We start from the raw sequence: 57,671 nt of genomic DNA on the forward strand, positions 1-57,671 counted from the left end.
AGCTGGGTTAAAACTTCATTAGCTCCTGGTTCAAAAGTTGTTACCTCTTATTTAGAGAAAGCGGGTCTCCTTCCTTATCTTGAAACGTTGGGATTTTATGTAGTAGGATATGGCTGTACAACCTGTATAGGTAACTCAGGGCCACTTTTAAGTGAAATGGAAACAGAGATTAGAAATAAAGAACTGATTGCAACGAGTGTTTTGAGTGGCAATCGAAATTTTGAAGGTCGAATTCATCCATTAGTGAAGGCGAACTATCTAGCAAGTCCTCCATTAGTAGTTGCGTATGCTTTAGCGGGTTCTGTTCTTAAAAATCTAACAACTGTTGCTTTGGGGACTAATCTAGAAGGTGAAAAGGTATATTTGAAAGATATTCTGCCAACTTCTGATGAAGTGAATGATTTAGTGCAAAAATACGTAACAAGTGATTTATATGCTGAAAGTTATGCTAAGGTTTTTGATGAAAATACAGTCTGGAATAATATCAAAACAAAGAAAAGTGAAGTTTATGACTGGAAATCTGAATCTACCTATATTTCTAATCCACCATACTTTGAAAACTTAACTATGATAAATAAACCGATAGCCTCACTTTCAAATTTACATGTTTTAGCAAAATTTAGTGATTCTATCACAACTGACCATATTAGTCCAGCAGGGAATATCCCTTTAAGATCCCCAGCTGGGGATTATCTAAGTTCTCGAGGTCTTGCTTATAAGGATTTTAATAGTTTTGGGTCAAGACGAGGAAATGATAAAGTAATGACAAGAGGAACATTTGCTAATATTCGTATCAAAAATCAGCTTGTTGCTCCTCTTGAGGGAGGCTATTCTCTATTCAATAATGAAACATTACCTATTTATGAGGTAGCTAAAAAATATAAAGAACAAGGACAAGGATTAATTGTTCTTGCTGGTAAGGATTATGGAATGGGTTCCAGTCGAGACTGGGCGGCCAAGGGAACAAAATTACTTGGAGTCAAGGCTGTAATTGCTGAGAGTTTTGAACGTATTCATCGAAGTAATCTCGTCATGATGGGTGTTCTTCCCCTGCAGTTTTTAGATAATGAAAATGCAGAAACTTTAGGATTAAGTGGTTATGAAAGTTTTTCTATAGAGCTACCAGAAAATCCCAAAATTCATGAAAAAATTACTGTAAGTACTGCCGAAAAAAACTTTGAGGTTCTTTTACGCTTTGATTCTCAGGCGGATTTAGATTACTATGCTAATGACGGTATAATGCCTTATGTGATTCGCAAAAAATAAAAAAATAGGTGAAAATTATTATGAAAATTGAGATGAAAAATGGAAAATTAGTTGTGCCAGATTATCCAGCAATTGGTTATATTAGAGGAGATGGTGTTGGCGAAGATATTTTTCCTCAGGCGCAAAAAGTTTTTGATGCTGCGGTTCTAAAAATTTATGGTCAAAAAAAGAAAATAGAATGGCAAAAATTATTGGCAGGAGGAGAAGCATTTGAGACTTGTGGAGAATATCTGCCCAAAGAAACTCTCGCTCATATTAATGAAAATTTAATTGCGATAAAGGGACCACTAATGACCCCGGTCGGTGAAAGCTTTCGTTCAATTAATGTTACTTTAAGACAAAAAATGGATTTATATGCTTGCGTAAGACCAGTTGAATATTTTAAAGGAATAAAATCCCCAGTTAAAGCGCCAGAAAAAGTTGACATGACAATTTTTCGAGAAAATACAGAAGATATTTATGCAGGTATTGAATTTGCTAGTGAAACAAATGAGTCTCACAGCTTATTAAAATTTTTAAAAAAAGAATTGAATGTCCATTCTATTCGCTTTCCAGAAACTTCAGCACTAGGCATAAAACCTGTTAGTCCTGAAGGAAGTAAACGGTTGGTTAATGCGGCTTTTGAGTACGCTCTGAAAATGAACAAAAAACGAGTGACCTTTGTTCATAAGGGAAATATTATGAAATTTACTGAAGGAGGATTTAGAAATTGGGCCTATGAGGTTGCAAAGGAGTACCCAACTTTTACAAAACTAGAATACGATAAAATCAAAAATGAAAGAGGAAGTGGACAAGCTGAAAATGAGAAAAAAGCAGCATTAAAATCAGGAAAAATTTATGTAGATGATATAATTGCTGACAACTTTCTACAACAGATAATTTTAAATCCTGACAATTTTGAAGTAATTGCCACTCTTAATCTAAATGGTGATTATATTTCAGATGCACTAGCCGCGCAGGTTGGAGGAATTGGAATTGCACCAGGTGCGAATATTAATTATAAAAGTGGACATGCTATATTTGAAGCAACTCATGGAACAGCCCCAGATATCGCTGGAAAAAATATAGCAAATCCTTCTAGTTTAATTTTATCTGGAGTGATGATGTTTGAGTATTTAGGTTGGCAAGAGGTAGCTGAATTAATCAAGCTTGCTCTTTCGTTTTCATTCAGTAATGGAAATTTGACAGCTGATTTAGGTGGAAAATTTTCAACTTCAAAATTTTCCGATGCTTTGATTGATTTTATAAAAACATATTAAAAAATTATATTGATAATCAGAAAAACAAAAAAGCCCTAAAATCAGGGCTTTTAAAATTTACATCATTATTTTAAGGAATTATTTTCCATAATTTCATCGATAAAACCATATTCCAAAGTTTCTTTGGCATCCATCCAATGGTCACGTTCAGCATCTTTATGAATTTGTTCAAGTGAACGATTAGAATTATCAGCAAGGATTTGTTCCAGACGTTTACGAGTTTTCAAAAGTTGCTCAGCAACAATAGCCATATCAGTTTGTTGAGTTCCTTGACCTGCACCACCCATTGGTTGATGAATCAGATACTCAGCATTTGGCAACATGAATCGTTTGCCTTTTGTTCCGCTTGAAGCAATGATTGTGCCCATAGAAGCAGCCATTCCCATAACGATAGTTTGAACATCTGATTTAATAAAATTCATTGTATCAACAATGGCAAGACCGGCAGATACAGAACCACCAGGTGTATTTACGTAGAGATAAATATCTTTAGTATTATCTTGTGCGTCCAAGAAAAGAAGTTGAGCAATGATAGAATTTGCCATACCATCTTCAACAGGTCCTGTCAGCATGATAATGCGGTCTTTTAAAAGTCGTGAATAAATATCATAAGCACGTTCGCCACGGCTTGATTGTTCAATAACGGTAGGTACTAAATATCCCATAGATTGAATCTCCTTTATAAATAAGATATGAATTTAATTTTAGATAAAATTGAATTCATTTGTTTATTTTTCTATATTATAACTCATTGGTCAAAAAAGGTCAAAGAATATTGTCTTTTTTTTTTATGACTTTTCCTAAAACTTGATAAAAAAAGAGTTTAAACTTTCTTAACGCTTTCAAATTTGTTATAATTATGACATGAATACAGAACTTATTATTGCAATGATTTTTGGTCTGATTATTGGCGCGTGGCTAATGGTTGCAGGCATCTACATTTACAAAATTTACGATGAAAATCGTTATAAGAAACGGTTAACAATTGAAAAATTACTTCGTGAAATTGAAGTTCGTAACACACTTAATCAAAAAGTGATTGAAATTCTTAATCGCCCAATTACTGGGAGTGATAAAGAATTAATTAATCCTCAAAGTGATGTAAAAGTTCCTTTTTACGATTATAATTTTTTGAAGAACTACACTTCAATGTATAATTTATATATTCCAACTTATTTTTTGAATACATTTTTCAAAAAGCTTTCTCATCATTTAGCTGTATTTGATGACGAACAGGACTTGAAAAATGGGGGCTACATTTTCAAAGAGTCTCGTACAATTTTTGAGAATTTTTCTGTCGAAATTACTGATGATATTGAGGCAAAAAAACGGGAGTTACAAAAGGCTAAAAATGTTTATCCATCAATGTTGAAGAAGCAACATTATAATATCTAAAGCAGTGAAAAAAGCTACTGATTTCAGTGGTTTTTTTTATTGAAAAAATTTGTGAAAAAATTTTGAAAAGGCCTTTTTTTAAGTCTATAAATATGGTATAATTGTACAATCATTGATGTTTAATACTATTAGATAAATAAATATACACGAAGGAGAGACGATGATCACAATCTATACAGCACCCTCTTGTACGAGCTGTAAAAAGGCTAAAACTTGGCTTTCATATCACCACATCCCATTTAACGAAAGAAATCTCATCGCGGATCCTTTATCAACAACAGAGATTAGTCAAATTCTACAAAAATGTGACGATGGTGTTGAAGGATTAATTTCAAGTAGAAATCGCTTTGTGAAGACTTTGGGTGTTGATTTTGAAGATATTTCACTTTCACAAGCAATTAAAATTATTTCTGAAAATCCACAAATCATGCGTCGTCCAATTATTATGGATGAAAAACGTCTTCATGTTGGATATAATGAAGAGGAAATTCGTGCTTTTTTACCTCGTACAGTTCGTGTTTTAGAAAATGGTGGCGCTCGTTTGCGTTCAGCAATTTAATTCATAATTAAAATATTCATTTATTGGAATTTTTATAGACGCATTTGCGTCTTTTTTTGTTGAAAAAAACCACTGCCAGAAAGGAACAATGGTTTTTTGTTGAGTGCATAGTAATTGTTATTGGATAATAAAAGAAAATGAATTAAAAAAATATTTTATGGTTATTGTTATCCTTCAAATTCAATATCATCAAGTGTTGTGGCTGAAATAAAAATTGTGGGTAAGTATGGATCAACTGCAGAAACTGCAGCAAGTGAAAGGAGTAGTAGACTTTTAAATTCCATGATAAACCTCCAACCAAAATGTATTTGTGAAAATATTATAACACAATTTTCTGAAAATTCAACCTTTTTGCTTTTCTTATCTGGTGCTTGAGGTAATTACTTTTGAAGGAGCTTTACTTGCCATTCGTTTCCTTCTTGAATAATTTCCCTGAGTGAATTGATAAACATAACGAGCCAGGTAAAAGCTATAGCAAAAGCAATAATTTCAAAAACCGTTAATGAGAGATAGTGAATTCCCATAATGGCAACTGCAGACAAAATTAATGCTATTAAAGCAGTCCAAGATAATGCTAAAAATTCTTTAGAAATGGTGGGAACTAACCATTTAAGAAAGATAATCATAATAAGAACAACCGCAACCAGACCAAATGCAGAATTATTATGTATAGGCATTGTCCATGATTGGGCTGGAAAAATTCCGACGAAAGCGATCAAAAATGCTATGAGAATATAAAAAACACGAATTATTTTAAATTTATAATTGTAAAGGCTACTCTTAGAAAACTCAGCAAAGAGAAAATCAGTTATGGTAAGAAGAATAAGAGCAGAAAATATTAAGGTGATATTGAACTGCCAGTGCAGTGTGGCTTCACCAGTTCCTAAGAAGCTGAAGTTATGTTGCCACCAATCTTTTTGATTGTTTGTTGCCATTGAAACAAGAATACCTCCTATGAAAGTGGTAAAGAGTAGCAAAATAAGATTAGGTAAAGTGACGGAAAGAGCTGCTGAAATAAGAAAATAAAAGATGATTCCAACAAATACTAAGACAAGAAACCCTGCAGTAAATGGGTCAAAAGTTACTCCGCTAAATGTTTTGCCAATTATGTACCAAAAAATGATTTGAACAGCGAAAGAGGTACTTGTATAGGCTATCGAAAGTGTTAATGTTTCTCTAAAAATTTTAAATTTAGATTTGGATAAGTCACAACTCTTGAGAAGATAGGTCCATATGAAGCCCAAAAAACCAAAAAGGGTTGATAGAATTATACTCAAACTTGCAACAGAGAGGTGGCGGCTCCCCGTAAATGCGATTTGTGGATGATTGGTACTTAAAAAGATAAACAAGGCAATTATTCCAGACGCTAAACTAGGTGCTATAAAATAATGTAAAGCTAAATTTTGTTTATTGGGATGATTAATTTTCGGATTTTCTAATAATATATGTTGATTTTCTAGACGGATTGATAGTTGGTCATTTTCTGCATAATCACTTAATTTATTATAAAGTTCTTCAGGGATTTCTAAGTAATTTTTAGTCATGATATTCTTTCTAACTTTAAAATAATGAATAAATTCATTTATATTGTACATAATATAAATTCATACATTCTAATAATATTTTACCATTAAACTTATTAAAGGGACTACTAGGACTTTTTTGTTTTGAGAATAGATGGATAATTTGAGTTTTATTATAATTATATATTATGTTGTAGTCAAAACAATATAAAATGGATTGACTTACGAAATGGATAATGTTAGAATATAGTTAATTGAATAAACGACTAGGTTGGGCGCAAGCTTCAAGACATATCTCCAAGGGTGAGGAGATTATTTTGAGGTTTGCGCTCTTTTTTGTCGTTTTTTTACTAGAAAGGGATGATATGAAATTTTATCAAAAATCCAAAGAAGAATTATTAAATAATTATGATGTTAAGATAGATAGAGGACTTTCGAGTACTCAGGTTACTTATAATCGAGAAAGATATGGTGAAAATAAACTTCCAGAAGAAAAAAAAGAAAGCTATTTAAAAGTATTTTTTAAAAGTTTTAAAGAACCAATAATCATTGTTCTATTAGGGGCAGTTGCTCTATCATTTTTTAGTTCATTTTATTCATTCCAAATAGTTGGAGATAAAAAACATGGTTTAGAATCTTTATATGAAGCGGTTGCTATAGCTATTTTGATTATTATAAATGCATTTTTAGGTTTTTGGCAAGAAATTAGTGCTCGTAAAAATTTAAATTCACTAAAAGAAATGAACAATCGTTTTGCATCTGTACTAAGAGATGGAGCCTTAGAAAAAATTTCATCAAATGAGTTAGTTGTTGGTGATATCGTAAAAGTTACAGTAGGTGACTTTGTGGAGGCCGATATAAGATGGTTAGAGCTTGATGAGCTTCAATTAATTGAGTCTCATTTAACGGGCGAAGCTGATTCTATTATAAAAAATATAGAGGTCATTAATGAAAATGTTGAAATTGGTGATCAAACAAATATGGGATTTTCTGGCTCTATCGTTTCAAATGGACAGGGAATTGGAATAGTCGTAGCTACGGGTGAAAACACAGAACTTGGGAAAATTTCTCAGTTGATGAAAGATGAGGGAATAAAATCATCTCCATTACAAGAAACTGTAAAAAAACTTACTAAAACATTGATGAAAATATCCGCTGGGATTGTTTTATTAACTTTTGTATTTGGATTAATCAGTTCTGGAGAATTTTCAATTAACTCAATTACTTCAGTATTTTCAACCTCAATCGCTCTCGCCGTTGCCTCTATTCCAGATGCTTTACCAGTTGTTCTCTCAATAGTATTGACAATTGGTGCAGTCAAAATGTCAAAAAATAAAGGTCTGATTAAAACACTAAGTAGTGTGGAGACACTAGGAAGTACTTCTTACATTTGCTCTGATAAAACAGGTACATTGACCCAAAATGAGATGACTGTCAAAAAATTTTATGCTAATGGTCAACTGTATAATGTAGATGGTCTGGGATATCGTTCTATTGGTGAAATTCACTTGGTATCAAAAGGTGACAAAAGTATAAATTTCGCTCAATTTATGAAAAATATTGTCTTATGTAATGATTCAAGTGTCAAAGAAGTTGAGGGACAGGTAAAAACTTTTGGTAATCCTACAGAAGTTGCTCTTACTGTTCTTGGTAGTAGAGCCGGCTATAGTAAGAATAAGTTATTAAAAAACAATAAAATTATAAGAACTATTCCTTTTAGTAGCAGTAGAAAAATGATGAGCGTCATTGTTCAAAATGATGAAGGATTTTACGTTTATACCAAAGGAGCACCAGATGTTTTAATGGAAAAAGCTTCGGGGATTTTGATTGGAGATATAGTTGACCAATCTAAGCAGTCAAAAGTTAATTTTATTAAAGTGGTAGATGATTATGCGGATGAAGCACTAAGAACCTTGGCTGTGGCCTACAAAAAAGTTGATGAAGAAGAGGCGTTATACGGAGCGACGGAAGACGTAGAAAAAGATTTTGTATTAACGGGAGTTGCAGGAATAATTGATCCTCCACGAGAAGAAGTGAAAGAGTCTATCAGACAACTTCATGATGCAAATATTAATGTGGTTATGATTACAGGGGATCATGAAAAAACAGCTCGTGCAATTGCCTATGATTTGGGGATTGTAAAGGAAAAAAATGCAACAGTTTTAAAGGGAATTGACCTTGAAGAAATGTCAGATCAGGAGCTTTATGCAGAAGTAAAAAATGTTAATGTTTATGCAAGAGTGACTCCAGAGCATAAGCAACGTATTGTCAAACAGCTCCAAAATCATCAACAAGTTGTTGCTATGACTGGAGATGGAGTAAATGATGCTCCAGCTTTAAGAGCTGCTGATATTGGAGTTGCGATGGGAATTACTGGTACAGAAGTAACTAAAGATTCTGCAGATCTCATTTTATTGGATGATAAATTTACAACGATAGAAAAATCAGTTTATAGTGGTCGGACTATCTATGCTAATATAAAAAACTTTATGAGACACGAACTGACAACAAATGTTGCTGAAGTTTTGGCCCTTGTATTAGGTTTAGTCTTATTTAGAAGCAGTGTTGGAAATGTAGCAGCAATGACTCCAACACTTACTGCATTAATGGTTCTTTGGGTTAATATGGTGAGTGATGCGATTCCATCTTTTTCTTTAGGTTATGATGTTGCGGAAACGGATTTGATGAAAGAAAAACCAAGGAACCCTAATGAATCCATTCTTGCTAATCACACATGGTCTAGGGTTTTGATTAGGGGGACAGTTATGGGAGCGATGGTTTACCTTGGATTCCTCCTAGCTGCTCAGAATGGATTGAACGCTAGTGAAGCACAAACAGTTGCTTTTTTGACTTTAGTTTATGGACAATTATGGCATGTATTTGATGCAAGAAGTTCAAGAACATTGTTTAGACGTAATCCGTTTGGAAATATCAGACTTGTTGGAGCAGTGTTATTTGCAGGAGTTTCTTCATTTTTAGTAACAATCATTCCGTTTTTTAATAGTGTGATGGGAACTGCTCAGTTAACATTACCTGTATATCTACTTGTGATTTTCATTCCTGCTATACCCACATTAATATTGTCAGGAATAAAAGAAGTTTTTAAAATAAAAATATGGTAAATCAATGCAAAAAGTACTTACTTCAGTAAGTACTTTTTTGTATATTACTAATTACAGTCTTATATATGTTTTAGATTTCTATACTTGCAATTTAAAACATTGCCTAATATGCTTTAAATCATCTAAAACATTATTATATAAAGGTTTATTGCTTATTTGGATTGATTTATATTTTACTTTATAGGTTTTAATAATAATAAAAAATGAAAAATATGATGATATCGAGTAGATTTCGTAAGTTATATATTACAATATTTCTTTTTATTATGTTATACTGTAATAAATTGATGGGTTGCAATCGAAAATTAATGATTTTCGATAATCATAAATCCATATTAAATTTAAGTTAGGAGAATGGCATGTTTTAGATACAACTAAGTGATGTAAAGGAAAAGTAATTGCAAAGTTTGAATTGAATAGTTTAGAACCCAAATTAGAGAAAGGATTTATAGTAGCAAAAGGTTTCTGCTATAAATATGAAAAAATGAAACGTAATTCATCAATAGATTTAATGAAAAGTTGTGCAATATTCTTTGTCATTTCGATACATTTTTTATTAAATTCGGGCTTTTATGATATGACAATTCATTCCACTTTAGGAATTTTTTGGATTGGGATAAGAACGATTTTAATTACTTGTGTGCCCTTGTTTTTAGTGGCAACCGGATTTTTAATGAATCGAAAAGAATTAAGTGCTCAATATGTTCTGGGAATTGTACCTGTCATCATTTCATATATAGGCATATCTTTATTAGTATGGGGTGTTCTATCTCTTGGCGGAAGAGGGAGCGACTTCTCCACAGCTATAAATGGAATTTTTGATTATTCAACTGATTCTTACTCTTGGTATGTTGAAATGTATTTAGGACTTTATCTTTTTATTCCTTTGTTAAATATTATCTGGAATTATAAAAAAGAAATGAAAAATTATCATTTATATATTGTCTTTATCGCAAGTTTGCTATCATTTTTACCCTCTTTATTAAATAGTTTTGGAAAAGTAATCCCAGATTATTGGCAAATTTGTTATCCTGTTAGTTATTATTTTATCGGAGCTTACCTTTATACTTATCCAAATGAAATAAAGAAAATTTCATTTAGAAAACTTGTTGTAGCATTTTTAAGTGCACTTACGATTTTTACCATGACGGATACTTTTGTAAGTTGGAATCAACAATTCCAGTGGCTAGATCACAATGATTATTTTGGCTATCAAACGGCCATGATGACAATATTAGTTATAGCAATCTTGTGGAGAATTCCTATTCCAAAATGGAGCGTTAGATTGCTAAAGACTCTATCTACCGCCACTTTGACTATCTATCTTATATCTGATTTAACGGATCAGTTTGTCTATGGATTTTTTAAGCATGAAATTCCAAACTTAAGCCAACGAGTGATAGCAGGACCGATTATTATTCCCATAGCCTTTACTAGTGCAGCTTTATTAGGGATTTTTGTGGGAAAAATTTTAAATTTTCCTTTTATGAGAAAGAAAGGAAAATTTAAACTATGATAATCTCAACAATGGTAGATGTTTATGTCGTTTATTATCCTATCATCCTGTCTTTTATTTGGGCAAGTGGTGCTTTTTTATCTAGGTGGAGAGGAAGAGATAAAAAAGCAATTGATGAAGCAAAAGAATTTGAAAAAATTAGTATTGTTATTTCTGCATATAATGAAGAAGAAACTATTGAGGAAGTTTTGTTATTACTACGTAATCTAAATTATCCTGCCTTAGAAATCTTTATTGTTGATGATAAGAGTAGTGACCGCACCTTGGAGAAACTTTATGAAGTAAAAAAATCTTTTGACGATTGGGAAGCATTAACCATTCTTGAGCAAAAGAAAAATGAGGGAAAAGCTACGGCTTTAAATGTTGCTTTGCAACAGGTTACCAGTAAATATATGCTTGTTATTGATGCGGATTCATATCTTTCTAAAGATGCTCTATCTTATTTGTTGGCCGAATTAACTTCTAGTTCAGATATTGGGGCTGTGACCGGACGACCTATTGTTAGGAACAGAACAACTCTATTGGGGAAATTACAAACCTTAGAGTATTTAAGTGTGATTGACGCAATTAAGAGAGCACAAAGTCTTTTTCTAGGCGCAATAATGACCGTATCGGGTGTGATTGTTATGTATCGTGTAGAGGCTTTGAAAGAAATTGGGGGCTTTAATACTGAAGTGATGACTGAAGATATTGATGTCACTTGGCGACTTCATCGTAATCAATGGAAAGTCAAGTATGTTCCTAAAGCATTAAGCTATATTCTTGTTCCTGAAAATTTAAAATCTCTTTTAAAGCAACGAAGAAGATGGGCAGTTGGTGGGGTAGAAGTATTAATTTCAAATTTATCATGGGTTTTTAAAAGAGGAGAATTCAACCATCGGTTTCTTTTGATTGAAATGATTTGTAGTCATATTTGGAGTTGGTTTTTCTTAATAGAATCTTATCAGTATTTTCTCCAAATGTTGCTAAATCAAGAATTCAAAGTATCCGGTCAAATTATCGTGATTTTTGTTCTTATTTCATTTTTTGTATTTTTTTTAGGACTTAATAATGATAAAGGGGAGAGTCGCTTAACTTTGACTGATAAATTAATATTTCCAGCTTATCTTGTTGCTTATTGGTTTCTTAATTTGATTAGTGCTCTTTCTGCTGAACTTGTTGTTTTAACTAATCGTACAAATAAAGGAAAATGGGAAAGTCCTGATAGAGGGGTGTAATAATGGAATTTGTAATACGTAAAAAGATGAAAAAACGACATTTTTTAGAATTCTTGGTTGTGTCACTGTGTTGGCTGTTTATATTAACTGTTTTCGTTCTTTTGTTAATCTCTTTGCTGGGAATATATAGTGATGGAATTATCTCTGTTTTTGTAATCATTGGGTTTCCAATAACAAATTGGGAAGATATAATTTATGCTTTGTTCTGTTTTCTTTCAATATTAACGATTCCTAGTCTTTATATTTTAACGAAGGAGGCTTAGATTTATAATATGAAATTTAGTAAAAAAAAATATTTTTTGATATGGATGTTTGGTTTTATTACTATCTTGGTGTTTATGTCCACACGTGAAACAAAAAAATATGTACAGGATGGAAAAAAGGAGCAGCCAGATTTTGCTTATGAAAGTTTACTTAAAGATAATGATGGAATTATTGTTCTTTGTTATCACCGTGTATTAAAAGATACGGTGGTTACAAATTTCGCTTATTCAATTTCGCATAATTCTCAACTCCATGAATATAATGTATTCTTGCAAGATTTTGAGCAGCAAATGACATTTTTAAAGAAAAATCATATTAAAGTCCTGACTAGTTCAGAACTGATAGAGAAGATTAATAAAAAAGAGATGATTGGCAAGGCAGTTGTGGTTACCTTTGACGATATTGATAAATCTTTGCCAGAGAACGCTTATCCAATAATGAAAAAATTAGACTTACCTTTTACGCAATTCATTATCACGGGAAAAGTTGGACAAACTATTGACGGTTCACAAATGGCGACTTGGAAAGAAATAAAGAAAATGAATGAAAATCCTTTGGTTACTTCAGGACTACATACGAATGACTTACATTATCAAGAAAACTTTGAACCGATTTTATCTACTAATATTTCAAAAAAATTAGTACAAAAGGATTACCAAAAAAGTCAGAAAGCATTTGATGAGAAGTTAGATCAAAAAGGAAAAGTTTTTGCTTATCCTTATGGAGCACAAAATAAAGACTTAGAAGATTATATGCTAAAAGATGGAATTCAAGGAATATTCACACTATCTCCAGGTGTAGTGACTAATGAAACACTTTATAGTAATATTCCTAGGTTGATTGTTACGAAGGATAATTGGAAAACTATTAAACATTGGCTCTTAAGTGATGGAACAAAAAAGTAAGTGAAAATAAGAAGGAGATATTTATGAAGTCGAAGAATAAGTCATTTAAATTATTAATGGTTCTGAGTTTATTGATGTGCTTGGTTGGAATTAATTTATTTACAACTTCAAATGTATTTGCTGCTGACTATGGAAATAAATTTATTACGGGACATGAACTAACTGATGATTTGGGAAATCCGAAAACCGATTTTGGTATTTATGATGATGTTCAGGCCCATTGGAATTTTGATATTCCAGTGGGAAGCGTTTCTCAGGGGGATGCAATGAGTGTCAATGTTCCCGATTTGTTAACATTATCAAAAGATGTTACTTTTGAGATAAAAGATGAAGCTGGAAATGTTATCGGAACGGCTGTTGCTAATCATCTTACAGGAGAAATAACTGTTACTTTTTCAAAACTTGTTGAAAATGCAACTTCAGATATTAAAGGTTCTTTTTCCGTTTGGGTTAAATGGGATAAACAAAGAGTAGAGGAAGACACAACGGTAGTAGTTGATTGGAAAGATGGAGGAACAACAGAGGTTAACATTGGTCCAGCAACAGGACCGGATAAAGATGAGGTGCTTTATAAATGGGGATGGATTGACGAGAATGATTCAACCTTAATTCATTGGCAAGCTCGGATCAATTATGCTAAAAAAAATATCCAGAAAGCTGTTTATACTGATATTATTGGTGGGAATCAGAATTTAGTTTCTGGTTCAATTTCAGTAGCTAATGTGACATATAGTAGTGATGGAGAGAATTATAATGTTGATGGCTATTATCCTCAGGCTAGTATTTTAGAAAATGGCGTAAACGGATTTACCGTGAATTTAGGTGATATTTCAAATACTATTATTGTTGATTATTTAACGAGAGCAACGGATGGGGGACTTTCTCAACAGTATGAAAATAGAGGAGAATTGACGGGAGAAAATATTGAAAAACAGGTAGTGGAAGTTCATACTCCTAACAATGGCGGAAACGGAAATGCAAGTATGAAACTTTCTATTTCTGGAGAGAAAACTTGGATTGATGATAATAATGCACGTGGTTTAAGACCAAGTTTTATTAGTATTGAGTTATATCGGAATGGAGAGAAAATTGATTCACGAGATGTGACAGCTAAAGAAAATTGGAAATATTCGTTTACTAATTTGGATAAGTATGATGAAAGTGGGAAACTTTACGATTATGATGTAAAAGAGGTACCTGTGAGTAATTATACGAGTCAACAGGAGGGTTATAATTTTATAAATACAATCATCCCTGTTAAAGAAGAAACTCCTGAAAAACCCAACCAATCGATTACTACTCCTAGTTCATCCTCACAAGTGATGTCTACTTCGTCTTCTTCAATGGAATCAAAAACTTCTGAAAAGTTGCCTAAGACGGGGGATAGCTCAATGAATTTTTTCAAAGAATTGGGAATACTTCTATTGATTTCTGGTGGGCTCGGAATGATTTATATTAGGAGAAAATCAAAAATTTAACTATCTGAGTTAATGTAGAAGAAAAGGAGTTATCAATTATTTGAAACTCCTTTTTATATATTATAGGCTCTCAACTTTTATGAAAGTGTTGAAGAGTTTTTGTTTTTATATACAGTAATCGTGATTTGACATAAACATCCGATTATAAAGCCTAAAATCGCGGGAAGAATCCAACCCATTCCTAGGGAGAAAAAGGGAAGAAAGTCTTTAGCAAAATTAATTATTACTGATATGAAAGTAATTGTGTGGAGATTGGCTGGAAGAGCATTGAGTCCTTCGATAATAGCTGATATAAGTGTAAAAGCAGTTGTTATCTGATAGATTAGTCTAGAATGTTTAAAAAGCGGGCTTAATAAAGCTAATAAAATAAGGATAATGGCTAAGGGATATAAAAACATGAGGACTGGAACTGAAAGCTCTATAATTTTTGTCAAACCAATATTTGCAAAGATGCAAGGAAGAATACTTACGATGAGCAGATAAAAACAGTATTCTTTTTTAGGAAATAATTCGACAAAGGTTTCAGAAAAGGCAGACATTAAACCTACGGCTGTTTTTAGGCAAGCGATGATGACAATGAGCGCTAAGATAATCATGCCGAAATTTCCTAAGTAGTGGTTGGAAATTTGAGCGAGAGCAATTCCACCATTTTCACTAATAGCAAATTGTCCAAGACTCATCGCACCTAGGTAAGAAAGGCAAGTGTAAATGATAGCCATTAGTCCTACACTGATAAGGCCAGCTTTTATGGTTTCTTTAGCAATAATTCTCGGATTTTTTACGCCACGTTGTCGAATAGTTGTGATGATAATGATTCCAAAAGCTAAGGCAGCCAGGGCATCAAGAGTATTGTAACCTTGTGTGAAACCTGTCAAAACAGGAGATGCTTGATAGGTTTTACCAATTTCTGCTTGGCTAACTTTTCCTAATGGATGAGTGAAAGCAATGGCCAAAATAATACCTAATAAAACTAAAAAGAGGGGATTTAAAAATTTTCCGATATAATCTAAGAGTTTCGTTGGCTTTCTGGACAGAAACCACGCGGTTCCAAAGAAAAGGATACTAAAAAGAGCCAATAGTGGAGCTTGGAGTTCATGACTTAAAAAAGGTGAAATTCCAATTTCAAAAGAAGTGGTTGCTAAGCGAGGAAGAGCGAAAAAGGGGCCAATAACTAGATAAAGTAAAATTGTAAAAATATAAGCATAAATACGATTGACTCGTGAAGCTAACTCAAAAACTCCGTTACTTTGAGAAATTCCCAGAGCGATAATTCCTAAAAAGGGAAAGCCGACTGCTGTAATTAAAAAACCAAAATTTGCTTGTGAAATAGCGGCTCCGGCTTCTTGACCCATATGTATTGGAAAAATTAAATTTCCTGCACCAAAGAAAAGACCGAATAACATTGACCCTATAAAGAGGTAATCTTTACCAGCTAATTTTTCCTCCATAAATACTCCTTATGATTGCTTTGTTTGATAGATAAAATAATGAATTATTATAGCAAAAAAATTGTGAAATTACAACACAAATTTATGTAAAGCTAACAGTCAATTTTGATAAATGTTTTTAAAGGAGCAAACATAAAAAGACCCAGGTAAAAGGTCTTTAATATTTTAAAAATTTTCTTATTTTAGAACATCAGTAAGTTCTTCTTTATGCTCTCTAAAATATTTGACAGCATATGGGCAGGTTGCTCCCAATTTTAATTGCTCGCGTCTTGCCTTTTGGATTCCTGCAAGAACTAATTTTTCGGCTAAACCTTGACCACGATAATCAATGGCTACGCCTGTATGAGTAATTATTATTGAATTTTTCATACTCATATAAGCCATTTCCCCAATTACTTCGCCTTTATCGGATAAGAGTTCAAATAAATTTTCTCTTTCAATAATGTTCATTTAATTCTTCTCCTTTGTCAGGTACTTTAGAGCACCGGAAGGGCATCTATTAATTACTGATTGGGTAGAAGTGACCTCGCCATTATCTGGAATAATCCAGGGTTTACGCCCAACTTCAAATACCAAAGGATTCCCTCTGACACATTCCCCTGCATGCTCACAAATTGATACATTATAGTAAATATCCATTTTTTTGCCAAAATATTTACGATAATCGTTTTTTAATAACTCTTCTTCGGTTGCATCTTTGCCAAATAGTTTTGAATTATCCATTTACTTCCTCCTGTTTACAATTGTAATTTTTAAAATGGCATTTGTCAAGGTAATTTATCAACAGTGTCTATATCCAACATTTAAAAATTATACAAGTAGACTGAGGAGACATGTAAAAGATATGAAGAAATGTTATAATATAATCTTTAAATGACTTTTTGCCTTAGAATGAAAATATATTTTGCGACTGATTAGTCAATGATAAAAATAAATAATCAATTATATATTGAAAAAAAAGAAAAAATTAGTAATATGTAAAAAAGAATAAAGAACTAACCAAAGTAAAACTACATAGCTTCTACTTTATCAAAAAAACTCTTGTAAATTTTACAGTAGGTTTTTTAGTAAAAAATGTTAAATCAAATTTATATATAAATCTTACATGAGTTAGCCAAATAAATAAATTTAGAGCTATTTATACTGCTTTATGAATGATAACGACTGTCTATATCAAACTTTTTCTCTCTGATTTAGTACTCATGAGTAATCTTTTTTAATTTGCCAAAGAATCATCCATTTACATGAATAAAAAATTACATTAACTTATCTCTAAACGTTAATCTTTGGTTCTGAGAAGAATGAATGTTCTCACCAGTAATGTAAGTTGTCGGAAATTATGTTGTTAGATGAGTAGCAAGACTTGCTTGTCGTGGCTGTGGCCTTGAGTAACAGTTCTTGTTCCCTCTAATAAGAAATGCAACACGTTTGTCAAATACTCGATACGCCTCAGTCAAAATTAAAGTTATAGAAATTATCATTGGAACATGTAAGAAAGCGAAGATAGTTATTTATTAATTAAGATTTTGATATAATTAGATAAATAATATTATTTTATGGAGAAATATTTTATGTCACTTGCGACAATCTATAGTTTGATGGGAACAATAATAACGATTAACACATTGCTTGCCCTTGTGACGATTTTTCGTAAACCTAGGTCTATTGCCAGTATTTTTGCATGGTCTATGTTCTTGTTTTTTTTACCAGGAGTTGGATTCCTTGGCTATCTTTTTTTAGGACGGGGGCTCGATCGAACAACGACAAATCGTTTCGAAGAAGAAAATAAATATAACCTGTCTATTCTTGCCCAAAGAGTACATGAAAACAATGAAAAATTTGAGACAAAAGAAATGTCGGCCCATGAAAAATTGCTGAAAAGGTATTTTAATAATATGGAGCGTACACCACTTTGTCGTGGGAATAAAGTGGAATTTTATCTGAACGGTAAAGAGAAATTTTCTACCTTGTTTGAAGATATAAAGAATGCTAAAGATAATATTCATGTAGAATACTATGCCTTCTTTAATGACAAAATCGGGACTGCTTTTCGCGATCATCTAATTGATAAAGCTAAAGAAGGTGTGGAAGTTAGAGTAGTTTACGATCCGTGGGGAGGAAAAACAAAAAAAGATTTCTTTAAGCCGCTGCAAGAGGCAGGAGGTAAGGTTACAGCCTTTATCACATCACGTAATACACTAACGAAAACTCGACTTAACTATCATTTACATCGTAAAATTGTAGTGATAGATGGTCAAATTGGCTGGACCGGTGGCTTTAACGTTGGTGACCAATATATTTATAATAGTAAAAAGTTTGGTTTCTGGCGTGATACACATGGTAGAATTGTTGGGACAGCAGCTTTTGGCCTTCAAGAAACGTTTATTCGAGATTGGAATGTTTCAGTCAGAGATCCTAAAGATAAGCTTGAACGAGAAGATTCATATTTTGTGGTACCAGAAGAAGAAGGAAACATTGATATTCAGATTGTCGCTAACGGACCAGAGAGTGATAATAAAACCTTAAGAACAGGTTTTATTAAAATGATTATGGATGCGGAAGACTATATTTGGCTTCAATCGCCTTACTTGATACCTGATGACTCTATGATAACGGCGCTTGTAGCAGCGGCGAATTCTGGTGTTGATGTAAGAATCATGATACCCAATATGCCAGATCATCCGTTTATTTTTAGAGCAACACAATATTACGCAAATTATCTGCATAAACACGGTGTGAAAATATACAATTATACAAATGGTTTCATACACTCTAAAACCCTTGTAATGGATGGAAAATTAGGTGTATTTGGCACAACTAATCAAGATATTCGCAGTTATGAATTAAATTTTGAGATAAGTGCTTTTTGTTATGATGAAACTATAGCAAAAGAGATGAGAAGGACCTTTGAGGGAGACTTAAGAAATTCAAAGCTACTTACGGATGAAGAAATTGCCCAACAATCTATCTGGCTTAAAATCAAACAAAACTTTTCGAGATTACTTAGTCCAATATTATAAGTGTTTTGTAATAGGCTGAAACTATATTATTGGTCATGTGTGTGATATATTTATTTCAAAGATGGAAATATTGTTGAACTACTTCAGAATAATTCTTTATAGGAACTAAGAAATTTTGTGGTCAGAATTTAAAATACACAAATAAACGAGGTATTATTGAAAAATAGGAAACTTAAAAAAATAAAAACCACTTGAAAATGTCAGTGGTTTTTTATTTTGAAGCAATTCTTCCTATATTCAACTGAAATGCAATATATGAAGAGTAAAGGACTAAATTATACAAATTCTTCATACTCATTAGGGTCTTGATTGTCTACCCTGCCATCGCCTCTTTCCAGGTCAGTGATTCTATTAATTTCTTCCAAAGAAAGTGAAAAATCAAAAATATCAATATTTCTTCTTTGGTGTTCGGGAGAAGTTGCTTTAACAATAGGGATAATACCTCTTTCAACTTGCCACCTTAGTATGATTTGTCCAGTATCCTTATTGTATTTTTGGGCTATATTTTGAATTAGAGTTTCCTCAAGCTCTTTACTACCGCGTCCTAAAGGACTCCATGCCTCAGTTAAAATCCCCCATTTTTTATTAATTGCTAATAGTTTTTCTTGAGGCCAGTAAGGGTGGATTTCATTTTGATTAACCGCTGGTATAACACCAGTTGCTTGAATTATTTTTTCGAGATGTTCCTCCTCAAAATTAGATACCCCAATTGATCTTACAAGACCTCGTTTTTTTGCTTCAATTAGTGCTTTCCAAGCTTCAACATAGTTATCTCGTTTTGGTAGTGGCCAGTGGATCAAGTAAAGATCAAAATAGCTCAATCCCATCCGTAATAAAGACTCTTCAATCATCTTTAAAGCATCTTCAAAATGATGATATTTACCAGGTAGCTTAGTTGTTACAAAAAATTTTGATCTTGGTACGCCAGAACGGCGAATTGCTTCCCCAACTGCTCCTTCACTATCATAATTAGTTGAGGTGTCAAGTAAACGATAACCGCTTTGTATGGCCGTCAAAATTTGCTCCACTCCTTCATATCCACGAATCTGAAATGTCCCTAACCCTATTTTAGGAATCAAATGTCCATCATTAAGTAGATGTTTTTCTTGTTCAATCATTTTATTGTCCTATTTTCCTTTCTGGCTGTTTAAGATCATAAATAGATTCTGTAAATTAAACTTTTTTAGACTTTCAATGCTAACTGTCTATCTATCTATCTTTATAGTACAAAGTGTAACGTAACTATACCCAATTGTGAAATAATATGCTTATGATTGCTTTTTTCAACTAGGTATAACTTTTATTGTACAAGTTTATTTATACTGTGAGTAAATCTCTGTTGCAGATTTAGAGATTAATAAAATAGTTTTTAAAATATACAATTTGGTGGTGGCATACAATATTCTCGTGTTTACAAATATAGGGATTTGTAATAAAGAATTGCTGTGAATATAAGTATAACAATCGATGACTGTATAATTTTTCTGATCCAATGTAGAGTATTAATAAATTATAAAAAGTCATATTGTTTGAATGCGCTTTCGAATTGTGTTAGATTAGGGTTAGATAATAATATGTATTCTATAGAAAGAGGTGACTTATGATTTGGTCATTAATTGTTGGTGCATTAATCGGATTAATCGCTGGTGCGATTACAAATAAGGGAAGTTCAATGGGCTGGATTGCTAATATTTTAGCAGGATTAGTTGGGTCTTTTGTAGGACAGGCTTTACTTGGAGCATGGGGCCCTTCGCTCGCTGGAATGGCGTTAATTCCGTCCATTATTGGTGCAGTAATTGTGGTTGCTGTTGTATCCTTCGTCCTATCTAAAATGAATTAGTAGATCTTAGGATCTAGAAAGGAGGAGTTTTGGCAACTGGAAAGAAAATAATACTCATTATCCTTGATCTCCTTTTACTTACGCTTGTTCTACCAATGACTTGGGATTATTATAATTTCATGGAATATGATTGGATGACAACAACCTCTAGTAACATCCCCTTTATAGGTAAATATATGACAGACTATTTGTTTTGGGGGAACATTGTATTAGCGGTCATGTTAATCATTGCTTTGATTGTGATACTTTTTTATCCTCTGACATACATTGATGTGCGACTCACATCGAATAATGGAAATTTAACCTTGAAGAAGTCTGCTATTGAAGGATTTGTAAGTGAAAAAGTAAAAGAAAATGATTATCTTAAAAACTCAAAAATTGACGTTTCACTTTTTAAAAATAAGATAAAGATTTATATAAAAGGTGAGATTATTCCTAGAATTGAAGTTGCACAAAAAGCTCAAGATTTGGAGCGGGGAATCGCTGAAGGTTTAAAAGAATTCTTTGGACTGGATCAAGCAATTAAACTCAAAGTTGAAGTAGTTAACTTAAGCAAAGGTACCAATACTGAACGCCTGCGAGTATTATAGGAGGGATCAATGAATTATTTTGAAAAAAATCGATACCCAATTATAGGGGGGATCGTAGGTGCACTTTTTGCTGTGTGTATCTTCACTATTGGATTTTGGAAAATGATTCTGGTTTTATTTTTTATTGGATTAGGAATTTATACTGGTCTATTTTTAAAAAAATCAGGGATTATTGATCAATTTATAAATCGTAAATAACATCATAAAAGGAGAATAACTATGGTACAAGAAAACATGAAAGCATTTGGAACAATGGCAGAAAAAGAAATTCCTAAAACAAAGGAACCCCAACCAGAAATTAAGGGAGCTCTGACTTATGAAGATAAAGTTGTGCAAAAGATTGTAGGACTAGCATTAGAATCAGTGGATGGGCTTCTTTCTGTAGAAGGTGGGTTCTTCTCAAACTTAACAGGAAAACTTATTAATACTGATGATGTTACAACTGGAGTTGATGTAGAAGTCGGGAAGACACAAGTTGCAGTAGACTTGAAAGTAATTACAGAATATCGTAAGAATGTACCTGATATCTATGAAAAAATTAAAGAAGTAATTCGTAAAGAGGTTGCGGCAATGACGGAATTAGATGTCGTTGAAGTTAACGTAACAGTCACAGATATTAAAACTAAAGAGCAACAAAAAGAAGATGATGTAAGTATTCAAGATCGAGTGACTAGTGCGGCTCAAACAACTGGAAAATTCACCTCTGAACAAGTTGATAAAGTTAAAGATAAAGTAGAAGATAATACAGATAAAGAAGTTAGGGTTAAATAAATTTCTAGATAAATCGTGATTAACAAAGGCCTCTATTATGAGGCTTTTTTAGTAAGTGACTTCAATTATATAGCTTTTTATTTAGATAGAAGTAATGAGTCAAATAAGTCTAAGGAGACCTTTCATGATAGATTATATCGAAGTGGATGGAGCAAATAGCAATTCAGAGGAGCTTAAATGTTTAAACAGTAATTCTTTACACTCAGTGGTATATCTTTTTAGCCCTAAAGATAAAATCTACGATTTTTTTAAAGAAGAGTATCAGCTTGATTTGGAAAATCTTTTGTATGAAGAGGAGGAAGTGATACACGAGATATCTGATACAAAGACAGGTAAAGAAGAATTAAAGATACTTTTTATTTTACCTCACCAAAACTTGAAAAATGATTTGAATCGGAAAATAAAGGCTTTAGTTATCTTAAAACTAGAGAAAAAGCTCATTATTGTAACTAGTGAGAAAGAAGATTTCATTTCTGATTTTTTTAAAAATACAGGAGAAAGTGTTGAAAGAAGTGAGGTAAATTTTATCCAGCTTTTGAATGTAAGCATCCAAAAAGTAATTAAAGATGTTAAAGAGAAAAGAGAAGAAATTAGTTTGTTGGAAACACAAATACAAAGTTTAGGGCCTTCAGGGACAATATTTAATGAAATTTTGCGACTAAAAAAATATCTTATCTTGTTAGATTTTATCATTGATTCCGATAGAAAAATATTAAGCTTTATAAAAAGAGAACAAATGGAAGATATTAAAGAAATTCATATGCAAAATGAAGTAACTCTTCTTGAAGAGAGGATGGATACCTTAGACTCTTTGGTAAGAGCTTATAATAAGTACCTTTCTAGCTTGGATACAATTATAAATAATAATAGTTCGTTTCAGTTGAACAATATTATGAAAACGTTAACTGAGCTTACAGTTGTCTTAACAATACCAACAATTACTTATGGGTTTTGGGGAATAAATCTCAAGTTGCCTTTTCAAGGCGTCCCTTATGGCTCGTTACTTGTAATTGTTATTTCACTTCTAATCAGTTTAGTAGTTTGGTACTGGTTAAAAAAGAAAAAATCTCTTTAGAAAAAATTAAAAAAAGATAGAAAAGAAGGAAAAACTATGAGAATTGGTCTAGTAAAAGCAACTTTTCCAGGAGAAAGACGAGTCCCACTTCTCCCAAAAGATATTAAAGATTTTAACAATGAATTATTGGTGGAAGAAGGGTTCGGTAAATTTCTGGATATTGATGATCAAGAATACATTGATAAAGGATGTCACATTTTATCAAGAGCTGATATTTTTGCACAGTCAGAAGCAATCTTCTCACTGAAACTCATCCAGCCTACTGATTATCCTCATCTTAGAGAGGGGCAGATGATTATAGGATGGACGCATCCCTTTGGATCAGGACAAGCATTTATGGAGGAGCAAGCTCTACCTAAAAAGTTAATTATTGTAGATTTAGATAGTAATTCACCTTGCATTTATTATGATAATAAGGTAATTGAATCAGATATTCCTAAGGGCTTATTATATAAAAATAGTTTTTACGCTGGTTATGCAGGTGTTCTTGATGCTTTATTGCAATATGGATTTGTTCCAACTGAGGAGACAAAAATAGCTATTTTAGGTTCAGGAAATGTTGCACAAGGGGCTTTTAGTAGTATCTCGAAGTATTCCTCAAACATCCGAATGTATTATCGAAAAACGATGTCCATCTTCAAAGAAAGCTATCGCAAGTATGATGTCATTATAAATGGAATTGAAATTGGTAAAGATGATGATCCAATTTTAAGTCTTTCTGAACAAAAATCTTTAAAAAAAGGAACTCTTATTATTGATGTAGCAGCGGATGCTGGAAATACTATTGAAGGAACACATTTTACTAGTATGAATGCTCCCATATATGAAAAGGAGGGGAAATATTATTATGTAGTTCCCAATACTCCATCATTGATTTATCGAAATGTGAGTCAAAATTTAAGCAAGATTTTGAGTGAGCATGTATTTAAAGAAGATTGTTCGCGTTTTATTGAAAAGGTAAAGCATCTTAATAAATGATGTTTTATATATTGATTTTTCAGATTTTAGGCTATCATGCTAAATGCAGGAAGCCAGAAAATATAAAAATAGTTTTTTAGCTAAATAATAGTGTGTTAGATGATTTTATAAGTTCATGAATGCTGAAAGAATAAAGAGTAAAAAATAAAAAGGTTATAGAATTAACTTTAAAAGGATTTTAGAGTTTTAGCTTTTCAAGTCTAAAGAATCTCGAGAATTATGGAATGGGTTATTTAGGAGGATAAAAGGTGAAAATCGTAAATAAGGGGTTCATTGTATAGAATTTTTTGCAGGCTGTAAGGCGTTGGAAATTGCACACTTTATAACTTTAGATCCATTATCCATATAGTAAAACTACTACATTATTCTTGCATATTTCCTATAAAATAATAATATTTTCAAGATAAATCCTATTATTACTAAAAGTAGTATTAATAAATATATTCATTTTTTATATTGAAGAACCGAAAAAATTAGCCTAAAATTATTATAATGTTAGCTTTAAATTGAAAAAATATATTTCTTGATGAGTATAGGGATAATAAGGAATTTAAGAAAGGAACAATTATATTTTCAAAATTTACTGCTAATATATCAATTTTATTAAGTGTGTCAGTACTATCAATTGCTTCGGGCCTGTCAAGTACTTATGACCAAGGTTTAGCGATTAGTGTTTAATTAAAAACAAACCATGGCGATATTAGAGATATTTAGAATTTAGAAAAAGAGCAGGAAAAGTCTTGCTCTTTATTTTTGTAGAAAAATAGAAGAAAATTATAAAGATAAACAAGGAATATTAGAACTGTGTGAAGTACTTGTAAAAACACTTGCTAATGATTTACATGAAATGAAATGAGACGGCCAAAATTTTTTCTTAAGTATAAACAAAACTTAAGAGAAAGTTCAATTTGAAAAAAAGATAAAAGTAATATGTAGATATGATATAATATAAGTGCTGTATAGTTTTCTTTTATCTTTGGCAAAAGCAGGTAATATGCTTTATAAGCAATTTGGTAGTGGAAAATATTTTGACGAAAAGAGAAAGAAACAAGTGGAGACAAGTAATGGTCATTTGAAATCAAATGTTGCTTAGTCAAGGTCTAAAAATAGATTAGCAAGAAAAATAGAGTGATCAAAAAAAGACAATTATTAAAGTACTTCAAGAACAAATCGTGCAAAATAATAGTGTTCAAGAAATTTATGAAGAATGGTTTGTAATCCAAAAATAAGACGTTAAGCAACGAGTTTTGTAGCGGAGAAAATTTCTTCAAGAGGCTTTATTAAAAAATTTTCAAAATATAAAATCTAAAAAGTGACAACTGTGGATTTACTAAACTGTTTGATGGAATTAGATATGACAAATTTAAAGGGTGAAAATTGCAGGATTTACATTAGAATTTTGTTCAGAGTAGTTATACTTAAAATAAAGCTAGAAATTGAAATATTGGGACAGTTAAAGGAAAATTTTTTAATAAGGCAGGAATGAGGTCTATTTTGAAATTTTGCAAATCTTATAAAACTATATAAGATACACTTTAGAATGTCGCGTTGCAAGATATGATGATTGAGTCGTTGAAATGAATAAAATGACAGGTTCGATTCGCACAATTAGTTTAAGTAATCGTTGCTTGGGAATTATTGATTATTTCCAAAAAAACTGTTTAGATGATAAGTTTGTTTTTGTAAATGCGTTTGGTAGAATTTTCAGATAACCTGTATTTTATAAGTTTATTTGTGATGATTGTCAAAATGTGTTAGAAAATCAAAGGAAATATGAGATTCATTTATTGAAACGTTCACATTTATCCCTTCTCGTTGAACTAGAGGTGCCGATTTAAGCACTTATGGAAAGGGTTGATTATAGAAATGAGCCAATTACTTTGAGCATTTATTCTTATATAAGTGGTACAATTAAAATGAAATTGGTCAAAAATTGAACCAGATTATTCTTTAAAATAACTAACCAAATCAAAAAAATTGTGAGGAAGAACAGGAAGTAATATAATATGATGGAAATTTTTGATACACATATAAAGTGCGTTTTAACCTAGTTTTAAAAGATTTACTGTTAATAAAAATAAAATGAACCAAAGAACTAACCAAAGCAAAACTATACAGCATTTACTTTATCCAAAACCTACTGTAAAATTTATAGTAGGTTTTGTAGTTTAAAATATTAAAGTAAATTTACAAATAACTCTTAAGTGAGATAGTCTAAATAAATGAATTGATGTGCACCCCAAAAGTTAGACTTTTTATCCAGGTATTTATTGGAAAGGTTATAATAAACTAGACACAAAGTTAAGAGAAATCGTGGAAAGGTTTATTATGGCAAGAAGAAAATTCGATAAACAATTTAAAAATTCTGCAGTAAAACTCATTCTTGAAGAGGGTTACTCTGTTAAAGAAGTCAGCCAAGAGCTTGAGGTTCATGCCAATAGTCTTTATCGCTGGGTTCAAGAAGTTGAAGAATATGGAGAAAGTGCTTTTCCAGGCAATGGGACAGCCCTAGCTGATGCCCAACATAAGATTAAATTGTTAGAGAAAGAAAATCGTTATCTTCAGGAGGAACTTGAACTTCTAAAAAAGTTCCGGGTCTTCTTGAAGCGAAGCAAGTAAAACGTTTTGAATTTCTCTTGAAACATCATGGGAAGATAAAAATTAAGCATGCAGTAAAAGTTCTTAAGGTTTCTCGCTCAGGTTTCTATGAATACATGCATCGTCGTCCTTCAAAACAACAAGTGGAGAGAGAAATTCTCTCAGAGAAGATAAAAGCTGTCTTTCATGAGCATAAGGGACGCTATGGTGCGGTTAGAATTACCAAGGTACTTCATAATACTGGTATTATGACCAACACGAAACGTGTTGGGAAACTGATGCACTTGATGGGACTTTATGCCAAGGGAAGCCGATATAAATATAAACATTACAACAGAAAAGGAGCTTCGCTTTCAAGACCCAATTTAATTAATCAGATCTTTAAAGCAACAGCTCCTAATAAAGTATGGCTGGGAGACATGACCTATATCCCTACCAAAGAAGGTACCTTATACTTAGCCGTGAATATCGACGTTTTTTCACGTAAGATTGTAGGCTGGTCAATGTCTTCACGGATGCAAGATAAACTGGTGAGGGATTGCTTCTTACAAGCTTGTGGGAAAGAACATCCTCAGCCTGGCTTGATTGTCCATACTGATCAAGGGAGTCAATATACAAGCTCTCGTTATCAATCTACTCTTCGTCAAGTCGGTGCTCAATCTAGCATGAGTCGTAAAGGAAATCCCTATGACAATGCAATGATGGAGTCTTTTTATAAGACGCTAAAGAGGGAGCTTATTAATGATGATCATTTTGAGACAAGAGCTGAGGCTACTCAAGAAATATTTAAATACATTGAGACCTATTACAATACAAAAAGGATGCATTCAGGTCTTGATTACAAGTCTCCAAAAGACTTTGAAAAATATAATTCTTAAATTCTCTTAACTCCGTGTCTAGTTTTTCGTTGACTTTCCATTATGCTTGGATTTTTTATTGTTTAATTCCCTTTTTTGTATACAAGCTCGTATTCTTAACAAATAATTGGCATATCGGGTTTAAAAATACTATGTGTTTTAAAGAATCTCTCATGAGTTTGACGCCAATAACTTAGATTAAAATCACCGTCACCTTATTTTTAGGCACGTTCGGCAGTAACCTTATCAAAGGTATCTCAGTCATTAAGTTTCATGATAGTATTTACTATTTTGATGGTTCTTGTTATTATCCAATCGTTAAAATGACAAAAACAAATAGATAAATAGATAAATATTTATGGGGAGGACAAGTGAACTTATCATGATTAATTGTAAACGATTGAGTTCTGAATGTTTCAAATTATGAGGAACAACAGGAGTTGGACTATTCTTTAAACGCCTCGACGATACCATCACTCTTCATTAGCCTAAAATTAACAAGTTAAAATCATTAGAATAATCTCTTTTACAAAAAATATTTATTTAAGTTATAGTTGACGAATATTTAATAATTTTATTAATATCTTGATTTTCTAGTTCCTGAATAATATAGAGATAGGTTTATTGAGTCTTAGACATACTTGAATGACCTAGTCTTATAACTATACTGACAATAGAAACATTAACAAATCTAAAACAGTCTTAATTCTATCTTGAGAAAGTATTGGTAATAATATTATTGTCGATAACGCGAGCATAATAAACGGCTCTGATTAAATTCTGAAGTTTGTTAGATACAATGATTTCGTTCGAAGGAACTACAAAATAAATTATAAGGAGGCACTCAAAATGAGTACAAAAGATTTTAACTTGGATTTGGTATCTGTTTCGAAGAAAGATTCAGGTGCATCACCACGCATTACAAGTATTTCGCTATGTACACCCGGTTGTAAAACAGGAGCTCTGATGGGTTGTAACATGAAAACAGCAACTTGTCATTGTAGTATTCACGTAAGCAAATAACCAAATCAAAGGATAGTATTTTGTTAGTTCAGACATGGATACTATCCTATTTTTATAAGTTATTTAGGGTTGCTAAATAGCTTATAAAAATAAAGAGAGGAAAAAACATGATAAAAAGTTCATTTAAAGCTCAACCGTTTTTAGTAAGAAATACAATTTTATCTCCAAACGATAAACGGAGTTTTACTGAATATACTCAAGTCATTGAGACTGTAAGTAAAAATAAAGTTTTTTTGGAACAGTTACTACTAGCTAATCCTAAACTCTATGATGTTATGCAGAAATATAATGCTGGTCTGTTAAAGAAGAAAAGGGTTAAAAAATTATTTGAATCTATTTACAAGTATTATAAGAGAAGTTATTTACGATCAACTCCATTTGGATTATTTAGTGAAACTTCAATTGGTGTTTTTTCGAAAAGTTCACAGTACAAGTTAATGGGAAAGACTACAAAGGGTATAAGATTGGATACTCAGTGGTTGATTCGCCTAGTTCATAAAATGGAAGTAGATTTCTCAAAAAAGTTATCATTTACTAGAAATAATGCAAATTATAAGTTTGGAGATCGAGTTTTTCAAGTTTATACCATAAATAGTAGTGAGCTTGAAGAAGTAAATATTAAATATACGAATGTTTATCAAATTATTTCTGAATTTTGTGAGAATGACTATCAAAAATATGAAGATATTTGTGAAACTGTAACGCTTTGCTATGGAGACGAATATAGAGAACTATCGGAACAATATCTTGGCAGTCTGATAGTTAATCATTATTTGATCTCTAATTTACAAAAAGATTTGTTGTCAGATTTTTCTTGGAACACTTTTTTGACTAAAGTTGAAGCAATAGATGAAGATAAAAAATATATAATTCCTCTGAAAAAAGTTCAAAAGTTTATTCAAGAATACTCAGAAATAGAAATTGGTGAAGGTATTGAGAAACTGAAAGAAATATATCAGGAAATGTCACAAATTCTTGAGAATGATAATTATATTCAAATTGATTTAATTAGTGATAGTGAAATAAATTTTGATGTTAAACAAAAGCAACAATTAGAACATTTAGCTGAGTTTTTAGGAAATACGACAAAATCTGTAAGAAGAACATATTTGGATGACTATAAGGATAAATTTATCGAAAAATATGGTGTAGATCAAGAAGTACAAATAACAGAATTATTTGATTCTACATTTGGCATAGGAGCTCCATATAATTATAATCATCCTCGAAATGACTTTTATGAGTCCGAACCGAGTACTCTATACTATTCAGAAGAGGAGAGAGAAAAGTACCTCAGCATGTATGTAGAAGCCGTTAAAAATCATAATGTAATTAATCTTGACGACTTAGAGTCTCATTATCAAAAAATGGACTTAGAAAAGAAAAGTGAACTTCAAGGGTTAGAATTATTTTTGAATTTGGCAAAGGAGTATGAAAAAGATATTTTTATTTTAGGGGATATCGTTGGAAATAATAATTTGGGAGGGGCATCAGGTAGATTTTCTGCACTCTCTCCGGAGTTAACAAGTTATCATAGAACGATAGTAGATTCTGTCGAAAGAGAAAATGAGAATAAAGAAATTACATCGTGTGAAATAGTATTTCTTCCAGAAAATATCAGACATGCTAACGTTATGCATACATCAATTATGAGGAGGAAAGTACTTCCATTTTTTACAAGTACAAGTCACAATGAAGTTCTGTTAACTAATATCTATATTGGAATAGACGAAAAAGAAAAATTTTATGCACGAGACATTTCAACTCAAGAGGTATTGAAATTCTACATTACAAGCATGTACAATAAAACGTTATTCAGTAATGAGCTAAGATTTCTTTACGAAATTTCATTAGATGACAAGTTTGGTAATTTACCTTGGGAACTTATTTACAGAGACTTTGATTATATTCCACGTTTAGTATTTGACGAAATAGTAATATCTCCTGCTAAATGGAAAATTTGGGGAAGGGATGTAAATAGTAAGATGACAATAAGAGAACTTATTCAAAGCAAAGAAATTCCCAAAGAGTTTTATATTGTCAATGGAGATAATAAAGTTTATTTATCACAGGAAAACCCATTGGATATGGAAATTTTAGAGTCGGCGATAAAGAAGAGCTCAAAAAGAAAAGATTTTATAGAGCTACAAGAATATTTTGAAGATGAAAATATCATAAATAAAGGAGAAAGGGGGAGAGTTGCCGATGTTGTAGTGCCTTTTATTAGAACGAGAGCATTAGGTAATGAAGGGAGAGCATTTATAAGAGAGAAAAGAGTTTCGGTTGAACGGCGTGAAAAATTGCCCTTTAACGAGTGGCTTTATCTAAAGTTGTACATTTCTATAAATCGTCAAAATGAATTTTTACTGTCGTATCTTCCAGATATTCAGAAAATAGTAGCAAACCTGGGTGGAAATCTATTCTTCCTAAGATATACTGATCCTAAACCACATATTAGATTGCGTATAAAATGTTCAGATTTATTTTTAGCTTACGGATCTATTCTTGAAATCTTAAAAAGGAGTCGGAAAAATAGGATAATGTCAACTTTTGATATTTCTATTTATGATCAAGAAGTAGAAAGATATGGTGGATTTGATACTTTAGAGTTATCCGAAGCAATATTTTGTGCCGATTCTAAAATTATTCCAAATTTGCTTACATTGATAAAAGATACTAATAATGATTGGAAAGTCGATGATGTATCAATCTTGGTGAATTATTTATATCTGAAATGCTTCTTTCAGAATGATAACAAAAAGATTCTTAATTTTTTGAATTTAGTTAGTCCTAAAAAGGTTAAAGAAAATGTCAATGAAAAGATTGAACATTATCTTAAGCTTCTGAAAGTTAATAATCTAGGTGACCAAATTTTTTATGACAAGAATTTTAAAGAATTAAAGCATGCCATAAAAAATTTATTTTTAAAAATGATAGCTCAAGATTTTGAACTTCAGAAAGTTTATTCAATTATTGACAGTATCATTCATGTCCATAATAACCGACTAATTGGTATTGAACGAGATAAAGAGAAATTAATTTATTACACACTTCAAAGGTTGTTTGTTTCGGAAGAATACATGAAATGAGGACTAATAGATGGATGAAGTGAAAGAATTCACATCAAAACAATTTTTTAATACTTTACTTACTCTTCCAAGCACCTTGAAGTTAATTTTTCAGTTGGAAAAACGTTATGCAATTTATTTAATTGTGCTAAATGCTATCACAGCTTTTGTTCCGTTGGCTAGTCTTTTTATTTATCAAGATTTAATAAACTCTGTGCTAGGTTCAGGGAGACATCTTATCAATATTATTATCATCTATTTTATTGTTCAAGTGATAACAACAGTTCTGGGACAGCTGGAAAGTTATGTTAGTGGAAAATTTGATATGCGACTTTCTTACAGTATCAATATGCGCCTCATGAGGACTACCTCATCTCTTGAATTAAGTGATTATGAGCAGGCTGATATGTATAATATCATAGAAAAAGTTACTCAAGACAGCACTTACAAGCCTTTTCAGCTATTTAATGCTATCATTGTTGTGCTTTCATCGTTTATCTCATTGTTATCTAGTCTATTTTTTATTGGAACATGGAACATTGGGGTAGCAATTTTACTCCTTATTGTTCCAGTATTATCTTTGGTACTTTTTCTCAGAGTGGGACAATTAGAGTTTTTAATCCAGTGGCAGAGAGCAAGTTCTGAAAGAGAAACATGGTATATTGTATATTTATTGACTCATGATTTTTCATTTAAAGAAATCAAGTTAAATAATATTAGCAATTACTTCATTCATAAATTTGGAAAATTAAAGAAAGGATTTATCAACCAAGATTTAGCTATTGCTCGTAAGAAGACATATTTCAATATTTTTCTTGATTTCATTTTGAATTTGATAAATATTCTTACGATATTTGCTATGATCCTTTCGGTAAGAGCAGGAAAACTTCTTATAGGTAATTTGGTAAGTCTCATACAAGCTATTTCTAAAATCAATACTTATTCTCAAACAATGATTCAAAATATTTACATCATTTATAATACTAGTTTGTTTATGGAACAACTTTTTGAGTTTTTAAAGAGAGAAAGTGTAGTTCACAAAAAAATAGAAGATACTGAAATATGCAATCAACATATAGGAACTGTTAAAGTAATTAATTTATCATATGTTTACCCTAATTCGAATGCCTTTGCACTAAAGAATATCAATTTATCCTTTGAAAAAGGAGAATTAACTGCTATTGTAGGAAAAAATGGTTCAGGGAAAAGTACACTAGTAAAGATAATTTCAGGATTATATCAACCAACTATGGGAATAATCCAATACGACAAAATGAGAAGTAGTTTGATGCCTGAGGAGTTTTATCAGAAAAACATATCGGTGCTGTTCCAAGATTTTGTGAAGTATGAGTTAACGATAAGAGAGAATATAGGATTGAGTGATTTGTCTTCTCAATGGGAAGATGAGAAAATTATTAAAGTACTAGATAATTTAGGACTCGATTTTTTGAAAACTAATAATCAATATGTACTTGATACGCAGTTAGGAAATTGGTTTCAAGAAGGGCATCAACTTTCAGGAGGTCAGTGGCAAAAAATTGCATTAGCAAGGACATTCTTTAAGAAAGCTTCAATTTATATTTTAGATGAACCAAGTGCTGCACTCGATCCTGTAGCTGAAAAAGAAATATTTGATTATTTTGTTGCTCTTTCGGAAAATAATATTTCAATTTTCATTTCTCATAGTTTGAATGCTGCCAGAAAAGCAAATAAAATCGTGGTTATGAAAGATGGACAGGTCGAAGATGTTGGAAGTCATGATGTCCTTCTGAGAAGATGTCAATACTATCAAGAACTTTATTATTCAGAGCAATATGAGGATAATGATGAATAAAAAAAATATAAAAAGAAATGTTGAAAAAATTATTGCTCAATGGGATGAGAGAACTAGAAAAAATAAAGAAAACTTCGATTTCGGAGAGTTGACTCTCTCTACAGGATTGCCTGGTATAATTTTAATGTTAGCGGAGTTAAAAAATAAAGATAACTCAAAGATATATCAGAAAAAGATAGACAATTATATTGAATATATTGTTAGCAAACTTTCAACATATGGGCTTTTAACAGGATCACTTTATTCGGGAGCAGCTGGCATTGCATTAAGTATACTACATTTACGAGAAGATGACGAAAAATATAAGAATCTTCTTGATAGCCTAAATAGATATATCGAATATTTCGTCAGAGAAAAAATTGAAGGATTTAATTTGGAAAACATTACTCCTCCTGATTATGACGTGATTGAAGGTTTATCTGGGATACTTTCCTATCTATTATTAATCAACGACGAGCAATATGATGATTTGAAAATACTCATTATCAATTTTTTATCAAATCTGACTAAAGAAAACAAAGGACTAATATCGCTTTACATCAAATCGGAGAATCAGATGTCTCAATCAGAAAGTGAGATGTATCCACTAGGCTGTTTGAATATGGGATTAGCACATGGACTTGCTGGAGTGGGCTGTATCTTAGCTTATGCCCACATAAAAGGATATAGTAATGAAGCCTCGTTGTCAGCTTTGCAAAAAATTATTTTTATTTATGAAAAGTTTGAACTTGAAAGGAAAAAACAGTTTCTATGGAAAGATGGACTTGTAGCAGATGAATTAAAAAAAGAGAAAGTAATTAGGGAAGCAAGTTTCATTAGAGATGCATGGTGCTATGGAGGTCCAGGTATTAGTCTGCTATACTTATACGGAGGATTAGCACTGGATAATGACTATTTTGTAGATAAAGCAGAAAAAATATTAGAGTCAGCTATGCAAAGGAAACTTGGTATTGATTCATATATGATTTGCCATGGCTATTCTGGTTTAATAGAAATTTGTTCTTTATTTAAGCGGCTATTAAATACAAAAAAGTTTGATTCATACATGGAAGAATTTAATGTTAATAGTGAGCAAATTCTTGAAGAATACGGAGATGAAAGTGGCACGGGTTTTCTTGAAGGAATAAGTGGCTGTATACTGGTATTATCGAAATTTGAATATTCAATCAATTTTACTTATTGGAGACAAGCACTGTTACTTTTTGACGATTTTTTGAAAGGAGGGAAGAGGAAATGAGAAGATATTTAATACTTATTGTGGCCTTAATAGGGATAACAGGTTTATCAGGGTGTTATCAAACAAGTCATAAAAAGGTGAGGTTTGACGAAGGAAGTTATACTAATTTTATTTATGATAATAAATCGTATTTCGTAACTGATAAGGAGATTCCTCAGGAGAACGTTAACAATTCCAAAGTAAAATTTTATAAGCTGTTGATTGTTGACATGAAAAGTGAGAAACTTTTATCAAGTAGCAACAAAAATAGTGTGACTTTGGTCTTAAATAATATTTATGAGGCTTCTGACAAGTCGCTATGTATGGGTATTAACGACAGATACTATAAGATACTTCCAGAAAGTGATAAGGGGGCGGTCAAAGCTTTGAGATTACAAAACTTTGATGTGACAAGCGATATTTCTGATGATAATTTTGTTATTGATAAAAATGATTCACGAAAAATTGACTATATGGGAAATATTTACAGTATATCGGACACCACCGTATCTGATGAAGAATTGGGAGAATATCAGGATGTTTTAGCTGAAGTACGTGTGTTTGATTCAGTTAGTGGCAAAAGTATCCCGAGGTCTGAATGGGGGAGAATTGATAAGGATGGTTCAAATTCCAAACAGAGTAGGACGGAATGGGATTATGGCGAAATCCATTCTATTAGAGGAAAATCTCTTACTGAAGCATTTGCCGTTGAGATAAATGATGATTTTAAGCTTGCAACGAAGGTAGGAAACTAGAGTGAAAAAAATACTAGGTTTCCTTTTTATCGTTTGTTCGTTGGGTTTATCAGCAACTGTGCATGGGGAGACAACAAATTCACAACAGTTACTCTCAAATAATATTAATACGGAATTAATTAATCATAATTCTAATGCAATTTTATCTTCAACAGAGGGATCAACGACTGATTCGTTTAATCTAGGGGCGCAGTCACCTGCAGTAAAATCGACAACAAGGACTGAATTGGATGTAACTGGTGCTGCTAAAACTTTATTACAGACATCAGCTGTTCAAAAAGAAATGAAAGTTTCGTTGCAAGAAACTCAAGTTAGTTCTGAATTCAGTAAGAGAGATAGCGTTACAAATAAAGAAGCAGTTCCAGTATCTAAGGATGAGCTACTTGAGCAAAGTGAAGTAGTCGTTTCAACATCATCGATTCAAAAAAATAAAATCCTCGATAATAAGAAGAATAGAGCTAACTTCGTTACTTCCTCTCCGCTTATTAAGGAAAAACCATCAAATTCTAAAGATGCATCTGGTGTAATTGATAATTCTGCTTCTCCTCTATCTTATCGTAAAGCTAAGGAAGTGGTATCTCTTAGACAACCTTTAAAAAATCAAAAAGTAGAGGCACAACCTCTATTGATAAGTAATTCTTCTGAAAAGAAAGCAAGTGTTTATACAAATTCACATGATTTTTGGGATTATCAGTGGGATATGAAATATGTGACAAATAATGGAGAAAGCTATGCGCTCTACCAGCCCTCAAAGAAAATTTCTGTTGGAATTATTGATTCAGGAATCATGGAAGAACATCCTGATTTGTCAAATAGTTTAGGAAATTATTTTAAAAATCTTGTTCCTAAGGGAGGGTTTGATAATGAAGAACCTGATGAAACTGGAAATCCAAGTGATATTGTCGACAAAATGGGACACGGGACGGAAGTCGCAGGTCAGATTACAGCAAATGGTAATATTTTAGGAGTAGCACCAGGGATTACTGTAAATATATACAGAGTATTTGGTGAAAATCTTTCGAAATCGGAATGGGTAGCTAGAGCAATAAGAAGAGCTGCGGATGATGGGAACAAGGTCATCAATATAAGTGCTGGACAGTATCTTATGATTTCAGGATCGTATGATGATGGAACAAATGATTATCAAGAGTATCTTAATTATAAGTCAGCAATAAATTATGCAACAGCAAAAGGAAGTATTGTTGTCGCAGCTCTTGGTAATGATAGTTTAAACATACAAGATAACCAAACAATGATAAACTTTCTTAAGCGTTTCAGAAGTATAAAGGTTCCTGGAAAAGTTGTAGATGCACCGAGTGTATTTGAGGATGTAATAGCCGTAGGTGGAATAGATGGTTATGGTAATATTTCTGATTTTAGTAATATTGGAGCGGATGCAATTTATGCTCCTGCTGGCACAACGGCCAATTTTAAAAAATATGGGCAAGATAAATTTGTCAGTCAGGGTTATTATTTGAAAGATTGGCTTTTTACAACTACTAATACTGGCTGGTACCAATATGTTTATGGCAACTCATTTGCTACTCCTAAAGTATCTGGGGCACTGGCATTAGTAGTTGATAAATATGGAATAAAGAATCCTAACCAACTAAAAAGGTTTCTTCTAATGAATTCTCCAGAAGTTAATGGGAATAGAGTATTGAATATTGTTGATTTATTGAATGGGAAAAATAAAGCTTTTAGCTTAGATACAGATAAAGGTCAGGATGATGCTATTAACCATAAATCGATGGAGAATCTTAAAGAGTCTAGGGATACAATGAAACAGGAACAAGATAAAGAAATTCAAAGAAATACAAATAACAATTTTTCTATCAAAAATGATTTTCATAACATTTCAAAAGAAGTAATTTCAGTTGATTATAATATTAATCAAAAAATGGCTAATAATCGAAATTCGAGAGGTGCTGTTTCTGTACGAAGTCAAGAAATTTTACCTGTTACTGGAGATGGAGAAGATTTTTTACCGGCTTTAGGTATAGTGTGTATCTCAATCCTTGGTATATTGAAAAGAAAGACTAAAAATTGATAGATTATATTTCTTCAGAATGAATGGTATAATGAAGTAATGAGTACTAAACAATCGGAGGTAAAGTGGTGTATAAAATTTTAATAGTTGATGATGATCAGGAAATTTTAAAATTAATGAAGACAGCATTAGAAATGAGAAACTATGAAGTTGCGACGCATCAAAACATTTCACTTCCCTTGGATATTACTGATTTTCAGGGATTTGATTTGATTTTGTTAGATATCATGATGTCAAATATTGAAGGGACAGAAATTTGTAAAAGGATTCGCAGAGAAATATCAACTCCAATTATCTTTGTTAGTGCGAAAGATACAGAAGAGGATATTATAAACGGCTTAGGTATTGGTGGGGATGACTATATTACTAAGCCTTTTAGCCTTAAACAGTTGGTTGCAAAAGTGGAAGCAAATATAAAGCGAGAGGAACGCAATAAACATGCAGTTCATGTTTTTTCAGAGATTCGTAGAGATTTAGGACCAATTACATTTTATTTAGAAGAAAGGCGAGTCTGTGTCAATGGTCAAACAATTCCACTGACTTGTCGTGAATACGATATTCTTGAATTACTATCACAACGAACTTCTAAAGTTTATACGAGAGAGGATATTTATGATGACGTATATGATGAATATTCTAATGCACTTTTTCGGTCAATCTCGGAGTATATTTATCAGATTAGGAGTAAGTTTGCACCATACGATATTAATCCGATAAAAACGGTTCGGGGACTTGGGTATCAGTGGCATGGGTAAAAAATATTCAATGCGTCGACGGATATGGCAAGCTGTCATTGAAATTATCATAGGTACTTGTCTACTTATCCTGTTGTTACTGGGCTTGACTTTCTTTCTACGACAAATTGGACAAATCAGTGGTTCAGAAACTATTCGTTTATCTTTAGATTCAGATAATTTAACTATTTCTGATATCGAACGTGATATGAAACACTACCCATATGATTATATTATTTTTGACAATGATACAAGTAAAATTTTGGGAGGACATTATGTCAAGTCGGATGTACCTAGTTTTGTAGCTTCAAAACAGTCTTCACATAATATTACAGAAGGAGAAATTACTTATACTTATTCAAGCAATAAGCATTTTTCAGTTGTTTTAAGACAAAACAGTATGCCTGAATTTACAAATCATACGCTTCGTTCAATTTCTTATAATCAATTTACTTACCTTTTCTTTTTTCTTGGTGAAATAATACTCATTATTTTTTCTGTCTATCATCTCATTAGAGAATTTTCTAAGAATTTTCAAGCCGTTCAAAAGATTGCATTGAAGATGGGGGAAATAACTACTTTTCCTGAACAAGAGGAATCAAAAATTATTGAATTTGATCAGGTTCTGAATAACTTATATTCGAAAAGTAAGGAGTTAGCTTTCCTTATTGAAGCGGAGCGTCATGAAAAACATGATTTATCCTTCCAGGTTGCTGCACTTTCACATGATGTTAAGACACCTTTAACAGTATTAAAAGGAAATATTGAACTGCTAGAGATGACTGAAGTAAATGAACAACAAGCTGATTTTATTGAGTCAATGAAAAATAGTTTGACTGTTTTTGACAAGTATTTTAACACAATGATTAGTTATACAAAACTTTTGAATGATGAAAATGATTACAAAGCGACAATCTCCCTGGAGGATTTTTTGATAGATTTATCAGTTGAGTTGGAAGAGTTGTCAACAACTTATCAAGTGGATTATCAGCTAGTTAAAAAAACAGATTTAACCACTTTTTACGGAAATACATTAGCTTTAAGTCGAGCACTTATCAATATCTTTGTTAATGCCTGTCAGTATGCTAAAGAGGGTGAAAAAATAGTCAGTTTGAGTATTTATGATGATGAAAAATATCTCTATTTTGAAATCTGGAATAATGGTCATCCTTTTTCTGAACAAGCAAAAAAAAATGCTGGAAAACTATTTTTCACAGAAGATACTGGACGTAGTGGGAAACACTATGGGATTGGACTATCTTTTGCTCAAGGTGTAGCTTTAAAACATCAAGGAAACTTAATTCTCAGTAATCCTCAAAAAGGTGGGGCAGAAGTTATCCTAAAAATAAAAAAGTAATTTAGTAATCTCTAAGGATTACTTTTTTTGTTTCTGAATAGATTCTGAAAATTGTTTTATATACTTTTTTTAAACATAAAATAAAGTGAGGAAATATAATGCAGGTAAAAATTCAAAATCTTTCTAAAACATATAAAGAAAAGCAGGTGCTACAAGATATCAGTTTTGATATTAAATCTGGAACAGTCTGTGGTTTATTAGGAGTTAACGGTGCAGGAAAATCAACTTTGATGAAAATTTTGTTTGGTTTAATTTCTGCAGATACTGGAAAAATTTTTTTTGATGGACAAGAAAAGACAAATAATCAACTTGGAGCCTTAATCGAGGCTCCAGCAATATATATGAATTTATCTGCTTTCGATAATCTTAAAACTAAGGCTTTGCTTTTTGGAATTTCAGATAAGAGAATTCATGAAACTCTAGAAGTGATTGGTTTGGCAGAAACAGGAAAGAAAAGAGCAGGAAAATTCTCTTTAGGGATGAAACAACGTTTGGGAATTGGTATGGCTATTCTTACAGAACCTCAATTTTTAATTCTTGATGAACCTACTAATGGTTTGGATCCTGATGGTATTGCGGAGTTGTTAAACTTAATCTTAAAACTTAAAGCTAAAGGTGTGACAATCTTGATTTCTAGTCATCAGTTGCACGAAATAAGTAAAGTAGCTAGTCAAATTATTATTTTGAACAAAGGTAAGATTCGTTATAATCATGCGAACAATAAAGAAGACGACATTGAACAGTTATTCTTTAAGATTGTGCATGGAGGAATGTGATATGAAAAGAATAATAGCATCAGAAGCAATAAAATTAAAAAAATCAGGAACTCTTAGATTGGTATTAATTATCCCTTTTGTGACTCTATTTATAGCATTTCTTATGGGTGGAATACAGATTTTTAGTGTTTTTTCAATTTATTGGTGGGAAACTGGTTTTTTATTCCTTTTGATGAGTTTGCTTTTTCTTTATGATATAAAATCAGAGGAGCAAGCTGGAAATTTTCAAAATGTGAAATGGAAAAAGCTGAGTTGGAAAATTCATTTGGCCAAAATGTTGTTGATTTGGCTAAGAGGTATACTAGCGAGCATAGTCTTGATTATTTTGCTTTATTTGGTTGCTTTTGTGTTTCAAGGTATTGTAGTGGTGGATTTTATGAAAGTAAGTGTGGCATTGATTGCTATATTACTAGCAGCTTCTTGGAATTTACCCTTTATATACTTGATTTTCAAGTGGATTAATACTTACGTATTGTTAGCTGCGAATACCTTGATTTGTTTAATTGTTGCCCCTTTTGTTGCACAAACTCCAGTATGGTTCTTGCTACCATACACTTATCACTATAAAGTTACAGAAAGTTTGTTAAATATCAAACCATCAGGAGATTTGTTAACAGGGAAGATAAATTTCAGTATTTGGGAAGTTTTATTACCATTTGGACTTTCCATAGTTGTAACGATAGGAGTTTCGTATTTACTTAAAGGAGTGATAGAACATGATAAGAAGTGAATGTCTCAAATTAAAAAATAGCTTAGGGTTTTATTTAGTTTTTCTCTTTACTTTATTAGAGCTTTTAACGGTTCCTATTTATTTAGCTTTTGGAAGAAGTCATGTTTCAATGACTGATTTATCGCTCATGATTTTTTTGTTTTTTCCGTTACTGGTTACAATTTTGTCTATTCTAATCTTTGAACAGGAGAGTCTGGCCAATCGTTTCCAAGAAATAAATGTAAATAAAAAAAGTAGCAGAATTTGGTTATCAAAGCTAATAGTAGTGGATTTCCTTTTGTTCTTTCCATCAGCAATGATCTGGATAATTACGGGAGTTTCACAGGCAGTAGGGCAACAAGGAATGATGATCGCAACAGCTAGCTGGTTGATGGCAATTTTTCTTAATCATTTTCATCTTTTATTGACCTTTATAATCAATCGAGGAGGGAGCATGATTATCGCGATTATTGAAATATTACTCATTATTTTTGCCAGTAATAAAGTTTTATTAGCAGCTTATTGGTGTCCCATTGCTTTACCTGTTAATTTTATGATAACTGGGCGGTGTGCTTATCTGATAGCTGCCGTAGGGTGGATTGTTTTATCCACAATAATTCTTGTAGCATTATCTAAAAAAAAGATTAGATAAAGTATTTTTTCTTATGGTAATTCGACCTAATATGTTTTTGCTATTTATCTCTTATTTCTGTCTATAGTAATTTATTCAAAGTACCTTTAGACTCATAAGTTTGAATAAAATTTCCATCAATATGTGACAGTTCTTACTCTAAGAATAATGTTTCCGTCGTTAGTTTTCTTTTCTCAGTAATTTTTTATAAAGTGGTTTCCTATCGACTTACACTTTTTCTTTTGGAGTTATTGGTGTCAAGCTCATGAGAGATTCTTTAAAGCATATAACATTTTTAAACTGATATGCCAGTTATTTGTGAAGAATATGAGTTTCTATATAAAAGACCCGAATTGCTAGTTAATTTCATTAGAAAATAAATAAGTCGTGCTATCCTAATCTTAAACCACTAAGCATTAGAAAGCGCACGACTTATATGACTTATAATAGCACACTTCCAAAAGTTTTTGTTTATTTACTGACAACCATTGAGACGCTTTATCAAACGAGTGTTCCCCTTGAGGTTCAAAACCGAAAGAACGTCCATCTCGCAACATCAGATTGCTTAGTTATCGCTTGTTACCTATGGGGCGTACTGCATTTTAGTGAAACGCTTAAAGCAAAGCACCAATTGGCTCAAAGTTTATTTCCTAATTTCCTAGAATATTCTCGCTTTGTCCGCCGTTGTAATGCCCTCTTACCGAGTATCCAAGTCATTCGCCAAGCACTCGTCTTTAAAGAGGTTGAAGGAATTAGTGTATCCATTATTGACAGCTTCCCCATTCCTTTGTGTCAGCCTATCCGTAATTTCAGAAGCAAAGTTCTTGGAGATTATGCAAATGTTGGCTACAATGCTACAAAGGGACAGTACTTCTATGGCTGTAAATGTCATGCTTTAGTCAGTGAATCAGGCTATGTCATAGACTACACAATTACTCCTGCTTCAATGGCTGATAGTTCAATGACCGAGGAAGTGTTGAGTCAATTTGGGACACCAACAGTCCTTGCAGATATGGGATATTTAGGTCAGTCACTGCATGATAGGCTGGAATTAAAAGGAATTGATCTAATTACACCTGTCAGGAAGAACATGAAGCAAAAGAAAATCCTTTTCCCTAATTTTTCAAAACGTAGAAAAGTGATTGAGCGAGTTTTTTCTTTTTTGACAAATCTAGGAGCTGAGCGTTGTAAAAGTCGTTCGCCTCAAGGTTTTCAATTGAAATTAGAGATGATACTTTTAGCGTATTCTTTACTGTTAAAATCAGCTAAATCACTGGAACCAGAGACTTTAAGATATTCTATCGGGTATCAAGTCATGGCTAAATAATCAACTAGCAATTCGGGTATATAAAAGAGAAAATTAAACAATGAAAAATCCAAGTATAAATACTTGGATTTTTCATTATTTTTGATAGACATATAAAGTGCATTTTAACCTAGAATTAAAAGATGTATCGTTGATAATAATAAAATGAACCAAAGCAAAACTGACGTTAAGTCAATTTATTAGAGTCAAAAACGTATAATTTTAATGTATTTATTTTAAGTGATTTCTTTTTCAAATTGATTAGGCGTAAGATACCCTAAACTTTGATGGATTCGTTTTGAATTATAAAAGGCTTCAATATACCAGAAAATACTCTGATAGGCTTCTTCAAAGTTCTTATATTTAAATTGATAGACCCACTCTCTTTTTAAATGTCCATGCCAAGATTCAAGACTGGCATTATGATAAGGATAGCCCTTACGACTGAAGGAGTGAGTCATTCCAGAGTTTTTTATTGTCTCTTCATACTCATGACTCGTATACTGACTTGCTTGGTCAGAATGAAGCATCACAGCTTCTGGATAATTTTGTGATTCCATTGCCTTATTCAAAGTCCTTTGCACTAATTCTACAGTCATTCGCTTTCCTAAATCCCAAGCAATGACTTTTTTAGTATAACGATCCATAATGGTTGAGAGATAAACCCAGCCTTGTTGAGCAGGAATATAAGTAATATCAGTTGCCCAAACCTTATTTATCTTTTTAGACTCATTTTGTATAAGGTTCTTTCTGTTAATACCATCACTTACGGAGTGTCCGGGTTTAAATTTTTTAAGGAGGACGGACTTGAGCTGAAGTTGTTTCATAATTTTTTGTACGAGCTTTATCCCTACTTTTTCCCCTTGATTGAGTAAGAGGTGATGAATCTTAGGTGCCCCATAGATTCCCCGATTCGCCTTGAAAAGTTGGTCAATCTTCAGTGCCAAGTGTTGTCTTCTTAATTGAGTTTTGGATGGGCGTCGATTGATTCTCTCATAATAACTTGCTTCAGGAACACCAAGCAGTTGGCAACTGAGTCTGACATTGAGTGCTAAAGTTTTAATCGTTTGAGACATATCCGCAGCACTCACATCTTTTTCTCGGCGAATATGGTCAATACTTTTTTAAGATGTCTCGTTCTTCCTTAACTTTAGCCAGCTGTCTTTTTAATTCTAGAAAATCATCTTTAGAGACTGAGCTTTCATTAGACTTAGAATAGAGGTCGATCCATTTATAAATCGTTGCAGGAGCCACGCCGTATTCTTTAGAAAGCTGTGTGACGGATTGCCCAGAATGATAGAAGTCGAGAAGGGTGTCTTTAAATTCTTGTGAGTAGCGTTTTTGCATGTTTTTATCCTTTGTCTAAATTATACAATAGTGACTCTAAGAATTAAGGATAGCATCACAGTGTCTTTTTGAAGAAGTAAAATATATTTTTAATCTATACCATAATGTAGCTGAACAGGAAGTTGATATGTAATGTCAATGTTATCTCCATCAATTTTTCGTATGATTAAATCAACTAAGAGTTCCGCTAAATCATTTATTGGTTGCTTTATCGTTGTTAGGTTAGGATAGTAGTTTTCTATAAATTCAGTTCCATCAAAACCTACCACATTAAGTGATTTTTTTAAATTTGAGGCGAGATCTTTTACTAATATAGCTGTTAAATCATCTGTACAAAATACACCATCAAAATCGTTTTTTTCTAGTATTTTTTTGATCTCAACTTTTTTGCGAAGAAGAGTCCATTGAGAAGGAATTTTTATTATATGAGGCTTTAATTGATTTCTTTCTAGCTCAAGCAGATATCCATCACGCCTTAAATATGTAGGAGAATTGGTATTATCGTTCCCAGTAAATATGGCGATTTTTTTACTTCCAGAGTTAATCAAAGCTTTAGTAGCTAGGATTCCTCCCTCAAAATTATCAGAGCTAACAACAGTCGTTTCAGGGGTTAATAAACGGTCAAAAGCAACAATAGGTGCTTCAATTGCTATATAATCATGTGCTTTTAAATTATGACTCCCATAAATAATTCCATCAACTTGGTTAGAAAGTAATAAGGCAAGATAGTCTCGCTCTTTTTGTTCATCATGTTCTGTTGTTGCTAACATAGCTTTGTAACCTCGTTTGAAAAGAGCTTGCTCAATTTTTTCAATCAATTCTGCATAAAAAATATTTTTTATAGTTGGAAATACTAGCCCAATTAATTTTAAAGACTTTCCTTGCAAAGAACGTGCGGCTGCGTTTGGAATATAATGCAAGTCTTGCATTGCTTTTTCTACTTTTGATATTGTTGCGTCACTCAAATATCCTTTACGATTTATAACACGCGAAACTGTCGTTACACTAACCCCAGCTTTATTTGCAACATCTTCAAGTTTAATCACTTTTTTAGCTCCCATAATTTTATTTTTATCGGATTTTGACTTCTAATCGAATACTGATTCTTATTTGGAAATACACGACCTGATAATACTTTTTCACCATCATTTATAAAAATTTCAAAAATTGATTGATCAATAAATACATTCATTTTTTCTATTTTAACATGTGCCAAACGTTTTTCATAATTTCTTATAAGTGTAATAGTATTATTTTCTTTATCTATCTCAACTTTAAGTGCACTATCCCCTTTTTCATTTGTCATTAAAGATAGAAGTGTAGAGGTTTGCTGACGAAAATCGACCTCAAGTTCATAAGAGTTAGATGTAATAATGTTATTATCTGCTAGTAAGAGATCTTGTTCCTTTTGTCTTAATTCTTTCATTTTTTCAACTGGATATTGATACAATTTGTTGTCTTTTATTGAAAGCTTCTTAACCATGGACAAGACACCTTGAACATTGTATTTATCAGTGGGGTATGATGTCTCAGGTAAACCTAGCCATGAAATGGCATAAGCAGAGCCATCAGGTGCATTAAATGACTGCGTAGCATAACAGTCAAAACCTTCATCCAAATTAATTAGTTGTCCTGCATTTTTTAGCTGATTTTTTGAACCAGTAGTAAAGTCATCCGCAATAACATACATATTAGGATATATATTATCATATTTAACAATCGATTCATCTAGTCCTTGTGGACAAAAAACTAATACTGATCTACCATTGACAAATATAAGGTTCGGACATTCAATCATATAACCCATTTTTTCTTTTGAAAAATCTAAGTTTCCCAAATCTTTCCAATCAGTTAAATTATTTTCTATTGCTTTATAAAGTTTGATTATACCATTTTGTTGAGAGCTTTGAGCACCAATCAAGCAATAAATTTGTCCTTTAAATGAAAAAATTTGGGGATCTCGAAAATGGTCGGTTGTTTGAGAAAAATCAGGAAAAATTAGTGGTTCAGTGAATTTGACTAACTGATTATTTTTGTCAACTTTTGCTCCGAGTTGATATGGAGTTCTAACCCAATCTTTGCCTCTGTGATTACCCGTATATATTAAAAATAAGGAGTTTTCAAAAGCTAAAGCAGACCCAGAATAAGCTCCAGCATTATCATATTTTGTATCTGGATAAAGGACTAGCCCTGTTTTCTCAAAGTGGACGAGATCATCTGAGACTAGATGTACCCATGATTTTAAACCATGTACTGGCCCAAAAGGAAAGTGTTGGTAGAACAAATGCCATTTTTCATTGAAATAAGAGAATCCATTTGGATCATTAAGAAGTCCAGTTTCTGGTTCAATATGAAAATTTGATTTCCAAGGAGATTTTAGTGCCAGTTTGCGTAAACTCTCTAAATCATTTTCAGAATAACTATCGTAGGGACGATATCGTTGTTTGGTAGACCATTTCATTTTTTTTCCTCATTTACTAAATTATATATATTTATGATAAACGTTTTTTATAAAAAAATCAATATAAATAAGCACGGAAAAATAAAAAAATAAAAAAGTATGGCAAACGCTTGACATATATCAGAAAAATGATAAAATAACTTCTGTAAGCGAAATCATTTTATTTGAGGAGAAAATTATGAATCATAAGCAGGTAGCTGAACGCATTTTAAATGCAGTTGGGCGTGATAACATTCAAGGAGCTGCACATTGTGCGACACGACTACGTTTAGTCCTAAAAGATACTGGCGTTATTGATCAAGAGGCTCTAGATAATGACCCAGATCTTAAGGGGACTTTTGAAGCAGCTGGTCAATATCAAATTATTGTAGGGCCAGGTGATGTTAACACTGTATACGAAGAATTTATTAAACTTACAGGAATAAGTGAAGCATCAACTGCAGATCTCAAAGAGATTGCAGGAAGTCAAAAAAAACAAAATCCAGTAATGGTACTTGTAAAGCTGCTTTCTGATATTTTTGTTCCTTTGATACCAGCTCTTGTAGCTGGTGGTCTGTTAATGGCTCTTAATAATGCGCTAACAGCTGAACATCTTTTCGCGACGAAATCACTTGTTGAAATGTTTCCGATGTGGAAAGGATTTGCTGATATTGTTAATACTATGAGTGCCGCACCATTTACCTTTATGCCAATTTTAATAGGTTATTCTGCCACAAAAAGATTTGGCGGAAATCCATATTTAGGTGCTGTTGTAGGTATGATTATGGTGATGCCTGGACTTATTAATGGATATAATGTTGCTGAAGCAATCTCTAATCATACAATGACTTATTGGGATATTTTTGGTTTTAAAGTTGCCCAGGCTGGATATCAAGGACAAGTTCTTCCTGTAATTGGAGTGGCTTTTATCCTTGCTAAACTTGAGAGATTCTTTCATAAATACCTTAACGATGCTATAGACTTCACATTTACTCCGTTACTTTCAGTCATCATAACTGGATTTCTCACATTCACTATTGTGGGACCAGCACTTCGTTTTGTATCAAATGGCTTGACAGATGGTTTGGTTGGACTTTATAACACATTAGGGGCACTAGGAATGCTTGTGTTTGGAGGCTTCTACTCGGCAATAGTAGTAACTGGATTACATCAGAGTTTTCCGGCCATTGAAACAATGTTAATCACAAACTATCAACACAGTGGTATTGGTGGAGACTTTATTTTTCCAGTTGCGGCCTGCGCAAATATGGCTCAAGCTGGTGCAACTTTTGCAATTTTATTTGTTACTAAAAACATTAAGACAAAAGCTCTTGCAGCTCCAGCTGGTGTATCTGCTATTCTAGGTATTACAGAACCTGCGTTATTTGGGATTAATCTAAAACTAAAATATCCGTTCTTTATTGCTCTTGGGGCTTCAGCAATTGGTTCATTATTTATGGGATTATTCCATGTCCTTGCGGTTAGTCTGGGATCCGCAGGATTAATTGGCTTTATCTCTATTAAAGCTGGGTATAACTTACAATTTATGATTTCGATATTTATTAGCTTTCTTATTGCCTTTGTTGTTACCTCAATCTATGGTCGGCGGATGGAAGCTAAATCTATTACGAAAGAAAAAAATAAACAGAATGCAACAACTCAATACCAACCTGAGAAAGTTATTATCGATCCAGTTAAAAGTGGCGAACTCCTTGCTCCGATAAATGGATTTGTGATTCCTCTGTCTGATGTAAGTGACCCTGTTTTCTCAAAAGAAATTATGGGAAAAGGTATTGCAATCAAGCCTAAATCTGGAGAACTTTTCTCACCAGCCGACGGAGAAATTATTATTGCTTATGAAACAGGTCACGCTTATGGTATAAAAACAAAAAATGGAGGTGAAGTTCTTTTACATATTGGAATAGATACTGTTTCAATGAATGGTAATGGATTCATACAAAATGTTAAAGTTGGCCAGAAAGTAAAAGCAGGGGATTTACTAGGATCTTTTGATAAAGAAGAAATCAAGAAGAGTGGATTCGATGATACTGTAATTATTGTTATTACAAATTCAGCAAGTTACAATGAGATTTTGCCATTGAGTGAAAATGTTGATATCAAAGTTGGAGAAAAAATTCTATTATTGAACTAGAGGGAGCGAACTATGTCCGTATACTATGGATCAATTGAGGCTGGTGGTACAAAATTTGTACTTGCTATTGCAGATGAACATTTTAATATTATAAAAAAATTCAAATTTGCTACTACTACGCCACAAGAAACTATAAGTAAGACGATTAAATATTTTAAAGAAAACCGAGTTTCTGCCATTGGTTTAGGATCATTTGGGCCTATTGATCTAAACCTTTCAAGTAAAACGTATGGTTACATTACTTCGACGCCAAAAGTTGGTTGGAAAAATATAAATTTAGTTGGCCAATTAAAAGAAGCACTTGATATTCCAATATATTTTACTACTGATGTAAACGCCTCAGCCTATGGTGAAATGAAAAATACAGGAATAAAAAATCTTGTTTATTTAACAATCGGTACAGGTATTGGAGGGGGAGCAATTCAAAATGGATATTTTATTGGTGGCATTGGGCATTCGGAAATGGGGCACCAAAGAATAAATCGTCATAGAGATGATCTTACTTTTGAAGGAATCTGTCCCTTCCATGGTGATTGTCTTGAAGGAGTTGCGGCGGGTCCGAGTCTTGAAGCTAGAACAGGAATACTTGGGGAAAAAATTTCTTCAGATGATCCTATCTGGGATATCTTAAGCTATTATATTGCTCAAGCGGCTATTAATGCAACATTGACATTAGCTCCCGAGTGTATAATTTTGGGAGGTGGTGTAATGGAAAAACCAAATATGATATCACTTATACAAAAACAATTCATTTCTATGCTTAATAATTATATAGATCTGCCTTGTTCTGTAGAAAAGTATATTCGCTTACCAACTGTCAAAGAAAATGGTTCAGCAACGTTAGGAAATTTCTATTTAGCATATTCTTTATTTACAAAAGAATAATAATATAAAATCTATATATTTCAAGCATGTAGTTCAACAAAATATAATGGTAATTGTAAATATTAAGGCAATATTACAACTATAAAAAAGTTTCATTTCTTTGTTACCTTTTAACTTTTTGCAACATAATCGAAAGTTCTTTTAGTGATGCTAAATACCTAATAATTTAAGTATGAGAAAAGTAAATTTCTAGGTCTTACTTTGGAAGGCAGTATTTCACAAATTATGTATTATCTTATTTAGAATAAGAAAAGTTGAAATGCCCAAAATTATTTCAAATATGGGAATATTATTGAATGCCTGTGTAGCAATGTATTATAGAAACTAAAATAAAATTTAGTGGGCAAATAGTGGGCAGATTGTAAAATACTCAAAACAGGTCAAATATTTATGAGCTGTTTTTTTGTCTATATTAGTACATAAACTTCTATAAGATATAAGTGACAACAGAGTTAAAAAAACAAAGAAGCGATATATAAAATTTAAAAACAAAATCTAATTTTTGCAATCGACAAAAGAGGGGGAATTTGGTATAATTATGGGAAGAGGTATACTATGAAAATTAATGCTTTAGACTTATTTTGTGGAGTCGGAGGTTTGACTTACGGAGTTCAGCAGGCGGGAATAAACGTTGTTGCTGGATTTGATTTTGAAAAATCTTGTCAATTTGCATATGAAAAAAATAATGATGCTAAATTCGTACACAAAAATATAAAAGAATTATCGGATGATGAATTAATTTCCTACTATCCGAAAGATACAGATATAAAAGTTTTAATTGGTTGTGCTCCTTGTCAACCTTTTTCAGCTTACAGCCATAGGTATAAAGAAAGTAGCTCTCGTCAAGATAAGATGGATTTGTTAGATTATTTTGGTAAACAAATTACATTAGTAAAACCTGATATTGTATCAATGGAAAATGTTCCGCAACTAGCAAAGGAAAAAATTTTTGAGAGATTTTTATTGTTACTAAAAAAAGAAGGTTACAAGGTAGTGTGGAAAATAGCGTATGCCCCAGCTTACGGTATTCCTCAAAATAGAAAGAGACTTCTATTACTCGCATCAAAGTTGGGAGAAATTGAGTTTGAGGAAGAACTTTCAATAGAAAACTATCCCACAGTTCGTCAAGCAATTTCAAAATTACCTAAGATAAACGCGGGTGAAACTGATCCCAAAGACCCATTGCACAAGGCCAGAAAATTATCAGATTTAAATTTAAAAAGAATTAAAAGTTCTAAACCTGGAGGGACCTGGAGAGACTGGGATGAGGCACTTCTTCCAAATTGCTATAAGAAAAAAAGTGGTCAGAGTTTTAGTGCTGTTTATGGTAGATTAGATTGGGATAAGCCTTCGTCCACAATTACTACTCAATTTCCAGGGTATGGCAACGGAAGATTTGGACATCCAGAACAGGATAGAGCATTGAGTTTGAGAGAAGGAGCTATTTTACAGAGTTTTCCTAATGGCTATCAGTTTATTGAAAATGAAGATAAATATGTAATAAATAAAATAGCAATGCAAATAGGGAATGCGGTACCACCAAAATTAGGTGAAGTAGTTGGTAATAGCATAATGAAACATATTGAATTGATGGGGAGAGAAAAAAATTGACAATAGAAAATGGAACTGTTCAGTTTCAGGTAGCATTTGGAGCTGTAAAACACTTTGGAAGAAACTTATATACATCCAATCCACCAGCAATTGCTGAATTGATAGCTAATTCTTGGGACGCATATGCTACAAAATGTGAAGTCTTTTATGATTCGGCGGAGCATTCTATGATATTGTGTGATAATGGTATAGGTATGACAGATGATGAATTTACAAATCGTTATGCTATATCTGGGACTTCCAAAAATTACAATATAAGAATTCCCGAAAGTATGGAATCAAGACCTTATATGGGGAGAAAAGGGATTGGTAAGTTTTCAGTTTTTAGCTTGGGGGAGAAATATCAAATTTATACAAAGAGTGAAAATGAGGAGAAATGGAAACAAGCAGAATTAATTTATGGAGATTTGATGGTAAACTCTGCAATAGTTGATATAAAAATAAATTATCTTGATGATTTAAAAGATTTAGAATTAAAGTATCCTAATTGTGACTTGTCTCAAACACATGGAACAATTATTGTAATTCCAGAGATGAAAAGAAAATTTAATTCACGTACTCTCAATTCTCTTAAAAGTAGTCTATCAAGAAGATTTTCGGTTAATTTATCAGGAAAATATGATTTCTCATTGTGCTTGAATGGTGAACAAGTAGATTTAACAAGTCATTTTTATGATACAGCAGTAGAGTTTATTTATTATTTTGGTTACTCACTTGAAGAGATGAAAAATAGATTTTCCGAAATTCACGATGATGATTTCTTTAGAGAATACTCTGATAAGTATTTGGAAGAAAATGATGTAAAAGGATGGGTTGGGAGTGTTGGTAAAACATCTGATTTAACGATTGAAAATGAACTGAATTCGGTTGGGGTAATTGTTTATATAAATGGAAAGTTGGCAACTGATAATATTCTTCAAGTTTCACAGAACTCTACTATAGCAAACTTATATTTGGTAGGTGAAGTTGAAGCTGATTACCTTCAAGATGAAAATGAGGATCCAGTATTAAGTAGTAGAGAAGGATTGAATCGAGAGTTAGAGAATGTAAAACTATTGAATGATGCTTTGGATAAAGTAAGGAAAAGTTTAGTTTCAAGGTGGAGTGATCTTCGTTCAAAAAGAGAGGATGGAGAGCAAAGTTATTTAACAGATATTTTTTCAAATGAAAAATACTCATCTATGTATGAAGAATTGAAAACAGATGAAAAAATTAGATTTAAAAAATATATTCAAAGAATTTTTGATCGACCACAAAATAGTGAAGTAGGTTTAAAAAGTTTTTATGTTCCTTTTGTATTTTCTGTAATTAATAGTGAATCAATTCAAGAAATAACTGTCAAAGATGATGATGATACAGCAGAAATATTAAATAAGTTTGTACAATTATTTGAAAAAAGTGAAATAAATACAGCCTTACGCATTAAGGAAAATTTTCAGGATAGATTGAATGTTATTGAAGAACTTGAAAAAAATATAGAAGATAAAGCTAGAGAAAATATTTTTGAAGAAAACCTTTCTAAAAATCCGTGGCTTTTGAATGTTTTTTGGGATCTAAGAAATAATAAAATACTAACTCAAGAAACTTATAATACCATGATTAATGGGGAGATGGTGGCTGGAAGAACAGATATAATAATTGAAGCTGGTGATGAACCTTATCCTATAATTATTGAGATAAAACGTGAGACAAATACATCTTACTCAACTCCATCTGTTGATTCAATAAATGATCAAATTAGAAAATACCGTAAGATGATAAAGGATAAACTCTATTTACAGGATCCTATGAAGTATAAAGATGTGAATCTGTATGATATTAAATCCTACATGATTTTAGGAAGTGCAGCAGTTAACAAATTAAATAAAGATGATATAGATGTTTTGTCAATAAATAAAATAGAGATTTTGACATATGAGCAAATGATTACTTCAGCAAAGAATATTTATTCAAGAGAATTAATGGTTGATATTGTAGATTAAAGAGTTATAATTTTGTATTACTAAGCCCAAAATATGTGAATATTATTAGATGACTTTGTAACAGCACATTATATAAATAAGCATAAGATTAACTGGGAAGAATTTAAAATACATAAATCAACAAATTATTATTGAAAAAATAGCAACCTTATAAAATAAAGAGCCACTAAACTTTAGTGACTTTTTATTTTGCAAATTTAAGTGCTTAATATATTGTGTATTTTTTTAGTAATGCAAGAGGTCCCAATATAAGATAATAGTATTTTATATAATGTAATAAACTTATATCTGTTGTAAGAACAAGGATAAATTTATAAAAAAAGTTATAAAATAAATGGTTACTAAAAATTAATCGGTAGTGTAAAATATCTTGTGTAAACACACAAAAAGGAATAAATCCTGTATAGTAGAGTTACGACACTTCACTAGAAAGAGATTTATTCCCATGACTCAGTTTACCACAGAATTACTAAACTTCCTAGCACAAAAACAAGATATTGATGAATTTTTTCGCTCCTCTTTAGAAATAGCTATGAATGACCTCTTGCAGGTTGAACTATCAGCTTTTCTTGGTTATGAACCTTATGAAAAAGAAGGTTGCAACACAGGTAATAGCCGTAATGGGACTTATTCTCGTCAGTTTGAAACAAAGTATGGCTTAGTCAATTTAATCATTCCAAGAGATCGAAACGGGGAGTTTTCACCAGTTTTATTACCATCCTATGCTAGACGTGATGACCAGCTAGAAGAGATGGTGATCAAACTCTATCAGACTGGCGTTACGACACGCGAAATCAGTGACATTATTGAGCGCATGTATGGTCACCATTATAGTCCGACAACGGTTTCAAATATCACTAAAGTGACTCAAGAGAATGTCATTGCCTTTCATGAGCGGTCACTTCAAACGAACTACTCCATTTTATATCTAGACGGAACTTACCTATCCTTACGACGAGGAACAGTCAGTAAAGAATGTGTTCACATTGCGCTTGGAATCACTCCAGAAGGGTACAAATCAGTTCTTGGTTATGAGATTGCCCCTAATGAGAATAATGTCTCTTGGTCAGAACTTCTTGGGAAATTACAAAATCAAGGTCTTAAGCAAGTTTCTCTAGTTGTTACAGACGGCTTCAACGGTCTTGATCAAATCATCCAACAAGCCTATCCAATGGCAAAACAGCAGCGATGTCTGGTTCACATTGGTCGCAATATCTCCAGTAAGGTCAAGCAAGTAGATAGGGCACCTATTCTGAATCAGTTCAAGCAGATTTATCGTGCTAATAGCCCAGAAGAGGCTAGTAAATTATTAGAGCAATTTATCTCTGAGTGGAAACCTCGTTATAAAAAAGTTATGTCATCACTTGAAACGACAGATAATCTCCTGACCTTTTACCAATTTCCACATCACATTTGGCCCAGCATATATTCTACAAACTTGATTGAATCACTCAATAAAGAAATCAAGCGACAAAGCAAGAAGAGGGTGGTTTTTCCAAATGAAAATGCTTTAGAACGATGCCTTGTAAACATTTTTGATGACTATAATGCTAAGTTCGAATGTCGTATTCATAAAGGATTTGGCTCATGTTTTGATACACTTGATAGTTTATTTGACTAATATTCAAAAACTCTACTCTTGTGTTTACACAAAATTATTGACAGTACCAATTAATCAGTAACTTTTTATTTTGTAAAATTTTTTTGACATGATAAAAGGCAGCAAGCATTTTGTAAGGAGTCAAGGGGATTGTTTAGGTCGCTCTCAAAGTTAAATTCAGGTTCTATAAGCCTTTATAAACCTGTTTCATAGAAAACCTCTTAAATTGAAAAATAAAATGGGACAAATTTGGGGCAATTATGGTATAAAATCATAGCTACGATTTAATCTCATTGAATTTTTGAGTTTATAAAGTTAAGGAACTAAGCATATTATTTTGGAAGATTTGAACAAAAAAATAAACTAAAAAGTCATTAAGAATTGAATTAATGACTTTTTATTATGTTAAGTTTGTTTGATGCTTTTAAGCTATATGTTTTTCTCTTTATAAACTAATAATCAGTATTGAGCTTAACAAGGTGCTATACTTAATTCTATGAGATCACAGTCTCCGTTATGGAATAGAAACCAATTATGGTTTCTATTTTTTGATTACTATTGTAATTTAGAATTAAAGTGATATACTTAGCCTAGGGTGTGGTTTTGCGAAAGCACCACACCTCCATCATTAGCTACTCAAATGGGGTAGCTTTTTTTTAATAGTATGTAATTATAAACAAGAAATCAATTTGATAATAAGGGTAAGGAGCATCTAACGAATAAAAATAAAGAGAAAAAGGCGATTATAAGCTTACTGTTTTTTGGATTTGTAGTAAGTATATTAATTATATACCTAGTAATAGCTTTACTGATGTGAGAAAAAATGCTGTTCGGGTAAGGTAACACATTTGTAAAATAATTTACGAACCCTAATGTTAAATTGACTTTAACTGATATTAGTGTTATACTTGCGAAGCGGGATGGAGCAGTTAGGTAGCTCGTCGGGCTCATAACCCGAAGGTCATAGGTTCAAATCCTATTCCCGCAATATTTTAAGGGCTTTAGGGAGCCCTTATTTTTCTTATAAAAAACTCACCCTAAAGTGAAATTTTTTCGTTAAATAGGCGGAGCCTAGAATGGAAGTGAAAAATGAAAACAGGAGATAAAATTACATTATCTAATGGGGAACAAGCAATAGTCGTTTCTGGAGATATTAATCTCTATAAGTATGCACTAATTGTTGAATTAGAAAACCATGATGTCAGGGTGGTTGATAGAGAAACCTTGACACTTGCTAAAGCAAATCCTCATGAAAATCTGGGGAATCACAAGAAAATCAATAAGTTTTAAATAGACCAATTTGACTTTGGTAAGAATAGGTGTTACTATTAAGAGGTAGGTTTTGTCTCGAGTTTAAATGTTTTAGGAATGCACTTTTTCGCAAAATAGGATTTACAGATGATGCGAAAGGATGTATTATATGAATAAAGGAACAATAAATTGGTTTAACGCTGACAAAGGCTATGGTTTTATTATGGCAGATGATATGCAAGATGTGTTTGCTTATCTTTTATCTATTCAAGGAAATGATTTTAAAAAATACGATGAAGGTCAAAAGGTTACTTTTGATATCAAAATGACGTCTCGTGGTCGTTATGCTTCAAACGTACATAAAAGATAAATGAGTTAAAGCATGGGGTGTCCTTTGCTTTTTTATTTATTCCTATTGCAAAAACGAATTAAAATGTTATACTGAGTGAGGGAAAGATTAGTTGCTTTCCCTACAGTTCATAAAATCCATGTCACTACGATATGGATTTTATTAATGAGAGAGTAGTTTGACATTGAGTATAATTAGTGTTACTATGAAGAAGTAGATTTTGTCATGAGTAAAATGTTTTATAGATTCACTTTTCGCAAAATAAGATTTACAATTTTGTCGAAAGGAAATAAATATATTATGGCAAATGGAACAGTAAAATGGTTTAACGCTACTAAAGGATTTGGTTTTATTACCTCTGAAGATGGTCAAGATTTGTTCGCTCACTTCTCAGCAATCCAATCTGATGGATTCAAATCACTTGATGAAGGTCAAAAAGTTGAATTTGATGTTGAAGAAGGTCAACGTGGACCTCAAGCAGTTAATATCACAAAAGCATAATTATATCTGAAAATCGTGCAAAAACTGGAGTTATTACTTCAGTTTTTTTTATATCCAGTTGCAATTATGAGAGAGTATGATATACTTAGCCAGCAAGAGGAAACTCACACTTCCCGTGCATAAATTAGGGCCACTCTAATATAGAGTGGTTTTTTTAATGTTTATTAATTAAAATTAATATTTAAAAGATTTATATAAAAAACCACCTATCACAGCACATAATGATAAGCAGTTTTTGGTGGATGTTCATAGATTAAGAAGTTAATATTTAAAACATACAAATTAATAAACCATATAGGTAGTCTTAAGGTCAAAAATAGAGAGATGTGTTATAATGGAGTCCCTTAAACATAAGTGCCATCAAATTGATGTGCACCCCAATAGTTAGACTTTTATCCAAGTATTTATACTTG

The 57,671-nt window shown here is 32.1% G+C and carries 47 protein-coding genes, 1 tRNA gene and 1 other annotated feature (1 of these 49 only partly in view); of the genes, 39 read left to right on the top strand and 9 right to left on the bottom strand.

Features of this window, described 5'->3' with window-relative positions; all coding sequences use genetic code 11:
- Together acnA and icd are read left to right on the top strand one after the other, a co-directional pair.
- On the top strand, positions 1–1,266 hold the 3' end of the coding sequence (acnA, locus tag QJV49_RS10765) for an aconitate hydratase AcnA (RefSeq protein WP_225511602.1). 1,281 nt of this gene lie to the left of the window's left edge; the window shows 1,266 of its 2,547 coding nt (coding positions 1,282–2,547); the start codon falls outside the window, past its left edge; the stop codon is at positions 1,264–1,266.
- A gap of 20 nt (positions 1,267–1,286) precedes the next feature.
- Entirely contained in the window at positions 1,287–2,525 is a 1,239-nt protein-coding gene (icd, locus tag QJV49_RS10770; protein ID WP_225511603.1) for an NADP-dependent isocitrate dehydrogenase, read from the top strand.
- Positions 2,526–2,590: 65 nt separating this feature from the next.
- Here icd and QJV49_RS10775 read toward each other — a convergent pair whose 3' ends face one another.
- Positions 2,591–3,190, bottom strand: coding sequence for an ATP-dependent Clp protease proteolytic subunit (locus QJV49_RS10775; RefSeq protein WP_011834647.1), 600 nt, complete (start codon positions 3,188–3,190; stop codon positions 2,591–2,593).
- Positions 3,191–3,389: 199 nt separating this feature from the next.
- On the opposite strand from QJV49_RS10775, the gene QJV49_RS10780 reads away from it, so the two are divergent.
- Together QJV49_RS10780 and spx are read left to right on the top strand one after the other, a co-directional pair.
- The gene (locus QJV49_RS10780; protein WP_003129594.1) at positions 3,390–3,920 is read left to right on the top strand and encodes a hypothetical protein; all 531 of its coding nucleotides are present in this window, start codon (positions 3,390–3,392) and stop codon (positions 3,918–3,920) included.
- Between the two features lie 160 nt (positions 3,921–4,080).
- Positions 4,081–4,479, top strand: coding sequence for a transcriptional regulator Spx (gene spx, locus QJV49_RS10785; protein ID WP_003129597.1), 399 nt, complete (start codon positions 4,081–4,083; stop codon positions 4,477–4,479).
- 380 nt (positions 4,480–4,859) lie between these two features.
- Here spx and QJV49_RS10790 read toward each other — a convergent pair whose 3' ends face one another.
- Positions 4,860–6,023, bottom strand: coding sequence for a DUF998 domain-containing protein (locus QJV49_RS10790; RefSeq protein WP_225511604.1), 1,164 nt, complete (start codon positions 6,021–6,023; stop codon positions 4,860–4,862).
- Positions 6,024–6,271: 248 nt separating this feature from the next.
- Positions 6,272–6,315 (top strand) — a sequence feature (sodium ion sensor (DUF1646 type); this cis-regulatory element may regulate processes involved in with the transportation of sodium ions).
- A 52-nt stretch (positions 6,316–6,367) separates the two neighbouring features.
- On the opposite strand from QJV49_RS10790, the gene QJV49_RS10795 reads away from it, so the two are divergent.
- From QJV49_RS10795 to QJV49_RS10815, 5 genes are all read left to right on the top strand, one after another.
- Positions 6,368–9,124 carry a cation-transporting P-type ATPase gene (locus tag QJV49_RS10795; protein ID WP_225511605.1) on the top strand — a complete coding sequence of 919 codons (2,757 nt, stop codon included), beginning with the start codon at positions 6,368–6,370 and terminating at the stop codon, positions 9,122–9,124.
- A gap of 412 nt (positions 9,125–9,536) precedes the next feature.
- Positions 9,537–10,640, top strand: a complete 1,104-nt coding sequence (locus QJV49_RS10800; protein WP_225511606.1) for an acyltransferase — start codon at positions 9,537–9,539, stop codon at positions 10,638–10,640.
- Entirely contained in the window at positions 10,637–11,857 is a 1,221-nt protein-coding gene (locus QJV49_RS10805) for a glycosyltransferase (RefSeq protein WP_225511607.1), read from the top strand. The genes QJV49_RS10800 and QJV49_RS10805 overlap by 4 nt, the downstream gene beginning before the upstream one ends.
- Before the next feature lie 272 nt (positions 11,858–12,129).
- Entirely contained in the window at positions 12,130–13,026 is an 897-nt protein-coding gene (locus tag QJV49_RS10810; protein WP_225511608.1) for a polysaccharide deacetylase family protein, read from the top strand.
- A 23-nt stretch (positions 13,027–13,049) separates the two neighbouring features.
- Positions 13,050–14,504, top strand: coding sequence for an LPXTG cell wall anchor domain-containing protein (locus QJV49_RS10815; RefSeq protein ID WP_225511609.1), 1,455 nt, complete (start codon positions 13,050–13,052; stop codon positions 14,502–14,504).
- A gap of 77 nt (positions 14,505–14,581) precedes the next feature.
- Here QJV49_RS10815 and brnQ read toward each other — a convergent pair whose 3' ends face one another.
- From brnQ to QJV49_RS10830, 3 genes are all read right to left on the bottom strand, one after another.
- Positions 14,582–15,952, bottom strand: a complete 1,371-nt coding sequence (gene brnQ, locus QJV49_RS10820; protein ID WP_225511610.1) for a branched-chain amino acid transport system II carrier protein — start codon at positions 15,950–15,952, stop codon at positions 14,582–14,584.
- Between the two features lie 177 nt (positions 15,953–16,129).
- Entirely contained in the window at positions 16,130–16,402 is a 273-nt protein-coding gene (locus tag QJV49_RS10825; RefSeq protein WP_225511611.1) for a GNAT family N-acetyltransferase, read from the bottom strand.
- Positions 16,403–16,675, bottom strand: coding sequence for a (4Fe-4S)-binding protein (locus QJV49_RS10830; protein WP_225511612.1), 273 nt, complete (start codon positions 16,673–16,675; stop codon positions 16,403–16,405).
- An 848-nt stretch (positions 16,676–17,523) separates the two neighbouring features.
- Here QJV49_RS10830 and cls point away from each other — a divergent pair.
- Positions 17,524–18,972, top strand: a complete 1,449-nt coding sequence (gene cls / locus QJV49_RS10835; protein WP_225511613.1) for a cardiolipin synthase — start codon at positions 17,524–17,526, stop codon at positions 18,970–18,972.
- A gap of 275 nt (positions 18,973–19,247) precedes the next feature.
- Here the strand turns inward: cls and QJV49_RS10840 are convergent, their stop codons facing one another.
- Positions 19,248–20,090, bottom strand: a complete 843-nt coding sequence (locus QJV49_RS10840) for an aldo/keto reductase (protein ID WP_225511614.1) — start codon at positions 20,088–20,090, stop codon at positions 19,248–19,250.
- A gap of 482 nt (positions 20,091–20,572) precedes the next feature.
- Between QJV49_RS10840 and QJV49_RS10845 the strand changes: the two genes are divergently transcribed.
- The 20 genes from QJV49_RS10845 to QJV49_RS10940 all read left to right on the top strand — a co-directional run bounded on the left by QJV49_RS10845 (position 20,573) and on the right by QJV49_RS10940 (position 43,161).
- On the top strand, positions 20,573–20,812 hold the full coding sequence (locus tag QJV49_RS10845) for a GlsB/YeaQ/YmgE family stress response membrane protein (protein WP_225511615.1): 240 nt from the start codon (positions 20,573–20,575) through the stop codon (positions 20,810–20,812).
- Between the two features lie 29 nt (positions 20,813–20,841).
- Positions 20,842–21,402, top strand: a complete 561-nt coding sequence (amaP, locus tag QJV49_RS10850) for an alkaline shock response membrane anchor protein AmaP (protein ID WP_225511616.1) — start codon at positions 20,842–20,844, stop codon at positions 21,400–21,402.
- Positions 21,403–21,411: 9 nt separating this feature from the next.
- Complete coding sequence (locus QJV49_RS10855; protein WP_225511617.1) at positions 21,412–21,600, top strand: DUF2273 domain-containing protein; 189 nt, start codon at positions 21,412–21,414, stop codon at positions 21,598–21,600.
- 21 nt (positions 21,601–21,621) lie between these two features.
- The gene (locus tag QJV49_RS10860) at positions 21,622–22,173 is read left to right on the top strand and encodes an Asp23/Gls24 family envelope stress response protein (RefSeq protein ID WP_225511618.1); all 552 of its coding nucleotides are present in this window, start codon (positions 21,622–21,624) and stop codon (positions 22,171–22,173) included.
- Positions 22,174–22,297: 124 nt separating this feature from the next.
- A complete protein-coding gene (locus QJV49_RS10865; protein ID WP_225511619.1) occupies positions 22,298–23,248 on the top strand; it encodes a CorA family divalent cation transporter in 951 nt (316 codons plus the stop codon).
- Positions 23,249–23,284: 36 nt separating this feature from the next.
- Positions 23,285–24,226, top strand: coding sequence for a N(5)-(carboxyethyl)ornithine synthase (locus tag QJV49_RS10870; RefSeq protein WP_225511620.1), 942 nt, complete (start codon positions 23,285–23,287; stop codon positions 24,224–24,226).
- 952 nt (positions 24,227–25,178) lie between these two features.
- Positions 25,179–25,319 (top strand): hypothetical protein, encoded by a 141-nt coding sequence (locus QJV49_RS10875; protein WP_241892912.1) that lies wholly within the window; start codon positions 25,179–25,181, stop codon positions 25,317–25,319.
- A gap of 1,235 nt (positions 25,320–26,554) precedes the next feature.
- A protein-coding gene (locus QJV49_RS10880) for an IS3 family transposase (protein ID WP_225511758.1) occupies positions 26,555–27,702 on the top strand; the annotation gives its coding sequence in 2 pieces (ribosomal slippage) (positions 26,555–26,807 and positions 26,807–27,702; 1,149 coding nt in all).
- Positions 27,703–28,530: 828 nt separating this feature from the next.
- Positions 28,531–28,704: a gallidermin/nisin family lantibiotic gene (locus QJV49_RS10885; protein ID WP_014570405.1), complete on the top strand. Its 174-nt coding sequence runs from the start codon at positions 28,531–28,533 to the stop codon at positions 28,702–28,704.
- A gap of 107 nt (positions 28,705–28,811) precedes the next feature.
- Complete coding sequence (locus QJV49_RS10890; RefSeq protein ID WP_225511621.1) at positions 28,812–31,793, top strand: lantibiotic dehydratase; 2,982 nt, start codon at positions 28,812–28,814, stop codon at positions 31,791–31,793.
- A gap of 10 nt (positions 31,794–31,803) precedes the next feature.
- A complete protein-coding gene (locus QJV49_RS10895; RefSeq protein WP_014570407.1) occupies positions 31,804–33,606 on the top strand; it encodes an ABC transporter ATP-binding protein in 1,803 nt (600 codons plus the stop codon).
- On the top strand, positions 33,596–34,843 hold the full coding sequence (locus QJV49_RS10900; protein ID WP_029344967.1) for a lanthionine synthetase C family protein: 1,248 nt from the start codon (positions 33,596–33,598) through the stop codon (positions 34,841–34,843). The genes QJV49_RS10895 and QJV49_RS10900 overlap by 11 nt, the downstream gene beginning before the upstream one ends.
- Positions 34,840–35,577 (top strand): NisI/SpaI family lantibiotic immunity lipoprotein, encoded by a 738-nt coding sequence (locus QJV49_RS10905; RefSeq protein ID WP_014570409.1) that lies wholly within the window; start codon positions 34,840–34,842, stop codon positions 35,575–35,577. The genes QJV49_RS10900 and QJV49_RS10905 overlap by 4 nt, the downstream gene beginning before the upstream one ends.
- A gap of 1 nt (position 35,578) precedes the next feature.
- Positions 35,579–37,627, top strand: a complete 2,049-nt coding sequence (locus QJV49_RS10910; RefSeq protein WP_225511622.1) for a S8 family serine peptidase — start codon at positions 35,579–35,581, stop codon at positions 37,625–37,627.
- Between the two features lie 68 nt (positions 37,628–37,695).
- On the top strand, positions 37,696–38,382 hold the full coding sequence (locus tag QJV49_RS10915) for a response regulator transcription factor (protein ID WP_014734918.1): 687 nt from the start codon (positions 37,696–37,698) through the stop codon (positions 38,380–38,382).
- Positions 38,375–39,718 carry a HAMP domain-containing histidine kinase gene (locus QJV49_RS10920; protein WP_014570412.1) on the top strand — a complete coding sequence of 448 codons (1,344 nt, stop codon included), beginning with the start codon at positions 38,375–38,377 and terminating at the stop codon, positions 39,716–39,718. Before QJV49_RS10915 ends, QJV49_RS10920 begins: the two co-directional genes overlap by 8 nt.
- 98 nt (positions 39,719–39,816) lie before the next feature.
- Entirely contained in the window at positions 39,817–40,494 is a 678-nt protein-coding gene (locus tag QJV49_RS10925) for an ABC transporter ATP-binding protein (RefSeq protein ID WP_015425986.1), read from the top strand.
- A gap of 1 nt (position 40,495) precedes the next feature.
- Complete coding sequence (locus QJV49_RS10930) at positions 40,496–41,224, top strand: lantibiotic ABC transporter permease (RefSeq protein ID WP_014570414.1); 729 nt, start codon at positions 40,496–40,498, stop codon at positions 41,222–41,224.
- Complete coding sequence (locus QJV49_RS10935) at positions 41,211–41,855, top strand: transporter (RefSeq protein WP_014570415.1); 645 nt, start codon at positions 41,211–41,213, stop codon at positions 41,853–41,855. The genes QJV49_RS10930 and QJV49_RS10935 overlap by 14 nt, the downstream gene beginning before the upstream one ends.
- Positions 41,856–42,270: 415 nt before the next feature.
- Positions 42,271–43,161 (top strand): IS982-like element ISLll1 family transposase, encoded by an 891-nt coding sequence (locus QJV49_RS10940; protein ID WP_225511623.1) that lies wholly within the window; start codon positions 42,271–42,273, stop codon positions 43,159–43,161.
- A 215-nt stretch (positions 43,162–43,376) separates the two neighbouring features.
- On the opposite strand, the gene QJV49_RS10945 is transcribed toward QJV49_RS10940, so the two are convergent.
- The 3 genes from QJV49_RS10945 to QJV49_RS10955 all read right to left on the bottom strand — a co-directional run bounded on the left by QJV49_RS10945 (position 43,377) and on the right by QJV49_RS10955 (position 46,948).
- Positions 43,377–44,487 (bottom strand): IS3 family transposase gene (locus tag QJV49_RS10945; RefSeq protein ID WP_225511624.1). Its coding sequence is split into 2 segments (ribosomal slippage): positions 43,377–44,259 and positions 44,258–44,487, totalling 1,113 coding nucleotides; the frame shifts between segments, so codons are not numbered across the junction.
- A gap of 89 nt (positions 44,488–44,576) precedes the next feature.
- Positions 44,577–45,548 (bottom strand): LacI family DNA-binding transcriptional regulator, encoded by a 972-nt coding sequence (locus QJV49_RS10950; RefSeq protein ID WP_225511625.1) that lies wholly within the window; start codon positions 45,546–45,548, stop codon positions 44,577–44,579.
- Complete coding sequence (locus QJV49_RS10955; protein ID WP_029344970.1) at positions 45,530–46,948, bottom strand: sucrose-6-phosphate hydrolase; 1,419 nt, start codon at positions 46,946–46,948, stop codon at positions 45,530–45,532. Before QJV49_RS10955 ends, QJV49_RS10950 begins: the two co-directional genes overlap by 19 nt.
- Before the next feature lie 178 nt (positions 46,949–47,126).
- On the opposite strand from QJV49_RS10955, the gene QJV49_RS10960 reads away from it, so the two are divergent.
- The 9 genes from QJV49_RS10960 (at position 47,127) to QJV49_RS11000 (ending at position 57,258) form a co-directional block, all read left to right on the top strand.
- Positions 47,127–49,079 (top strand): sucrose-specific PTS transporter subunit IIBC, encoded by a 1,953-nt coding sequence (locus QJV49_RS10960; RefSeq protein ID WP_225511626.1) that lies wholly within the window; start codon positions 47,127–47,129, stop codon positions 49,077–49,079.
- A gap of 12 nt (positions 49,080–49,091) precedes the next feature.
- The gene (gene scrK, locus QJV49_RS10965; RefSeq protein WP_029344971.1) at positions 49,092–49,964 is read left to right on the top strand and encodes a fructokinase ScrK; all 873 of its coding nucleotides are present in this window, start codon (positions 49,092–49,094) and stop codon (positions 49,962–49,964) included.
- Positions 49,965–50,519: 555 nt separating this feature from the next.
- Entirely contained in the window at positions 50,520–51,575 is a 1,056-nt protein-coding gene (locus QJV49_RS10970) for a DNA cytosine methyltransferase (protein WP_225511627.1), read from the top strand.
- Positions 51,572–53,557 carry an ATP-binding protein gene (locus QJV49_RS10975; RefSeq protein WP_181407333.1) on the top strand — a complete coding sequence of 662 codons (1,986 nt, stop codon included), beginning with the start codon at positions 51,572–51,574 and terminating at the stop codon, positions 53,555–53,557. Before QJV49_RS10970 ends, QJV49_RS10975 begins: the two co-directional genes overlap by 4 nt.
- Before the next feature lie 445 nt (positions 53,558–54,002).
- On the top strand, positions 54,003–55,178 hold the full coding sequence (locus tag QJV49_RS10980) for an IS256 family transposase (RefSeq protein WP_225511628.1): 1,176 nt from the start codon (positions 54,003–54,005) through the stop codon (positions 55,176–55,178).
- An 893-nt stretch (positions 55,179–56,071) separates the two neighbouring features.
- Positions 56,072–56,145: transfer RNA gene (locus tag QJV49_RS10985), tRNA-Met, on the top strand.
- A 101-nt stretch (positions 56,146–56,246) separates the two neighbouring features.
- Positions 56,247–56,447, top strand: a complete 201-nt coding sequence (locus QJV49_RS10990; protein ID WP_014017423.1) for a hypothetical protein — start codon at positions 56,247–56,249, stop codon at positions 56,445–56,447.
- A 130-nt stretch (positions 56,448–56,577) separates the two neighbouring features.
- Positions 56,578–56,778 (top strand): cold-shock protein, encoded by a 201-nt coding sequence (locus tag QJV49_RS10995; RefSeq protein ID WP_003132324.1) that lies wholly within the window; start codon positions 56,578–56,580, stop codon positions 56,776–56,778.
- Between the two features lie 279 nt (positions 56,779–57,057).
- Positions 57,058–57,258 carry a cold-shock protein gene (locus tag QJV49_RS11000; RefSeq protein WP_011835124.1) on the top strand — a complete coding sequence of 67 codons (201 nt, stop codon included), beginning with the start codon at positions 57,058–57,060 and terminating at the stop codon, positions 57,256–57,258.
- The last annotated feature ends 413 nt before the right edge of the window (positions 57,259–57,671 follow it).

It is taken from the genome of Lactococcus sp. NH2-7C, from assembly GCF_029953655.1.
In the GTDB taxonomy this organism is placed as follows: domain Bacteria; phylum Bacillota; class Bacilli; order Lactobacillales; family Streptococcaceae; genus Lactococcus; species Lactococcus lactis.

Bases quoted from the DNA above. Each gene is read 5' to 3' on its own strand.
- QJV49_RS10860 (WP_225511618.1), top strand. From the start codon at position 21,622: ATGGTACAAGAAAACATGAAAGCATTTGGAACAATGGCAGAAAAAGAA.
- QJV49_RS10925 (WP_015425986.1), top strand. From the start codon at position 39,817: ATGCAGGTAAAAATTCAAAATCTTTCTAAAACATATAAAGAAAAGCAG.
- QJV49_RS10930 (WP_014570414.1), top strand. From the start codon at position 40,496: ATGAAAAGAATAATAGCATCAGAAGCAATAAAATTAAAAAAATCAGGA.
- QJV49_RS10775 (WP_011834647.1), bottom strand. From the start codon at position 3,190: ATGGGATATTTAGTACCTACCGTTATTGAACAATCAAGCCGTGGCGAA.
- QJV49_RS10865 (WP_225511619.1), top strand. From the start codon at position 22,298: ATGATAGATTATATCGAAGTGGATGGAGCAAATAGCAATTCAGAGGAG.
- QJV49_RS10980 (WP_225511628.1), top strand. From the start codon at position 54,003: ATGACTCAGTTTACCACAGAATTACTAAACTTCCTAGCACAAAAACAA.
- cls (WP_225511613.1), top strand. From the start codon at position 17,524: ATGTCACTTGCGACAATCTATAGTTTGATGGGAACAATAATAACGATT.
- QJV49_RS10855 (WP_225511617.1), top strand. From the start codon at position 21,412: ATGAATTATTTTGAAAAAAATCGATACCCAATTATAGGGGGGATCGTA.
- QJV49_RS10920 (WP_014570412.1), top strand. From the start codon at position 38,375: ATGGGTAAAAAATATTCAATGCGTCGACGGATATGGCAAGCTGTCATT.
- QJV49_RS10780 (WP_003129594.1), top strand. From the start codon at position 3,390: ATGAATACAGAACTTATTATTGCAATGATTTTTGGTCTGATTATTGGC.
- QJV49_RS10845 (WP_225511615.1), top strand. From the start codon at position 20,573: ATGATTTGGTCATTAATTGTTGGTGCATTAATCGGATTAATCGCTGGT.
- QJV49_RS10935 (WP_014570415.1), top strand. From the start codon at position 41,211: ATGATAAGAAGTGAATGTCTCAAATTAAAAAATAGCTTAGGGTTTTAT.
- QJV49_RS10970 (WP_225511627.1), top strand. From the start codon at position 50,520: ATGAAAATTAATGCTTTAGACTTATTTTGTGGAGTCGGAGGTTTGACT.
- QJV49_RS11000 (WP_011835124.1), top strand. From the start codon at position 57,058: ATGGCAAATGGAACAGTAAAATGGTTTAACGCTACTAAAGGATTTGGT.
- scrK (WP_029344971.1), top strand. From the start codon at position 49,092: ATGTCCGTATACTATGGATCAATTGAGGCTGGTGGTACAAAATTTGTA.
- icd (WP_225511603.1), top strand. From the start codon at position 1,287: ATGAAAATTGAGATGAAAAATGGAAAATTAGTTGTGCCAGATTATCCA.
- QJV49_RS10825 (WP_225511611.1), bottom strand. From the start codon at position 16,402: ATGAACATTATTGAAAGAGAAAATTTATTTGAACTCTTATCCGATAAA.
- brnQ (WP_225511610.1), bottom strand. From the start codon at position 15,952: ATGGAGGAAAAATTAGCTGGTAAAGATTACCTCTTTATAGGGTCAATG.
- QJV49_RS10955 (WP_029344970.1), bottom strand. From the start codon at position 46,948: ATGAAATGGTCTACCAAACAACGATATCGTCCCTACGATAGTTATTCT.
- QJV49_RS10940 (WP_225511623.1), top strand. From the start codon at position 42,271: ATGACTTATAATAGCACACTTCCAAAAGTTTTTGTTTATTTACTGACA.
- QJV49_RS10870 (WP_225511620.1), top strand. From the start codon at position 23,285: ATGAGAATTGGTCTAGTAAAAGCAACTTTTCCAGGAGAAAGACGAGTC.
- QJV49_RS10885 (WP_014570405.1), top strand. From the start codon at position 28,531: ATGAGTACAAAAGATTTTAACTTGGATTTGGTATCTGTTTCGAAGAAA.
- QJV49_RS10790 (WP_225511604.1), bottom strand. From the start codon at position 6,023: ATGACTAAAAATTACTTAGAAATCCCTGAAGAACTTTATAATAAATTA.
- QJV49_RS10895 (WP_014570407.1), top strand. From the start codon at position 31,804: ATGGATGAAGTGAAAGAATTCACATCAAAACAATTTTTTAATACTTTA.
- QJV49_RS10795 (WP_225511605.1), top strand. From the start codon at position 6,368: ATGAAATTTTATCAAAAATCCAAAGAAGAATTATTAAATAATTATGAT.
- QJV49_RS10830 (WP_225511612.1), bottom strand. From the start codon at position 16,675: ATGGATAATTCAAAACTATTTGGCAAAGATGCAACCGAAGAAGAGTTA.
- QJV49_RS10810 (WP_225511608.1), top strand. From the start codon at position 12,130: ATGAAATTTAGTAAAAAAAAATATTTTTTGATATGGATGTTTGGTTTT.
- QJV49_RS10890 (WP_225511621.1), top strand. From the start codon at position 28,812: ATGATAAAAAGTTCATTTAAAGCTCAACCGTTTTTAGTAAGAAATACA.
- QJV49_RS10815 (WP_225511609.1), top strand. From the start codon at position 13,050: ATGAAGTCGAAGAATAAGTCATTTAAATTATTAATGGTTCTGAGTTTA.
- QJV49_RS10990 (WP_014017423.1), top strand. From the start codon at position 56,247: ATGAAAACAGGAGATAAAATTACATTATCTAATGGGGAACAAGCAATA.
- QJV49_RS10840 (WP_225511614.1), bottom strand. From the start codon at position 20,090: ATGATTGAACAAGAAAAACATCTACTTAATGATGGACATTTGATTCCT.
- spx (WP_003129597.1), top strand. From the start codon at position 4,081: ATGATCACAATCTATACAGCACCCTCTTGTACGAGCTGTAAAAAGGCT.
- QJV49_RS10905 (WP_014570409.1), top strand. From the start codon at position 34,840: ATGAGAAGATATTTAATACTTATTGTGGCCTTAATAGGGATAACAGGT.
- QJV49_RS10900 (WP_029344967.1), top strand. From the start codon at position 33,596: ATGATGAATAAAAAAAATATAAAAAGAAATGTTGAAAAAATTATTGCT.
- QJV49_RS10960 (WP_225511626.1), top strand. From the start codon at position 47,127: ATGAATCATAAGCAGGTAGCTGAACGCATTTTAAATGCAGTTGGGCGT.
- QJV49_RS10995 (WP_003132324.1), top strand. From the start codon at position 56,578: ATGAATAAAGGAACAATAAATTGGTTTAACGCTGACAAAGGCTATGGT.
- QJV49_RS10805 (WP_225511607.1), top strand. From the start codon at position 10,637: ATGATAATCTCAACAATGGTAGATGTTTATGTCGTTTATTATCCTATC.
- QJV49_RS10950 (WP_225511625.1), bottom strand. From the start codon at position 45,548: ATGGGAGCTAAAAAAGTGATTAAACTTGAAGATGTTGCAAATAAAGCT.